At 71.0% G+C, this 56,025-nt stretch carries 50 protein-coding genes (2 of these 50 only partly in view); 17 read left to right on the top strand and 33 right to left on the bottom strand.

Translation table 11 applies throughout. The annotated features are described in order from the left end of the window. The 6 genes from WMF42_RS10575 to WMF42_RS10600 all read right to left on the bottom strand — a co-directional run. Positions 1–736: the 5' portion of a WD40/YVTN/BNR-like repeat-containing protein gene (locus WMF42_RS10575; RefSeq protein ID WP_061605978.1), read on the bottom strand. Its footprint begins 440 nt before the window's first position; 736 of the gene's 1,176 nt are visible here — the first part of the coding sequence; it begins with the start codon at positions 734–736; the stop codon falls past the left edge of the window. 1 nt (position 737) lies between these two features. Beyond that, on the bottom strand, positions 738–1,016 hold the full coding sequence (locus tag WMF42_RS10580; protein ID WP_061605979.1) for a MoaD/ThiS family protein: 279 nt from the start codon (positions 1,014–1,016) through the stop codon (positions 738–740). Continuing rightward, positions 998–1,165, bottom strand: a complete 168-nt coding sequence (locus WMF42_RS10585) for a hypothetical protein (protein ID WP_437691803.1) — start codon at positions 1,163–1,165, stop codon at positions 998–1,000. The genes WMF42_RS10580 and WMF42_RS10585 overlap by 19 nt, the downstream gene beginning before the upstream one ends. A gap of 98 nt (positions 1,166–1,263) precedes the next feature. Beyond that, on the bottom strand, positions 1,264–3,141 hold the full coding sequence (locus WMF42_RS10590) for a metallophosphoesterase family protein (protein ID WP_437691804.1): 1,878 nt from the start codon (positions 3,139–3,141) through the stop codon (positions 1,264–1,266). 227 nt (positions 3,142–3,368) lie between these two features. Continuing rightward, positions 3,369–4,544, bottom strand: coding sequence for an MFS transporter (locus WMF42_RS10595; RefSeq protein ID WP_437691805.1), 1,176 nt, complete (start codon positions 4,542–4,544; stop codon positions 3,369–3,371). Then, the gene (locus tag WMF42_RS10600) at positions 4,529–5,350 is read right to left on the bottom strand and encodes a helix-turn-helix domain-containing protein (protein ID WP_437691806.1); all 822 of its coding nucleotides are present in this window, start codon (positions 5,348–5,350) and stop codon (positions 4,529–4,531) included. The genes WMF42_RS10595 and WMF42_RS10600 overlap by 16 nt, the downstream gene beginning before the upstream one ends. Before the next feature lie 218 nt (positions 5,351–5,568). Here WMF42_RS10600 and WMF42_RS10605 point away from each other — a divergent pair, with 218 nt between their 5' ends. The 6 genes from WMF42_RS10605 (at position 5,569) to WMF42_RS10630 (ending at position 10,095) form a co-directional block, all read left to right on the top strand. Then, on the top strand, positions 5,569–6,498 hold the full coding sequence (locus WMF42_RS10605; protein ID WP_437694246.1) for an alpha/beta hydrolase family protein: 930 nt from the start codon (positions 5,569–5,571) through the stop codon (positions 6,496–6,498). A gap of 172 nt (positions 6,499–6,670) precedes the next feature. Then, a complete protein-coding gene (locus WMF42_RS10610; protein WP_061606034.1) occupies positions 6,671–7,021 on the top strand; it encodes an ArsR/SmtB family transcription factor in 351 nt (116 codons plus the stop codon). After that, positions 7,018–7,503, top strand: a complete 486-nt coding sequence (locus WMF42_RS10615; protein WP_437691807.1) for an SRPBCC family protein — start codon at positions 7,018–7,020, stop codon at positions 7,501–7,503. Before WMF42_RS10610 ends, WMF42_RS10615 begins: the two co-directional genes overlap by 4 nt. Positions 7,504–7,638: 135 nt before the next feature. After that, on the top strand, positions 7,639–8,520 hold the full coding sequence (locus WMF42_RS10620; RefSeq protein WP_437691808.1) for an AraC family transcriptional regulator: 882 nt from the start codon (positions 7,639–7,641) through the stop codon (positions 8,518–8,520). A gap of 110 nt (positions 8,521–8,630) precedes the next feature. Continuing rightward, on the top strand, positions 8,631–9,131 hold the full coding sequence (locus tag WMF42_RS10625; RefSeq protein ID WP_437691809.1) for a DUF6223 family protein: 501 nt from the start codon (positions 8,631–8,633) through the stop codon (positions 9,129–9,131). Positions 9,132–9,204: 73 nt separating this feature from the next. Next, a complete protein-coding gene (locus WMF42_RS10630) occupies positions 9,205–10,095 on the top strand; it encodes a helix-turn-helix transcriptional regulator (RefSeq protein ID WP_437691810.1) in 891 nt (296 codons plus the stop codon). Between the two features lie 59 nt (positions 10,096–10,154). Here WMF42_RS10630 and WMF42_RS10635 read toward each other — a convergent pair whose 3' ends face one another. Then, positions 10,155–10,592 (bottom strand): hypothetical protein, encoded by a 438-nt coding sequence (locus tag WMF42_RS10635; protein ID WP_437691811.1) that lies wholly within the window; start codon positions 10,590–10,592, stop codon positions 10,155–10,157. Next, positions 10,589–11,287 (bottom strand): dioxygenase, encoded by a 699-nt coding sequence (locus WMF42_RS10640; RefSeq protein ID WP_437691812.1) that lies wholly within the window; start codon positions 11,285–11,287, stop codon positions 10,589–10,591. Before WMF42_RS10640 ends, WMF42_RS10635 begins: the two co-directional genes overlap by 4 nt. Positions 11,288–11,356: 69 nt before the next feature. On the opposite strand from WMF42_RS10640, the gene WMF42_RS10645 reads away from it, so the two are divergent. Continuing rightward, entirely contained in the window at positions 11,357–11,488 is a 132-nt protein-coding gene (locus WMF42_RS10645; protein WP_437691813.1) for a hypothetical protein, read from the top strand. Between the two features lie 12 nt (positions 11,489–11,500). Beyond that, on the top strand, positions 11,501–12,760 hold the full coding sequence (locus tag WMF42_RS10650) for a peptide-N-glycosidase F-related protein (protein WP_437691814.1): 1,260 nt from the start codon (positions 11,501–11,503) through the stop codon (positions 12,758–12,760). Between the two features lie 118 nt (positions 12,761–12,878). Here the strand turns inward: WMF42_RS10650 and WMF42_RS10655 are convergent, their stop codons facing one another. From WMF42_RS10655 to WMF42_RS10675, 5 genes are all read right to left on the bottom strand, one after another. Continuing rightward, the gene (locus WMF42_RS10655) at positions 12,879–14,747 is read right to left on the bottom strand and encodes a c-type cytochrome (RefSeq protein WP_437691815.1); all 1,869 of its coding nucleotides are present in this window, start codon (positions 14,745–14,747) and stop codon (positions 12,879–12,881) included. A 148-nt stretch (positions 14,748–14,895) separates the two neighbouring features. After that, positions 14,896–16,050, bottom strand: coding sequence for a hypothetical protein (locus WMF42_RS10660; protein WP_437691816.1), 1,155 nt, complete (start codon positions 16,048–16,050; stop codon positions 14,896–14,898). 244 nt (positions 16,051–16,294) lie between these two features. After that, positions 16,295–16,783 (bottom strand): hypothetical protein, encoded by a 489-nt coding sequence (locus WMF42_RS10665; RefSeq protein ID WP_061606039.1) that lies wholly within the window; start codon positions 16,781–16,783, stop codon positions 16,295–16,297. An 11-nt stretch (positions 16,784–16,794) separates the two neighbouring features. Continuing rightward, entirely contained in the window at positions 16,795–18,495 is a 1,701-nt protein-coding gene (locus tag WMF42_RS10670) for a DUF2330 domain-containing protein (protein WP_437691817.1), read from the bottom strand. Positions 18,496–18,728: 233 nt separating this feature from the next. Then, positions 18,729–19,247: a MarR family winged helix-turn-helix transcriptional regulator gene (locus tag WMF42_RS10675; RefSeq protein WP_061606041.1), complete on the bottom strand. Its 519-nt coding sequence runs from the start codon at positions 19,245–19,247 to the stop codon at positions 18,729–18,731. Here WMF42_RS10675 and WMF42_RS10680 point away from each other — a divergent pair. Next, a complete protein-coding gene (locus WMF42_RS10680) occupies positions 19,242–20,798 on the top strand; it encodes an FAD-dependent oxidoreductase (protein ID WP_437691818.1) in 1,557 nt (518 codons plus the stop codon). The two genes, WMF42_RS10675 and WMF42_RS10680, sit on opposite strands and share 6 nt — an antisense overlap. 54 nt (positions 20,799–20,852) lie before the next feature. On the opposite strand, the gene WMF42_RS10685 is transcribed toward WMF42_RS10680, so the two are convergent. The 5 genes from WMF42_RS10685 to WMF42_RS10705 all read right to left on the bottom strand — a co-directional run bounded on the left by WMF42_RS10685 (position 20,853) and on the right by WMF42_RS10705 (position 28,602). Beyond that, positions 20,853–22,424, bottom strand: a complete 1,572-nt coding sequence (locus WMF42_RS10685) for a WD40/YVTN/BNR-like repeat-containing protein (protein ID WP_437691819.1) — start codon at positions 22,422–22,424, stop codon at positions 20,853–20,855. 55 nt (positions 22,425–22,479) lie between these two features. Further along, positions 22,480–23,625 carry a multiheme c-type cytochrome gene (locus WMF42_RS10690; protein WP_437691820.1) on the bottom strand — a complete coding sequence of 382 codons (1,146 nt, stop codon included), beginning with the start codon at positions 23,623–23,625 and terminating at the stop codon, positions 22,480–22,482. A 171-nt stretch (positions 23,626–23,796) separates the two neighbouring features. Then, positions 23,797–25,404, bottom strand: coding sequence for a hypothetical protein (locus WMF42_RS10695; RefSeq protein ID WP_437691821.1), 1,608 nt, complete (start codon positions 25,402–25,404; stop codon positions 23,797–23,799). 832 nt (positions 25,405–26,236) lie between these two features. After that, a complete protein-coding gene (locus tag WMF42_RS10700) occupies positions 26,237–27,376 on the bottom strand; it encodes an alpha/beta hydrolase family protein (protein ID WP_437691822.1) in 1,140 nt (379 codons plus the stop codon). Between the two features lie 659 nt (positions 27,377–28,035). Then, on the bottom strand, positions 28,036–28,602 hold the full coding sequence (locus WMF42_RS10705) for a transferase (protein ID WP_061608958.1): 567 nt from the start codon (positions 28,600–28,602) through the stop codon (positions 28,036–28,038). A gap of 287 nt (positions 28,603–28,889) precedes the next feature. Here WMF42_RS10705 and WMF42_RS10710 point away from each other — a divergent pair, with 287 nt between their 5' ends. After that, positions 28,890–29,822 (top strand): LysR family transcriptional regulator, encoded by a 933-nt coding sequence (locus WMF42_RS10710; RefSeq protein WP_061608957.1) that lies wholly within the window; start codon positions 28,890–28,892, stop codon positions 29,820–29,822. Positions 29,823–29,857: 35 nt separating this feature from the next. Here WMF42_RS10710 and WMF42_RS10715 read toward each other — a convergent pair whose 3' ends face one another. Together WMF42_RS10715 and WMF42_RS10720 are read right to left on the bottom strand one after the other, a co-directional pair. Next, positions 29,858–32,629: a beta-propeller fold lactonase family protein gene (locus WMF42_RS10715; RefSeq protein WP_061608956.1), complete on the bottom strand. Its 2,772-nt coding sequence runs from the start codon at positions 32,627–32,629 to the stop codon at positions 29,858–29,860. A 62-nt stretch (positions 32,630–32,691) separates the two neighbouring features. Then, positions 32,692–35,508 carry an ATP-binding protein gene (locus WMF42_RS10720; RefSeq protein WP_437691823.1) on the bottom strand — a complete coding sequence of 939 codons (2,817 nt, stop codon included), beginning with the start codon at positions 35,506–35,508 and terminating at the stop codon, positions 32,692–32,694. Positions 35,509–35,884: 376 nt separating this feature from the next. On the opposite strand from WMF42_RS10720, the gene WMF42_RS10725 reads away from it, so the two are divergent. After that, positions 35,885–36,289, top strand: coding sequence for a hypothetical protein (locus WMF42_RS10725; RefSeq protein WP_437691824.1), 405 nt, complete (start codon positions 35,885–35,887; stop codon positions 36,287–36,289). A 36-nt stretch (positions 36,290–36,325) separates the two neighbouring features. Here WMF42_RS10725 and WMF42_RS10730 read toward each other — a convergent pair whose 3' ends face one another. From WMF42_RS10730 to WMF42_RS10745, 4 genes are all read right to left on the bottom strand, one after another. Next, positions 36,326–37,312: an STAS domain-containing protein gene (locus tag WMF42_RS10730; protein ID WP_061608953.1), complete on the bottom strand. Its 987-nt coding sequence runs from the start codon at positions 37,310–37,312 to the stop codon at positions 36,326–36,328. A gap of 6 nt (positions 37,313–37,318) precedes the next feature. Continuing rightward, a complete protein-coding gene (locus WMF42_RS10735) occupies positions 37,319–38,506 on the bottom strand; it encodes an FIST signal transduction protein (protein WP_437691825.1) in 1,188 nt (395 codons plus the stop codon). Between the two features lie 184 nt (positions 38,507–38,690). Next, positions 38,691–40,250, bottom strand: a complete 1,560-nt coding sequence (locus WMF42_RS10740) for an SLC13 family permease (protein WP_437691826.1) — start codon at positions 40,248–40,250, stop codon at positions 38,691–38,693. An 8-nt stretch (positions 40,251–40,258) separates the two neighbouring features. Further along, positions 40,259–40,582, bottom strand: coding sequence for a hypothetical protein (locus tag WMF42_RS10745; protein ID WP_061609405.1), 324 nt, complete (start codon positions 40,580–40,582; stop codon positions 40,259–40,261). A gap of 242 nt (positions 40,583–40,824) precedes the next feature. Between WMF42_RS10745 and WMF42_RS10750 the strand changes: the two genes are divergently transcribed. Continuing rightward, a complete protein-coding gene (locus WMF42_RS10750; RefSeq protein ID WP_437691827.1) occupies positions 40,825–42,336 on the top strand; it encodes a DUF1990 family protein in 1,512 nt (503 codons plus the stop codon). A 168-nt stretch (positions 42,337–42,504) separates the two neighbouring features. Then, a complete protein-coding gene (gene arfB, locus WMF42_RS10755; RefSeq protein ID WP_437691828.1) occupies positions 42,505–42,933 on the top strand; it encodes an alternative ribosome rescue aminoacyl-tRNA hydrolase ArfB in 429 nt (142 codons plus the stop codon). A gap of 29 nt (positions 42,934–42,962) precedes the next feature. Here arfB and WMF42_RS10760 read toward each other — a convergent pair whose 3' ends face one another. The 3 genes from WMF42_RS10760 to WMF42_RS10770 all read right to left on the bottom strand — a co-directional run bounded on the left by WMF42_RS10760 (position 42,963) and on the right by WMF42_RS10770 (position 45,138). Then, positions 42,963–43,874 carry a Uma2 family endonuclease gene (locus WMF42_RS10760; RefSeq protein ID WP_437691829.1) on the bottom strand — a complete coding sequence of 304 codons (912 nt, stop codon included), beginning with the start codon at positions 43,872–43,874 and terminating at the stop codon, positions 42,963–42,965. Between the two features lie 88 nt (positions 43,875–43,962). After that, positions 43,963–44,508, bottom strand: a complete 546-nt coding sequence (locus WMF42_RS10765) for an NUDIX hydrolase (protein WP_437691830.1) — start codon at positions 44,506–44,508, stop codon at positions 43,963–43,965. 186 nt (positions 44,509–44,694) lie between these two features. Continuing rightward, complete coding sequence (locus tag WMF42_RS10770; RefSeq protein WP_437691831.1) at positions 44,695–45,138, bottom strand: hypothetical protein; 444 nt, start codon at positions 45,136–45,138, stop codon at positions 44,695–44,697. Between the two features lie 266 nt (positions 45,139–45,404). Here WMF42_RS10770 and WMF42_RS10775 point away from each other — a divergent pair, with 266 nt between their 5' ends. Beyond that, a complete protein-coding gene (locus tag WMF42_RS10775) occupies positions 45,405–46,400 on the top strand; it encodes an AraC family transcriptional regulator (protein WP_437691832.1) in 996 nt (331 codons plus the stop codon). A 164-nt stretch (positions 46,401–46,564) separates the two neighbouring features. Here WMF42_RS10775 and WMF42_RS10780 read toward each other — a convergent pair whose 3' ends face one another. Further along, entirely contained in the window at positions 46,565–47,068 is a 504-nt protein-coding gene (locus WMF42_RS10780) for a beta-class carbonic anhydrase (RefSeq protein WP_061609397.1), read from the bottom strand. A 276-nt stretch (positions 47,069–47,344) separates the two neighbouring features. Here WMF42_RS10780 and WMF42_RS10785 point away from each other — a divergent pair, with 276 nt between their 5' ends. Continuing rightward, the gene (locus tag WMF42_RS10785) at positions 47,345–48,313 is read left to right on the top strand and encodes a hypothetical protein (RefSeq protein WP_437691833.1); all 969 of its coding nucleotides are present in this window, start codon (positions 47,345–47,347) and stop codon (positions 48,311–48,313) included. Positions 48,314–48,319: 6 nt separating this feature from the next. On the opposite strand, the gene WMF42_RS10790 is transcribed toward WMF42_RS10785, so the two are convergent. The 5 genes from WMF42_RS10790 to WMF42_RS10810 form a co-directional block, all read right to left on the bottom strand. Further along, positions 48,320–49,144: a hypothetical protein gene (locus WMF42_RS10790; RefSeq protein WP_437691834.1), complete on the bottom strand. Its 825-nt coding sequence runs from the start codon at positions 49,142–49,144 to the stop codon at positions 48,320–48,322. A gap of 309 nt (positions 49,145–49,453) precedes the next feature. Beyond that, positions 49,454–50,500 (bottom strand): nicotinamidase, encoded by a 1,047-nt coding sequence (locus tag WMF42_RS10795; protein WP_437691835.1) that lies wholly within the window; start codon positions 50,498–50,500, stop codon positions 49,454–49,456. Positions 50,501–50,555: 55 nt separating this feature from the next. Continuing rightward, positions 50,556–52,499, bottom strand: coding sequence for a hypothetical protein (locus WMF42_RS10800; protein ID WP_437691836.1), 1,944 nt, complete (start codon positions 52,497–52,499; stop codon positions 50,556–50,558). Between the two features lie 64 nt (positions 52,500–52,563). Next, complete coding sequence (locus WMF42_RS10805; RefSeq protein ID WP_437694248.1) at positions 52,564–53,397, bottom strand: protein phosphatase 2C domain-containing protein; 834 nt, start codon at positions 53,395–53,397, stop codon at positions 52,564–52,566. Between the two features lie 227 nt (positions 53,398–53,624). After that, positions 53,625–54,314: an NUDIX hydrolase gene (locus tag WMF42_RS10810; RefSeq protein ID WP_434046732.1), complete on the bottom strand. Its 690-nt coding sequence runs from the start codon at positions 54,312–54,314 to the stop codon at positions 53,625–53,627. A 241-nt stretch (positions 54,315–54,555) separates the two neighbouring features. Here WMF42_RS10810 and WMF42_RS10815 point away from each other — a divergent pair, with 241 nt between their 5' ends. Both WMF42_RS10815 and WMF42_RS10820 read left to right on the top strand, forming a co-directional pair. After that, positions 54,556–55,416, top strand: coding sequence for an STAS domain-containing protein (locus WMF42_RS10815; protein WP_437691837.1), 861 nt, complete (start codon positions 54,556–54,558; stop codon positions 55,414–55,416). A 182-nt stretch (positions 55,417–55,598) separates the two neighbouring features. Further along, positions 55,599–56,025: the 5' end (the start) of an STAS domain-containing protein gene (locus tag WMF42_RS10820; protein WP_437691838.1), read on the top strand. 434 nt of this gene lie beyond the right edge of the window; only the first 427 of its 861 coding nucleotides appear in the window; it begins with the start codon at positions 55,599–55,601; its stop codon lies off the right edge, out of view.

The raw sequence follows: 56,025 nt of genomic DNA on the forward strand, positions 1-56,025 counted from the left end.
GCTCGATGTAATGCGTGTCGTGGCCCCACTGGGCGTCTGGCTCGGGCGTGTGATCGAGCTGCATGCCCTTGTTGCGCGGTTGCCAGACCTCTCCCCCGTCCTCTGTCTCGATGACGCCGGCCGTGGACACGGCCACGAGCATTCGCTTCGGGTTGCGCGGGTCCACCACGATGGAGTGGATGCCCGGGGCGAACTCGCCACCCTCGGAGGCCGGCGTGCCAAACCATTTCGTCTCGCCTTTGCCCTCGCCGGTGAAGAGGTCGCCGCCGCGTGATTCGTGGTTCCAGAGCGGCCGGTTGAGCTCGAAGGAGCCGCCGCCGTCGCGGCTGACGAACAAGCCACCAGGGATGGTGCCCACGTAGACCGCGCCGCCGGGGCCGAAGCCGATGATCCAGAGCTTCTGTACCGTGGCCGGGCGCGTGACGATCTTGATGCCGACACCGAAGTCGCTGCCTGCGTCTTCGTACATGTCCTGGCCGATGTAGCGAGCGCCCTCGGGATACTTGATCTGGGTGGGGTTGTCATTCCAGGTCTCGCCTTCGTCCGTGGAGACGGACAGCTTGGCTCCCCAATGACCGAAGCCGAGCAGCGCCCAGAGCTTGCCCGTGTAGGGATCGCGCGCGACGTAGTTGACGCCGCCGCCGGCGTGGCCCGCGAGGCGCGGCTTCCACGTGCCGTTCTGTCTCTCGACGATAAACGTGCCTTTACGCGTGCCCAACAGGATACGGCTTGCCATTTCAGCCTCCGCTCAGCGCTTGCAGAATGTGGACCTCGTCGTCGGCAGCGACTGCGTCCGTGAGCCCCTTGCGGTCGCGGATCATCTGCTTGCCGACGAAGATGTTGACGTGCGTCCGCAAGCGGCCGCGCTCGTCGCAGATGTAGAAGCCGATGCCGGGCGCGAGCCTCTCCAGGGCCGCCACGACCTCACCTGCTGTCGACGCCTCGACCACGATGGTTTGACCTTCGAGGTGCGGGAAGAAGGTGTAGAGATGGCGCGTCAGGTGGACAGACGGCATGGCGGCTTGCCATACTCCAGGCGTTGTTGGGTGTCAATTCGTTTTACGTCGACTGGGCGGTAGAAGGGGGCGTGCAGCTCCGAGGAGAGGTGGCGCAGCTCCAGGGTCATTGCGTCGTCCTCGCGGTCTTGCCCCACCAGGTAGACCACATCATCGGAAGGTAACATCGTGGTTCGGGTGATGTGGGCGACCTGGGCGCCCGCGCCGGATCGAGTTGCCGGAGGGTGAGCGTGGCGCGGGCGAGGCGTCATGTGCGGCGGGCGGCCGGGACCTCGTAGGCGAAGGAGCCGCGCTCATCGAGGTGGTAGGCGAGGACGTCACGGTCGATCTTCCGCCCGCCGGCGCTCGTGAACATGCGCCGGGGAAAGACGCGCACGCGGGCCTGCGCGGCGCCTGGGAGCAGCTCGAAGCGGCCGGCGCTGAAGCCATGGAGGCGGGTCACGCCGCGGCCGCCGGGGCCGTCGTGCTCCTCGAGACCGAAGAGGGAGGCGCCCTGCAGGGCGTGACGCGCGTGGCCGCCGCCGTGGGCGGTCGAGGTGGCGGCGCCCTCGTGCATGTGGCCGAAGAAGTGGGCGGCGAAGCGACCGGCCGGGTCGACCTCCTGACGGAACTCCTGGCGTGCCTGCGGGTGGAGCCACTCGGGCGGGTGGTGGGTGAGCAGCAGGTTGATGTGGTGGCGCTGCAACCAGTCGGGGGCGTCCTCGTCACAGACGACGTGGAGCTGGCGCGGGTCCACGGCGAGGCGCCCCTGGTAGTCGCCGCCGGTGAGCTGCAGGAAGGCCGAGTTGAGACCGATGACGCCAAGCTCGAGGCCGTGGAGCGACAGCGAGTACGAGCTGTCGCCCGGCAGAAGGCCGAGCTTCCGGCGATCGAGGACGTGCCATCGGCAGGAATCGACCCAATCGGTGTAGGGCTTGAAGACCTTCGCGAGGCGCTCGCGGTAGCCGAGGTCGCTCTTCTCGTCGAACACCTGGTCGCGCAGGCGCGGGCTTTCGTGCCACTGCGAGAGGGCGAGCACGTACGGATCGAGGTCGCTCTTGGGGCGCTCCAGGTCGTGGTTGCCGGGCACGGTGATCAGCCGCGGCTGCGAGCCGAGCTGGTCGAAGCGCCGCCACAGCCTGTCGAGGGTAGCGTCGAGCTTCTTGAACTCGTCTTCCTTGCCGCACTGGGTCAGGTCCCCGGTGAACAGCACGAGGTCCCACGGGCCGCACAGGTCGTGCAGGCGCGCGAGGTCGTCGAACAGCGTGGCCATGACGTTCGGCCACAGCCAGCTCGTGCCGCCCATGCCCTGATGGAGGTCGGTGAGGTGCAGCCAGCCGACCGAGGCGGGACGCGCGGGCGTGGACGGCGCTGGCCGCGGGGCGCTCGGGTCCTTCTCGGGAGGGCGGGTCGAGCGCGACAGCCTGGCCGAGGCGTCGAGACCCCGAGCGGCCAGGCCGACGGTCGTGGCGTCGCGTCCGGCGGTCGGCCGCGCGGGCTCCGGCGCGGGGGTCGCGGCCGGGGATTCATCGAGCTCGCCCGCGTCCGAGTCCGCTGCCTCTCCGGCGAGCTGGGCCCCCTGCCAGAGCAGCACGTCGGCGCCGTGCGGCGAGATCGTGTGTTCCTCGAGGAGCCTGCGGACGCGTGCGCTGTAGTCGAGGTACCCGGTCGGCCTGCCGAGCGCGATGGGCGGGCCGCCGTCGATCGCGGCGAGCCCCCGCGCCATCGTGTCGGTCGCCGGCGGGAAGCGCATGGGATCCCGGGTGTGCAGGATCATCGACGGGAACAGCCAGCCGCCGCCCGGCAGGCTGCGCCCGCGGCGGAGCGCGACAAGGTGCTCGGCGAGCCAGGCGTCGTCGGCTTGCCATAAAGAAGGCACCGCCGCGTTCACGCCGTCGAGCGCGGCGACCAGCAGGTTCGCGTTGTTGCCGACCAGGCCGGTGGCGAAGCGATTGTTCACCTCGCGGCCATCGACGTGGTCGGCGTTGAAGAGCTGGAGCAGGCGCCGGAGGCCGGTCTCGTCGAGCTGCCCGAGGGAGCCCTCGATCAGCTTGCGCGCTCGCGCGAGCGCGTCCTCCCGCCGGGCGATGCGCTCCGGGTGCAGCCGGGCCTGCGTCTGTCGCAACACCTGCTGGCGATCGAGCATGGGCTGCGACTATATCCCAGCGCGGCTCCCGTCGGCCGCCTCGCGCGAACGGGCGTCGCCCTGGCCGGGCGAGGCCCGCTTCCAGGCGCTGAAGATCGCCGCCCTCGGGCACCCCGACGCGGGTATCCGAGAGCCGCGAGGGGAGGTTTCGGTGGGCGCTCGACCGCGCGCCCGCAGGCTGTGGCGTGAAGGCGGCCCCTTCGATGCATAGACAAGCTGTTGAGCGCCTACGCGCCGTCGCTCGTGCCCTGAGGGGGCGTCGACCGGACCAGCAGTTCGTGCAGCAGCCACAGGCCCGCGGCCGTGACCACCGCGAGCGTCCCGATCGACGGGAGCCCCACACGCGCGGCGAGCACGCCGCCGAGGCTCGGCAGGACCGCGCCGCCGACCATGGCCGCGCTCGCCTGGAATCCGATCGCGTGCATCGTGTAGGGGCCGAGCCGGGCCGGGGTGCGGGACATCAACGTCGGGTAGATCGGCGCGAGGCCGAGCCCCGCCAGCATGAGCCCCGCGGCCCCTGGCCAGGCCGGGCCGACCGCGAACAGCACGCATCCGAGCAGCGCCGTGAGCGTGGCCATGCGGAGGAGCCGGTCCGCGCCCACCCGATCGACCACCAGGCCGAGCACGACGCGCCCGACGCCGATGCTGCCCCAGTAGGCGCCCGCCCACACCCCGGCCGTCTCCGGCGCGACGCCGCGCGCCTCGGTGTTGAGCGTGAAGCTCCACTGCCCGAGCATCACCTCGAGGCCCGTGTAGAGGAAGAACACCGCGATCTGGAGCCACACGCGGCGCTGCCGCAGCGCCGCGGCGAGCGGGACGGGGACGCCCGGCGCCTCCTGCGGGCCTCCAGCGGCCGCCGCCCGCGCGCGGAACGATCCCTTGACCACGGCAAAGGCCGTGGTCAGGAGCAACATGATCGCGCCGATGATCGCGTAGCCCGAGCGCCATGAGCCGGTGGTCGCGAGCGCCGCCGTCGCGATGAGCGGCCCCAGCGCCGCGCCGACGCAGTAGCACGCGTGAAGCCAGTTCACGTGGCGCGCGGAGAAGTTGCTCGCCGCGTAGGCGTTGAGCCCCGCGTCGATCGCGCCCGAGCCGAGCCCGGCGACAAGCCCGCAGAGGATCAGCAGCGGCCAGGCCGGCGTCGTCGCGTAACCGAGCATGGCGACCGTGATGAGCCCGCTGCTCAGCGTCAGCAGCTTGCCCACGCCGAGCCGGTCCACGAGCTTCCCCGCCGCGATGCTGGAGGAGAAGTACCCAACGCCCGTCCCGACAAGGAGCGCGCCGAGCGCGCTTTGCGGGAGCGCGAACGCGGTGCGCAGCGAGGGCCACGCGACGCCGAGCACCGCGTCGGGCAGGCCGAGGCTCACGAACCCGACGTAGGTGAGGATCAGGAGCGGCGGCACGCGGGCGACCTCGTCCCAGGCTCCCCGCCGGCCTCCGCGTCGCCGGAGCCGAACCGAACGTCCCTGTCGCCCGCGCGCTTCAGGAAGGCGCCCGGCGTGAGCCCGACGAGCTCCCGGAAGTCGGCGATGAGGTGCGCCTGGTCGTAATAGCCCGCGTCTGCGGCGATGCGCGCCCAGTCCTTCGAGGTCGCCGCCATCCGCACGGCGCGCTGCAGGCGCACAATCCGCGCGAACTCCTTCGGCCCGATGCCGACGCTCTCCGTGAAGGCGCGGCGAAGATGCCGCGCCGTGACGCCGAGCCGCTCCGCCACGCTCTCCACCCGGACCTCGTCTCCTTCGAGCAAGCGAACCGCGCGGCGAGCGAGCCGCGCCGACGCCGGTTCGAACGTCGGGTGGGTGCGAAGGGCGATCGCGCGGGAGAGCCGGTCAAGCACCTCTGGCAGGCTTCGCGCCGCAAGGAGCTCGAGGCAGAGGTCGCTGCCCGAACGGCCCCAGACGTCTTCCAGCGGGACGATCTGGTCCGTCAGCGCGTTCGCTGCCACGCCCAGCAGCGGCGCCGACCAGCCAGGCTTGAACTGAAGCATCACCGCCCGCGCGACGCCGGTTGCGTCCTTGAAATGCGCCCGCGTTCGCGGGCCCACGACGAACAGATCCCCTCTCCGACCCCCCTCGATCATGCGAAAGACAAGGGTCGTCCTTCCGTCGGGCAGCTGCTCGACGTGACATGCGCGCCCAGCGACTGGCTCGATGGTGCGAACATCCTCGACGAAGCGGGAGAGCGAGAACGTCAAGGCGGCAGAGGCCATCGTGCTCGGCACCCTCGTGGTCTAGCGCGTCCACTGCGGCCGTTCAAGCTGAGCGGAATCCACCCTGAAAATGTCCGGTCCTTCCAATCGGAAGGCGGCGGCGGGAGGTACGAAGGGGGTGGAGGTACAACGTGAGCAACCGAGACTTTTCAGACCACATCCTTGTCGCCACCGGGGCGAGCGGGGGTGTCGGCGAGGCCGTCAACCCCGCAGCCGTCATCCCCAGCGCGCCCACGCCGGTCCTCTCGGTCAGCCCGATCGTGCTGCCAGCCCCCGGCCGCGCCGTCGATCTCCAGGTGCGCGCCTCCGCGCCCGTGACCGGAAGCGAGCTGCCCATCATCCTGCTCTCGCACGGCCACGGCTACTCCAACCACCTCTCCTCGTTGAACGGCTACGCCCCGCTCGCCAACCACTGGGCGGCACACGGCTTCGTCGTGATCCAGCCCACCCATCTCGACTCGAAGACGCTCACCCTCGATCGCGATGACCCCGATGCGCCTCTGTACTGGCGAGCGCGGGCCGAGGACATGAAGCGCATCCTCGACCAGCTCGACGCGATCGAGGGCGCCGTCGCTGGGCTCGCCGGGCGCCTGGACCGGAGCAAGGTGGCCGTCGTCGGGCACTCGATGGGCGGGCACACAGCGAGCCTGCTGCTGGGCGCGCGGCACAGGGATCCCCACGACGGAACGGAAGTGAACCTCGCCGAGCCCCGGATCAAGGCGGGGGTGCTGCTCGCCGCGCCCGGCAGAGGCGACGCCCTCAGCAAGTCAGCAGCCGAGAGCTACCCCTTCTTCTCGACCATCGACTTCTCCACGATGACGACGCCCGCGCTCGTGGTCGCCGGCGACAAGGACGACTCTCGCCACCTGACGGTCGCAGGCGCCGACTGGCACGCCGATCCCTACTTCCTCTCCCCGAGCCCGAAATCCCTGGTCACCCTGTTCGACGCAGGGCACGGGCTGGGCGGCGTCTCGGGATATGACGTCGCCGAGACCACGGACGAGAACCCCGAGCGAGTGGCTGCCGTCCAGCGCCTCACCTGGGCCTACCTCCGCAGCGCGCTCTACCCCGGAGACTCCGCGTGGCAGGAAGCGCAAGACGCGCTGACCGGCGTGGCCAACCCGCTCGGACGGGTCGAGTCCAGATAAGCGAAGGAGGCCCATCCGTCGCAGACCAGCAGCACGAGGTGGCCCCCCTCGACCGCGAAGAGAGCGCCAGGCGGATGGCAGCTAGCTGAGGGCCCTCCCCGAGGCGACGAGGGCCGCCGCCGCCCCGAAATATTTACTTGCGTGAATATACACGGTGGTGCATATTGAGCCCATGCCCAGCTCGGAATTGTTCGAAGTGCTGGCCGATCCGACGCGGCGTCTCCTCGTGGAGGCGCTGCTCGACGGCGAGCGCGCGGTCGGTGAGCTCGTCGAGATCGTCTCGATCCAGCAGTCCGGCGTCTCGCGCCATCTGCGGATCCTCGGGGAGGCCGGGTTCGTCGCGGTGCGGGCGGAGGGAACGAGGCGCCTCTATTCGCTGCGCCCGGAGCCTTTCCGACAGCTCGACGACTGGGTGGGGCGCTATCGGTCGCTCTGGGAGAAGCGCCTGGATCGGTTCGGCGAGGCGCTCGAGGCGAGACGAGCGGCGCGGAAGAGTGGGACCACGAAAGGACGAAGTGAATGAACGTTACAGCCAAGAAAGCCAGCATCCTCATCGAACGCACCTACCCGGCCTCGGTCTCCGAGCTCTGGGAGCTCTGGGCCACCAAGGACGGCTTCGAATCGTGGTGGGGTCCCGAGGGATTCCGGGTCGAGGTGCATGCGATCGAGCCGAAGGAGAACGGGCTTCTCCACTACACGATGATCGCCGACTCCCAGGAGATGATCGAGGCCATGAAGCGCGGCGGGCAGCCGACGTCCCACGAGGTGCGCGCCCGCTTCAGCGCTTTCTCGCCGCAGAAGGCGCTCACCATCACGAGCATCGTCGACTTTCTCCCGGGCGTCGAGGCCTACGAGAGCCACATCGAAGTCCTCTTGACCCCGCTCGCGCACGGCGCGCACATGACCGTGACGCTGCACGCGATGCACGATCCCGAGACCACGGAGATGCAGAGGGCCGGCTTCACCAGCCAGCTCGGCAAGCTCGACAGACGCTACATGAAGTGAGCGTTCCCCGAGAGGGTCCTGGCGCCGCCGACGGCGGCGCTGCCCCGTCTACCCGGGCGAGAGGCTCGTCGCCGGGCGCGAGGCCGCCCGCGCGGCGCTGTGGCCGGCGGCGTGATTGTCGGCCATGATGTCCACGTGTTGTATGTCCGCCACGTGCCGGGTCCGCCGCTCTCGGCGCACGTCGCCGAGCTCTGGTGCCTTTCGGCTGCTCCGCCCCGCGCCGCCGAGCGCATCCTGCCCTCCGGTACCCTCCAGCTCGTCATCAACCTCGATGAGGACGCGCTCCGCATCCACGACGGCCCCGCCATTCGCCGCCATTCCGGCGCCGTCGTGTCGGGCGCGTACCAGTCCTCCTTCGGCGTCGATACACGCCAGCACGCGTCGATGGTCGGGGTCCACTTCCGCCCTGGCGGCGCGTGGCCGTTCCTCGGCGCGCCGCCCGGCGCGCTGACCGACACGCACGCCGACCTCGCGGAGCTCTGGGGGCAGCGAGCGGCGGAGCTCCGCGAGCGCCTGTGCGCGGCGCCGGATCCGCGCGCTCGCTTCGCGCTGCTCGAGCGCGCGCTGCTCGAACGCCTCTCGCGTGCGCGCCCCGGTCATCCCCTGGTGCCGCACGCGATCGCGGCGCTCGAGGGGGGCGAGCGCCGGGTCGCCGACGTCGCGGCCACGCTCGGCATCAGCCACCGCCGGCTCATCGACGTGTTCACCGCCGAGACCGGCCTCGCCCCGAAGGCCTTCGCCCGGATCACACGCTTTCGGCGGGCGCTCGCGCGGGCCGAGGCGGAGCGCGATCCGGACTGGGCCCGGCTCGCCGCCGCGTCAGGGTTCTGCGATCAATCGCACCTGATCCGCGAGTTCGTTGCCCTCTCCGGTGATTCGCCGACCGCGCTCATCACCGCGTCCTCCCGCGAACGCGTCAAGCTGCACCACATCGCCATCGCCGCGTCGGCCGCGCCGGAGGGAGGGCGGGGAAGGGGCCGGCGACAGGCGCGACCTCGAGGTGCCCTGACCCGGTGACCGTGAAGGATCGGCGCGGCGCCGGGACGCACCCCGGCGCGATCGGCAACAAGCCGGGCCGCTTCCAATTCGTCCAAGACCGGGGGGCCCGCCGGGCGTAGATGTGGATCATGACGCAACGCTCGCTGCAAGTTGACACAGAGGTCGGCGATCCCGGGAAGAAGTGCAATGCAGCTCCGCGGGCGGCCCCACGGCCGCGCGAGACCGTCAGGGGGATCGGGGCAAGGAAGCGCTTCGCCGCCGCGGCCGCCCTGCTCGGGGGGGTCGGGCTCGCCGCACCGGCGGCCGCGCAAGGGGTCATCGGCACCGGCTCCGGGCGAGCCGGGGCCACCGTGGCCGTGGTGGTGGGGCTGATCGGCGTGATCCTCGGTGGGCTGGCGCTGGCCCGATCCGTCGGTCGTATCGGCACCGGCAACGGGCGTGACGGGGCCATCGCGGCCCTGGTGTTTGGGCCGGTCGGCATGTTCCTCGCGGGGCTGCACCTGGCCACCTCCACCGGGGGTGTCGGTACTGGCAATGGGCGAGGCGGGGCGATCGTGGCCCTGGTGCTGGGGCTGATCGGCGCCGTCCTCGGTCGGATGGCACTGGCCCGCTCTCCCCGCAGCGGCTGACCCGGGGACGCCACCGCCAGCGGCTCGGTCGGCCCGAATTGACAGACCTGGCTCACGTTGCTCCGCTACCCGCATGGGCCGCGAGGACCCCTCACCGTGCGAGCAGCTGCGCCGGAGCCTGGATGCCGCGACGCCAGGGCGGTCGCCCCGCGCGGCGGTCTCGTCCCACCCGCTCGGCGCAGCCGAGATGATGAGGATCGACGGTGGACCGCTGCGGTCGGTGCACGCGCCGCGCTCCGGGACCGGCGGAGGGCACGCTGTCCTGCTTCAGCTCGAGGGAGGCTGCGTCATCGAGCAGCCGGCGGGCGCCTGCGAGCTCACGCCCGGCTCGATGGTGATCCTCGACGACTCGAAACGTACGGTGCGCACGGTGACCGGCAGCAGCGACGCGCAGCGGTGGCTCTTCGCGCGCGTTCCATCGCGCACCTTCGGAGGTGGCATGTTCGAGCGCGCGTCGCTCCGCGTCATGACGCGGGACAACGCCGTCGATCGGCTGCTGCACGACCTCCTGTTGAACCTCTGGTCCTCGGCGCCCTACATCGACGGCGTGCAGCAGGCGGCGGGTCTGGCGGCGCTCGACGCCTCGGCGAGGATGTCGTCCGCGGCGCAGGACGCGCGGAGGACCGCGCGCGTCCATGTCCGGGTCGAGCGTGCCATCGAGCTCATCGAGCGTGAGCTGGCGGATCCGGACCTGACGGCCGAGCGGGTGGCCTCCGCGCAACGCGTCAGCCGACGGCACCTCGATGGGCTGTTCGCCGCGAGCGGCTCGAGCGTCGAGGCCTGGATCCGAGAGAGGCGACTGCAGCGGGCCGCGGAGGCGCTGGAGCTCGGCAGCCCGGACACGAAGCTCCTCGCAGTCGCGGTCGAGAGTGGGTTTTCCAGCCAGAGCCACTTCTCGCGCGCGTTCGCCCGTCGCTTCGGCATGACGCCCAGCGCGTGGCGCAAACGCTCCTCGCGCGTCTGACGACGCCGCGGCGGAGCTCGGCGGCGGCGAGCGCGGCGCCGCGAAGCCGTGGCGCTAGCCTAGGGGCGGCTCGCGCGCGGGTCTGCGGCGCGGTACATCCTGTTCAGGACGCGAAGGCTCAAGAGCAGCGGGACGCTGACAAGGGCGACGACGAGGGCGGCCATCGTGAAGGCGCGCGTGCCCGACGTGACGTTGCCGAAGGCGCCGATGTTGAACGTGACGACCGGCGGCACGAGGATGGCCGCGCCGAACATCGTCACCGCCACGGTCCGCACGGCGTCCACGGTCGCGTGGCGCACGGCCCGCGCCGCCCCGAGCGCGACGCCGATCGTCATGGCGCCGAGGAGCCCGATCGGGACGCGCGCCAGCGTTCGATAGGCGTCGGGACCGAAGAGCCGCGCCGGCATCACGAAGCACGCGAGGCCGAGCGCGAAGCTCGCCGCGCCGAGCGCGCCGATCACGACGCGGATCCAGGCGGGGGCCCGCGCGGGCGTCATGCATCCTCCAGGACGAAGTCGAAGATCGCGACAGGAGGCCCCGAGGCGGTCTGTCGGAGCTCGGCCACGAGCCTCGGATTGAACAGGAGGTCGCGCGCGTGGCTCTCCGCGTCCTCCGGGAAGTAGATCTGCGTCGTCAGGAGCCTCGTCCTCGCCCCCTGCGCCTTGACATGGATATGAGGGGACCGGACCATGCCGAGGATCAGGTACCCCTTCGGGAAGACCGTGGTCACCTCGAACTCGCCGCCGGGGCCGGTGAACTGGTGGCCGCGGTATCCGTAGTCGACGTTATCGTACAGCGCGTCCTCGTCGGTTTGCCAGAGGTCGATGACGGCCCCCGGGATCGGGCGGCAGCGCACGTCGAGCACGCGACCGCGCAGCACGAGCTCGCGGCCCCGATGGCCTGGGCGCCGGAAGTCCGTCTTGAGCGGCGTGTTCGGGGCGTAGAAGGGCCCCTCCTCCGACGGGTCTGTCGCGGGCTGGTCCACGCACGCGGGCGTGGGCGCGAGCGCGACGGCGGGCGGCGCCGGCAGGTCATAGACGAGGGGCTGCGCGACGAGCTGCTTCGATGCAAGGCCGCCAAGGCCGAGCGCCGCGAGCCCGAGGCCGCCGAGGCCGGCCATCAGGACATCGCGGCGCGTGGGTATGCCATCGTCACGCGTCGGGATCGTCGAAATTTTCGCGCCTTCCTTCATTGCAAAGCTCCTTGCCCCGGAACGGGTCGTCGAAGCATGCGGCAGGCGGAGTGCGGAAGTTTGCCCGAGGTGGAAGTGAAGGCTTGCCCGAGGTGGAAGCGAAGCCAAGGGGGCGAGGGCCAATCGCTGCTGCTCCCGGCGACCACCCATCCGGGCGAGGTGGGGCTGCCGCTCCAGCGCCACATCGAGTCGGCGATCTGATACGTTCGACGAATGAACCTGCGTCGCGCGATACCGTACTTCTGTCCGCTGGCCCTGCTCGCCGCGTGCACGAACGAACAGCGCCCTGACGTGGGCACTGGCGGCGGCACCGGGACCTCCGAGAGCTCCGGCAGCACGAGCGCAGCGACAGGGACCAGCGCGGGCACCGGCGGCGGTGACGGCACCGGCGGCGGTGACGGCACCGGCGGCGGTGACGGCAGCGGCGACAGCGGCGAGGAGCAGCTCCTGGAACCCGAGGAGGTCCCGGTGCTGGAGAACATCGTGTTCTACGACGGCTACGCCGCGACGGTCGACGAACCGATCCCGGACGGCGTGATCCGCCACGACAACTCGCTTGTTGCGACCAGGCTGACCGACGAGCTGCTCGCCAGGATCCAGACCACCCTGAAGGTCCGCGTGGTCGTGGGAGCGCGTTGCGACAACTACGACCGAGTCGGCTCGGTCAACCTGGCGCTGGTCCCCAAGGGGGCCCAGACCTACGATACGGGCGAGGTCGACCGGATCGAGGTCGCACGGTTCGTCACGCCCTTCATGAACATGAACAGGCAGCCGACGACGGTCCCCTACGAATGGGAGGCCAGCAACCTCGTGCCGATCTTGAAGGATCCCGACCTCCTGGCCGACCACGATCTCTGGTTCGAGCTGAGCATCTTCGGCGTGCCTTACGCCGCGAACGACGAGGTCGCCGGTTGCGCCGGTCGCAATGACACGCAGCTCGGATCGCTGCTGTTGTATACCGACAGCGCGCAGGAGGCCCAGGACTTCAGCGTCCTGTTGCCGCTGGCGATCGGCGAAGACTTCAACAATCACGCCATGGGCGCCAGCGACAAGGTCGGCACGACCCGCAAGACCGTCAGGTTCGAGCTGCCGGCAGATACACAGAATGCGCAGCTCGTGCTGATCACGTCGAACCACGGCGCCAACCAGGGCGGCGAGGAGTATATTCGCCGCGACCATTACGTATACGTCGACGGCAAGCTGGCCTTGCAGTACAAGCCCGGGCGCACGTCGTGCGAGCCGTTTCGCAGGTACAACACCCAGAGCAACGGCATCTACGGGCCGTCCCCGCGGTCGGACGAAGCATGGCAGTCGTTCAGCAACTGGTGCCCGGGCGACGTGATCGACACCCGGATCGTCCCGTGGGGGGCCGCGAGCGCCGGCATGCACGAATTCGTGATCGACGTCCCTGACGCGACGTTCGCCGGCGGCGAGGGCAATTTCCCGTTCTCGCTCTACGTGCAGGCTCGGTGAACACGTCCCTTTGACACGCTCGACAACTCGTGTCGGGACGCGCGTCGACGGGCTCGATGGCAGGCGCCTTGCGCACGGGCGCCGGCGCCGGGCGGCGCCGCGCCCGTGCGCTTCGAGCTCATAGCGTCTCCAGGTACGCGACCAGATCGTCGATCTGGGCCGGCGTGAGCGCCGAGGTGACGCCGTGCAGGTCGCCTCCGCCGCACGGCCCGAAGCGGTCGTGGAGCGTCGCGGCGCAGCCGTCGTGCATGTAGGGGGCCCGCGCCGCGAGCCCGCGCAGCGACGGCACCTGGTAGGGCTTGCCCGTGCCCACGTCCATTGTCTCGCCGTTCGTCAACCGCTCGCCGGAATGACACGTGGCGCACGCCAGGGTCGGGTCGTTGAAGAGCACCTCGCCGCGCGCGACGGCGGCCTCGTCCGCCGGCTTCGACCGGGGCAAGTGCTCGATTGTGTCGATCCACGCCGCGTACGCCGCGACCTCCTCGGGGAACTGGGAAAAGCCGCCCATCCGGCGCTGGAACACTTCCTCGACGAGGGCGCCGAAGTCCGCCAGCTCCCCCCCCCAGTGCAGCGGCGCCGTCGCGAGCACGCCGCCTGCGACAGTCTGCGTGCGGCGCCACCCGGTGGACGCGAAGTGCCAGCCCCGGCCGTCCTCGTGCCCCTCCGGGTGGCAGGAAGCGCACGCCAAGGTCAAGGTCTGGGACCAGTCGCCATGATGAAAGAAGTGATGGGCGTCGTCGAGCCGGCTCTCGCCAGGAATCTCGATCAGGTTGATCGGCTCGCCGCTCAGGGCCGCGAGGCGCACGATGCCCGGCGGCTGTCGGAGCTGCACGAGCAGGTTTCCCTCTGCGTCGTAGCCGACGGCGATGGGATCGCCGCTCATCTCGACGTCGAGCACACGCTGGTCAGCGGAGGCCGAGCAGGTGTCGAACGCGTCGCGCCGCTCGAGCGTCACGAGCGGCGTCTCGAGAACGCTCTTGCTGCCCGCCTGCAGGATCGCGGCGTTGAGCCCATCCGGCGAAACAGCGATGTCGACCGGGAGCACGCCCGTCCCGATGCCCCCCACGTCGGACCTTGAAGGGGTGGGCGGCGATCCGGGCTCGCCGGGACGCGGGCGCATCACGGTCACCGCCGAGTGGAGTATCCTCTGTTGACAATTCTTGCCGTAATAGCTGCCGGGCTGCGTATCGTCGATGGGGTTGACGACGCCGCGCTGGTGCACCATGGCGACGCCGCCCCCGGGCAGCGAGAGCGTCCTCCACGCCACGCCCGGCATGAACTCGAGCTCGACGCCGCTGTTCGCCCGGGGGGCGGAATGAAAGAAGACAGGTGGCTTGATGCGCTCGGCCACCGTCCCGTCCTCCGTGACGACAAGGAGCTCGGCGGACCGGAAACGGCTCACCAGGAGCGAGTCCCCCTGGACGATGACGTCGCGCAGGTCGCGGTCCAGGCGAAGCTCGCGGACGGGCGGGGCCGCGACGTCGGAGGAGAGCGTCACGAGCTCGCCGCCCGCGCAGGCCACGTGGAGGAGGCCTGTCGAGGCGTCGTGGGCGAGCCCGCGAGGCGCGGGGCAGACGGGCCTGCGGTGCATCTCCCTGGTCGCCAGGTCGATCGTGACCACCGCGCCGCCCCGGCGGAGCGCCACATGAGCGACGCCGGCGGTCCCCTCGGTCACGCGCCCTGGCTCGTCGCCCTTCTCCAGAGGGAGAATGTGGACGTCGTCGGCGAAGAGGTCGATGATCGATATCCTGTCGCGATCCGGATCCGCAGCGACGGCCAGCGTCTTGTCGGCGGTCACGAGGAGCGTTCCGCCGCTCACCGGGGGAGGCGGCACCGCAGAGACACGGGGAGGCGGACCTGTCCACGAGCCGCCCTCCGGATACTCGAATTCTTCCAGGGGGTCGGAGTCATCGTACAGCGTGCACCCAGCGACGGTCGCAAACACGGCGGCGAGCGCGGCGAGCCGCGCCCCGGTTCGAGCGTTCATCGTACCTCCTGCAGACGGCGCCGCCATGCAAGGAAGCTGCCCGGGTCGTGGCCTCGCGCTCCGGACGACGGATCTCGTCGACATGGGGGCGGAACCCGTGCGCTCGCGGGCTCGTCCGGAGGCGCGTCCGTCCAGCGGCCGATCGAGCTCAGGGAGATCCCTCGTCGGGATCGACATCGGGAGCATAGCAGTCCGAGAAACCGTCTCTGCCCGTCTTGCACACCTCGTCCTGGAAGCACCAGTAATAGTCCACACCGGACGTCGTGCCGCAGTACCGGACCCCATGTGTGCCGTCGTCGTTGACGACGCACGCTTGCTGACCGAGCTCGGAGCAGTCGGTGACCACGGTGTCCGGCTGGAACCAGCACCTCGGTCGAGCCCCGGGGCCGGTCTGGCACGCGAACGGGCGCGCTGCTTCCTCGCTCGCATCGCTGTACTCGCCGTACGGCGGCACGAGCCCCGGGATCCCGGTCCCCGTCGCCTTCACGCTGCACACGGCTCCCGCCACCAGCGTGTCGAGGCGGCACTGGGACTCAGGATGGCCCTCCTTCGTCACCGCGACCTCGGTCGTGTCCGGTGTGTCGAATCGCGGGTAGACGAGCTCCCTGGGCGCCTGCAGCACGGCCTGCTCCTCGTAGAACCGCCCCGTCTGCAGGCTGGCGAGCAGGATCCGGCCGCAGAGCTGCTGGCTCGCCAGGTCGCTGGTTGCCGCGGTGCAACGCTCGCGCGCGGAAGGGTCGAGCTCGGCGAACGCCGCGGCGTTGGCCTCGGTTTCATTCGCCCACAGCCGCGGCAAGCAGTCCTTGGTGGCAAAGTAGTCGGACTGCCCCTCGGAGGAGATCGACGTGCCCAGCGCGCTGTCCACGCGGCGGGAGGTCTTGAACGGGAACCCGCCGATGAAGTGCCCCATCTCGTGGCACATCGTGAGCGCGAACACCTCCGGCGTCATGCTCGAGACAGTGAGGTATCCCTTGCTCACTTCAACTGTCCAGTCCTCGCCGGCGTTGAGCAGCACATGGGCGCTGACCGCATCGCTGTCCCAGTCGATTCTCCACGATATATTGTGGGTACCTGCCGGATTCGCGGCCGCGGCGTGGTCCTGGTAGAGCGCGACAACGCGATCGAGGATGGCCTCCGCCTCCTCACGCGTCGGCGGGCGCTCCCCCGAGAGCGGCGCGCCATCGACAGCGCCTCCGAGGGTGGCGGCGGAATTGCCGTCCGTCCCATCGGTGGAGACGTCATTCACCTGTCCGATGCACGCCGAAAGGAGAACGGATGAAGCAAGAATGGTGTAAAATTTCATGATAAACTCCGTCGAGCTGGATCGCCGGACGAAACCGGACGGAGCCAGTCAGTCGACGTCGGTGCAGCGCCAGGCGCGCCGCGGAGCCCTGCTGATACAAGGCGACGAGGAGCGACGACGCGATGCGACCGACATCGGCTGCCTGGCGGCGGGAGCTTCTGTTCGGTGCTCTTGATGCCGCCGCGGGGCTCGATCCTTCAAATTACTTTGCTGTGGCCTGCGACGTCCGCCAGGCCTGGGCTCCCTACGGCCGCCCGGCGCACGCTTCGTCGCTGTCCCACCGGGGGCGCACAAGCCGCTCGCCGGTCGCAACCATGCCTCGCGCGTCGGTCACCACCCCCCTGATCCGGAGCGGTTGGCCGATGGCACAAGCTGGCTCACCGAGCACGGCCGGCCATCCGATGAACTCGCACCGGCCGTCCTCGAGCTCCGTGAGCTCGATCCTCCCCCGGCTCGTCGTCGCCGAGGAGGGGTCGCCGATCACTGTCGTCGTGACCTCGAGCTCCACGCCCTCGGGCTCCAGGCCGAGCGTCCGGACGCTGGTCCACAGGTGCCAGCCGCCCTGGGCGCCATGGGCGAGCTCGACCTCCTGGCCGTCGGCCAACGGCTCGAACTGCCACTCGCCGGTGCCGAGCTCGGCGACGCCCTGCGCCTGCGGCTCGTCCCCGCCGGCGCAGCCAGGAGCGAGCGCAACGAGCACGACGAGACAGGCGGCGGACGTCGCGCAGGCCACGGCGCGGGCTCCTACGAGCGCCGGCGGCGTCGCACGGCGAGCAGCATCCCGAGCAGCGCGCCGCCGAGGCCGCCGGCGCTGCCAGCGTGGCCGCCGGCGTTGCAGCCTCCAGACGCGGCCTGGACGGCGGGCGGCGGGACATCGACAGGTCGGCCACCCGGCAGCGAATCGGGCAGCGGCGGGACGCGCCGGTCGTAGAAGGACGCGGGGACGGGCTCGTCGGGAAGCACGCAGGTCGTCTCCCGGCTGCCGTCGGCGGCGATCGCGCCGACCGCCACATGACCCGCCGAACAGCGGCAGGTCGGCGTCATGTTCATGGGCACGCACTCGCCGTTCGGGCCGCAATCGAACGTCGCACAAGGATCCGCGAGCGGCGGCGCGTCCGGAAGCGCCCGGTCACCCGGGTTGAGGAACGACATGCGGAGGTCCTGGCAGGTCACCATCGGCTGACCCGACGGATCGAACGTCGTGCGCGCTGTCGTCCCTGGCACGCACGCGCAGGCGGCCACAGGCTGGGCGCCGCCCGCGACCTCGACGACGCGGCACAGGCCGCCTGCGCCGCACGCCGCGAAGTCGCACGGCGACGCGGCGGCGCTCTCGGCGTTCGGAGCGCCCCCGCACATGTCGCGGCCCTCGACGTACCGCGGGAGCACGCGGACGTTCGATACATCGGGACCGTCGGTGCGCCGGAAGATCGGATCGACTGTCATCTCCTCGGGCGACAGGCGGGTATAGAGCCGGGTGATCGTCGCGTTGCCCTCCAGGAGCGGCAGCAGCGCGTCGCGCGCCTCCACCTGCGCCTCGTCCGAGCTCATCGTGTTGCGGACCTGCTCGGCGATGCTGGCCGTCGGTCCGCTCATCTCCGTGACGAAGCCGCGACCGCCGGCCTCGTCCACGCCGCGCGCGACGAGCGCCGTCCAGTTCGTCTGCAACGGCCAGTCGTACAGCCTCCAGACGATCTTGTCGTCGTCGATCTCGACGTCCGGCCAGTTGGCCGGCCCGTAGCGCCGGTCGCCGAGGATCATCACGGTGATGCCCATCTCCGGCTCGGCCGCGATCGCCGTCAGCCGGATCGGGATCGACGGCGACCCCGACGGAAGCGTGAAGCGGAACGGCTGGATGTCGCTGACCTCGGCGTCCGGCTGGAGCCGCAGCGCGAGGAACTTCATCCCCTCGCTCGTATAGATGCGGATGTACGGCGCCATCGCGTCGTTGACGCGGAACCCGTTGCCGCGGAGCCAGTCGACGAGCGCCGCGGGATCGGTCGACTCGATCACGGCCACGTCGTACGGCCCTACCTCTTCCCGGAGGTGCACCGTGACGCCGCCGTCGTCGACGCCGCCGTCGCTCGCGGTCGGCCCCGCGCCGGCGAACACGGGGAGGTCGCAGCTCGGGTCGTCGGGCCACTGGAACTGCGGGCCCGTCGCTGCATCGAGGGCGGTGAGCGCGAGCTGCGGGAACACAGCGAGGCTGTCCGCCGCCGGCACCTCGGCGAGCGGAACCACCCAGGCGAAGTCCGGCGCCGCGCCCGCATACTGGATCTGCGTCACCATCGTGACCGAGCCGTCCTGGTTCGTCGCGAACAGGATCCGCTCTGCGGTCTGGTCCACCGGCTGTCGTCCGCAAAAGAATCCACCGCACGCCTCGACGGGTCGTGGCGCCGTCGCCAGCGCCGCCGCCGCCATCACCGTAGCCGCCCACAGCTTGCGCATCGTCCAAGACCTCCTCGCCCGACTGGCCGGGCGAACGCCCCCAGGCAAACCCAGTGCCACGATCGAAAGGAAGGCGATTCCTGGGTACAACGCCGCGGGGGACCGACCCAGGTTGGGCGCCCGCGGCTCCACCAAGCTACCTGCCGCGGACCCGCAAATGCAAGCCGACCGCTGGCCGCCACCGGCGTCCTCTCCCAGGCGACACCCCGTCGAGGAGCGGCGTGGTCTGCCCCTCAGGTCCTGTCCGGTCCGCCGGACGTCGACATCAAGTCGTCAACGAACCGGCGCATCAGGCGCACCAGGTCGTTGAAGTCCTCCTCACTCCACCTGGCGAGGATGGGGGCCGCAATTCTCTGACGAGCGGCGTCCAAGGCGTCCGTCATCTGCCGCCCCTTGTCGGTGATCACCGCCTCATGGATGCGGCGATCGGCTGGGCTGGGCCGACGTTCGATCAGCCCCAGGCTCTCGAGCTTTGCTACCTGGCGGCTGACGGTCGTGTAATCCCGCCCGGCTCGCTCCGAGAGCTCGACAACGCCGATCGGCCCGTAGCGCTCGATCCCCACCAGCAGCGGAAAGAGGGCTCGATCCAGGGAGATGCCCGCCTCCGCGAGCAGCGCCAGATCGCGCTGCGGCTGATTCATGAGCGCCACCAGATCGACCATGGCTCCGTGGAGCTCGCGGAGCTTCTTTTTTGTAGTCCGTGTATTTTGCACAAATTCTCTTGACGCTCCGGCGGGCGTAACTATATGCATAGTACACATATTCGAAACGCGGTCCAAGAAAAAGCGGAGCTCGCCGTGGAATCACATTGTTCGACGGATGTCCTGATCGTTGGCGCAGGTGCTGCCGGGTTGACCCTGGCCATTGAGCTCGCCCGCCGGGGCGTTGCGTTCCGGCTCATCGACAGGCTGGACGGGCCGTTTCGCGGCTCGCGCGGCAAGGGGATCCAGCCGCGCAGCCAGGAGGTGTTCGAGGACCTGGGCATCCTCGACCGCGTCGTCGCGGCTGGCGGCCTGTACCCGCCCCAGCGGGAGTATCGCGACGATGGAGGCCACGAGGAGTCGCAGATCATGGAGCCTCAGGATCCGACACCTGGCGAGCCCTATCATCTGGCGCTCCTCGTGCCCCAGTTCCTGACCGAAGCCGCGATGCGCGAGCGCCTGGCGGAGCTCGGGAGCTACCCGGAGTTCGGCCGAGAGCTGAAGGGCTTCGAGCAGGATGGCGAGGGCGTCGACGCCCGCATCGCTGGACCGGCGGGCGAGGAGACCGTCCGTGCCCGCTACCTCGTCGGCGCGGACGGCGGCCGCAGCGTCGTACGGAACGCGCTCGCGATCGGCTTTCCCGGCAAGACCCTGGGGGTGCGCGCCGTCGTCGCCGATGTCGTCCTGGATGGGCTCAGCAGGGACGCCTGGCATCAATTCAAGCCAGGGCCGATGGAAAAGCAGGTATCGCTGTGCCCGCTCATGGGCACCGACATGTTCCAGGTGCTGGCGCCGATTCCTCTGGAGGGCGATGTCGATCTCTCCCCGGAAGGCCTCACAGCGATGGTCGCGGGCCGCACGGGCCGAGGCGACATCGTGATCCGCTCTGTCTCCTGGGCCTCGGCTTATACAATGAACGCGCGCCTCGCCGACCGTTACCGGGACGGGCGCGTCTTGCTCGCCGGCGATGCCGCGCATATCCACCCGCCGACGGGTGGGCAGGGCCTCAATACGAGCGTGCAGGACGCCTACAACCTCGGCTGGAAGCTCGCCGCCGTCCTGGCAGGCGCGCCGGACGCGCTGCTCGCGACCTACGAGGAGGAGCGCCGGCCGATCGCCGCGGAGATGCTCGGCCTGACGACGAAGCTGCTGGAGGCGGCCAAGCGAGGCGTCATGCGCCGCGGGCGCGAGGTGCATCAGCTCGATCTGGGATACAGGGGGTCGTCGCTGGCCATGGAAGCGCCGAAGCGCAGCGGCGGCATCCGCGCGGGCGACAGGGCGCCGGACGCGCCCGTCCGCGGCGTGGCGGGGATGCCGACACGGCTCTTCAAGCTCTTTCAGGGGCCGCACTGGACCTTGCTGGGTTACGGGCTCGACCGGCTCTCGGCCGTCGAGCCGCGCCCCGGGCTCCACATCCACGCCGTCGGGCCGCGCGGCGACATCGTCGATGAGGGCGGCCATCTCCGCGCGGCCTATGGCGTGTCGCCCGGCGACTGGGCGCTCGTCCGGCCCGACGGCTATATCGGCGCCATCGTGTCGTCCGAGCATGCGCCGGCCCTGGAGGCCTACCTTGCCAGCGTCGGCCTCCGATCTCGAGGCTGACGAGGACGAGGGCGCTCTCGCCGCGCAGCGGGCACGCCGCGCTCCGCCATGAGGCTACTTCACCACCTCGCCCGACTTCAGATCGAGCGTCAGCTCGCGCAGGATCTCCGGGTCGGCGCAGACGACGTTGGGGCTCGAGCCCTGCACCTCCTTGCGGATGAGCGCGGAGAGCTTCTGGCCCATGTCGAAGCTCGGTACGAGCGCGGCGAAGAACCTCCGGCCGCCGTCGCGGGTCACAGCGAAGCGCGCGCTCGCGAACTCGGTGTGCCCCTTGAGGGCCTTGCGGGTGAGGGGGAAGTCGTAGTCGTCGGGGGTGATCTTGCTGAAGGTGTAGAGAACGACAAGGTTGCGCGGGCAGGTCGGACCCCCCGGCTTGACGAGCTGACGCTGCGAGGACATCGGCGCCTGTCCAGGCGCCTTGTCGAGCGGCACGGTCGCGCCGGCGGGCGCGCCGGAGCGCTCGCCGGGCTTGCCGTGGCGCAGGAGCGCCCCGCCCGCCGCGATCCACAGGGTGCCGTCGCTCGCCGTCGCCAGGTCGTGGGCCTTGACGCCCTCGGGCAGGGGGGTGCGCTCCCACGTCTCCCCGCGGCGCGCGAACACAGCGCCGTCGCTCAGCACCCAGAGCGTCCCGTCGCCGGCGACGGCGGCGTCGGCGACGCCTGCCCCGGGGCTCGGCCCCTCGACCTCCTTCCATGTCGCGCCGTCGAAGCGCGACGCGAACCCGTCGAAGATCCAGGCGTCGTTCGCCGCGCCCGCGAGGACCTGCGGCGGGGCGCCGCCGTGGTCCTCCCGCTTCGCGAGATCGAGCCCGAGGATCGCCGAGGTCCTCGCGCCGGGCTGCCATAGCTCCAGCGACGGCTCGCCCGCGCAGCTCCGCCCGTAGCTGAGGACCTTGCCGTCGCCGGTCGAGCCCACAGCGTGCGGGAGCACCGCCGTGCGCTGGGTGGGCATGTCGAAGCCTTCGATCGAGCACTCCTTCTTCACCGAGGGGGTGAGCTTCAGCCCGGGCTTCGGCCCGCGCACGGCCACGAACTGCGACTCGTGGAACGGCGCCATCACCGGGGCCTGCAGCGCGACGACCGAGGCCCCGATCTTCGCCAGCCCCACGAACGCGTTCCCGTGCTTCTCGTGGCGCTGCTGCCAGCCCCGCGGCCCCAGCGTCCAGAGCTCGGCGATGCCGGTCCGCCCCGTGTCCCCCGTGGCGATGACGTCGATGGAGTCGGGCCAGCGCCCCACCACGCCGGCCACCTGGCGCAGGCCGGACGGCAGGCGCAGCGACTTCTGGACCTCGATCGTGCCGTCCGGCAGCAGCACGCCGAGCGGGTAGCCCCACCAGCCGTCGGCCTCGTCCTGGATGCTGACGCCGCCGGCGAGGAGCATCGCGCCCTCGATGGGCAGGAGGCGCACCTCGTCGAAGGGCGCGCGGGCCACCGGGATGAACGGCGAGGCCGGCGCCGCCGGCGCGGAGGCCGCGGGCGCTGGCTGCGCCGCCTGGACGGTGTCGCCGGCCGGCGCCGGCGCGCTCGACGGGGGCGCGCCCGCGCCCGCCGGCTCCGGCGGCGGCGCGGCGCCGCAGCCAGCGAGGGTCATCCACAGCACGCCCGCTCCCATCGATCTTCCGCGCATCGGTGCTCGTCCTCCTCCGGTCGTTCCCTCGTCGCTCGCCCGGACGCCCCCGCGTTTACGGCGCGAGCCTCCCGGACGCCACCGTGATCTCGCCCTCCACGACGGCGTCGCGCTCGTCCACGCCCACGGGGTGCGCGACGCGCTGGTACGCGACCCGCCAGGCGATCTCCCGGCCCTCTCCGGCGGGCCCCACCTCGAGCGCGACCGTCACCGGCGCCGCGTGCACGCGATCGTCGGCGGTGAGGCGCCGCCCGACCTGGCCCGGCCTCGTCGCGACGTGGCGCGCGAGGAACCTGTCCGCCTGCCCCAGCACCATGTCGTCGGGCCCGAGCGCCTCGGCGCTGATCTCCAGGCGCCGGAAGAGGTCTCCGGTCGGGAACGCGTGCCCCGCGTTCGCGGGCGCGAGGGTGATCTCCACCGCCGTGGCCGAGGTGCGCCGGGCCGACACCGAGACCGCGCTGCGCACGAAGGCCGGGTCGCGCGATCCCATGAAGACGTGGCTGCGCCGGCCCGCCGCGCCCGCGGGCATGTGGCAGTCGGCGCAGGGCCGGTCCGCGGCCGGCGAGCGCCGGTGCTCGGTGAGGGTCGACTGCATGAGGTGCTCGGGCCTGCGGCTGCCGCGCGCGGTGGGGAAGGGGAACTCGTGGCAGGAGGCGCAGGCGGCCGCGCCGGCGAAGCGGGCGTCGCGCACGACGGGGTGCGGCGCGGCGGGCGGCGGCCCGGGGCGGGTCCAGGGCGCGGCGAGCACGCCGGCCGAGGCGTCGGCCGACGAGGCGGCGGTGACGTGGCATGTCACGCAGCCGACGCCGAGGGCGCCCACGGCCTCGGGCTCGGGCTCCGTCGGCACGGCCTCGGGCGCGTGGCAGCCGCGGCAGAACGGCATGGGCTCGTCGGCGAACGCCCGGCGGTAGGCCGGCTCGGTGTCGGCGCTGCGGTGCAGCGAGGCGCGCCACTCCCGCGCCACCTCGTCGTGGCAGCCCTCGCAGGCGCGGTTCGCTGCCACGGCCGCGTGCAGGCGGCCCCGCGCCGGCGTGGGCAGCGCCGGCGTGGGCAGCGCCGGCCGCGGCGGCTGCGCTGCGCCGGGCGCGGCAGCGGCCTGCGGGGCGGGCGGCGCGCCGGCGCGATCCGGCCGGTCCGGCGCGGCGGCGCACGCGCCCCCGGACCCGAGCAGCAGACCCACGAGCAGCCAAGCGCCCCGCACGCGACCTCTCCGCCGCGTACATCGAGCGCGGCGCGGCGTCACCTCCCGCGGGCCCCGGGCGCGCGCGCCGCGCGGCGCCGAGCCGGCGTGACGTGCGCCTCCGGCGCGCTCGCGGGCGCGACAGGAGCGCCCGCGCGGCGCAGAGGCGCAGGCGCCTCGCGGGGCGCGCGATCAGTGCGTCGTCGCGCCGCCGAGCGTGGGGACCGGCGCGTCGCCCTCCACCGCGAGCGCGGCCGAGGTCGTCGGCGTGGACGGCGTGGGGCACGTGTCCCCGTCCGCGTGCGCCGCGAGGAACGCCTCGAGGACGCCCTCGCGGTGCGGGAGGAAGAAATCGGTGAGCGCCCTGGAGAGATCCCCGTCCTCCCTGACGTGGACGAACCGGAGCTCATCCCCCTGCTCCTCCTCGGGCCACGTCACGCCGTTGCCGAGCGAGTCGCCGGCGCTCAGCTGGTGGCACCCGGCGCACGACTGGGTGGTGGCGCGGTTGGCCACGTCCGCGGGCGTGAAGATGGCGTCCCGCCCGAGGCGCACGAGCTCGTCCTGGATCCGGTCGCGCAGCTCGAGGTTCGGCAGCGAGTTGAACTCCGGCAATAGCTGGTTCAGGTAGTCGTTGCTGTCGTCGATGGCGCTCTGGCCCGCGTTGTAGAGGGCCTCCCTCGAGCTCGTGAGCCTGATGTCGTTGATGTCGGTGCTGAGGGTCGTGAGCCTGTCCACCGACTCGAGGAAGTCGTCCATGAACCACGAGTAGCGGAAGTCGTTCGGATCGAAGTTCGTGCTGAACAGCGGGCCGAAGGGGTTCTCCTTCACCGTGACCGGCTTGAGGAAGAGCCGATCCCCGCCGTCGACCCTTGCGATCTTGAACTCGCGGAGGTGCCAGATCTGGCCGGGCTGGACCTGCCCGGGGGCGCCGGCGTTGCCCATGAACTGGTTGGTGCGGATCTGGCCCGTGCCGCGGCTTCCTCCGGGGCCGTGGACCGCGTCGGCGAAGTTGTCCGGATGGAGCACCGGACCGAAGCCGGCGTCGACAAGGCCGACGGTGAAGAACGTCTCGAGCTCGTTGGCGCGATCGGCGGCGTCCAGGGTCGAGAGGCGCGCCCAGTGCTCGGCGACAGGGAGGCATGCGGCGATGCCGCACTCGGGGTGGGGATTCGGGAGCTGGGCCTCCAGGATGAACAGGTTGCGGTCGGCGACGCCGGCCGACTTCTTGGCGTAGACGATCCGGTACTCGCCGCAGTGCGAGCCGTCCCGCGGCGCCAGATCGAAGCGGTTCACGACAGCGATCGGCTCCACGAAGTCCGGCGAATTCGGGTCGAACGGATCGCTCGTGGCGAGGCGCCCCTCCCGCCGGCCGCACGCGATCCGGTAGCCGTTGATCGCGGGGATCCCCTCGCTGTTGGTCTGGTCGTCGCAATGGATGGCGTCGGGGAACTGAGCCGCAGTGGACACGTTGAAGAAGTCCCACCAGCGCCGGTAGAGATCGAGGGCAGTCTGTTCATCCAGGGTCCCCGCTCTCATGAGGAGCTGATTGAGGACGAACTGGAGCGGGAACCGGGTCATGGCCTGCGGGTCGGTGACCTTCGTGAGGATGAGCGAGCGCAGCGGGTCGATGTCCAGCGGGGCCGACAGCGCCTGCCGGCGCTCCGCGGAGCGCTCCTCCGGGTCGATGTCGGCGACCTCGCCGGGCGCGCCCGCGTCGCCGCAAGCGGCCAGAGAGGCGGACGCCGCGACGCACATGACCGCGGCGGCGAAGGGGAACCTGGAGGCATAACGAAGATGCATTGTCGCTCCTGTGGCGCAGGGCGGACCGGGGTCGCTCCGAAGCGGCTCGCGCTCCATCGCAGCGCTGGCCCGTCGCGCTGTACCTGCCAGGCTGCCTGCGCCGGGCGAACCCCGGCCGTGACAGCCTGCTGTCAGGGCGCCATGGCAACCTGCGTGCCGCCCCGCGGCCCGAGGGCGCTTCCGACGAAAGCAGGCGGCGCGACGCACCGAGCGCGGCGAAAGAGCGGCTGCCGCCCCATCGAGCTCGCGCAGGTCGCGGCGCGCGGATGGCAATCCTTGCCGTCGTGGCAAAGATTGCCATCACAGAAATGTAGCGGCATGGCAATCCTTGCCGTTGCGCCATCCCCTCGAATTCTTCGGAAAATTCACAGGCGCCGCGACCCGACCCACGTTGCGCTGAGCCGCGCCTTCACTCGAGGCGGCGGCCTCGCGACGCCTGCCGGGAGGCAGGCGGGGCGCCGATGACCTTGACGAGCTGAGCGCGCAGCCAGCGATGGCCGGGATCGTCGTGCACGCGCTCGTGCCATACGGCAGAAACGCGGTCCAGCCCGAGCTCGACGGGAGGCCGGGCCGCGCGGCGGAGGGCTGATCGAGCTCGTGCGCGCAGCGGTGCTCGCCGCGAGCCCGCACAACACGATGGCGTTCCGGTTGGGCCATGCGGTGCGAGCGGGCGTGCCCGGGCTCCGTCGCGCTGCGGAGGACGTGATCCGCGCGAGCTGAGCGCCCGCGGGATCTTCTTCAGGGATGGTGAGCGGCAGGTGATGGCGGCTGTCTCATGACGATGCCCGCGCGCCGCCGTCCTGGGAGCAAGGCGGTTCGAGAGCGAGCCGCTCTAGGGCAGATTGGCAGAGCGGATATTCCAGCTTCTGTCCGTGCAGAAGCGGCAGCTCGCGCCGACGAGCATGCCCTTGCCGGTGGCCGATTCGTCGCCCTTGAGCCACCAGTTGAGCCACGCCAGGTTGACCTGCGTGAACTCGCCGCCGTTCCGGGACCACAGATCGCCCCCATGATCCGCGCCGACCTTGGCGAACATCATGACCGGGATATCACCCCGGGCGGCGATGTTCTCGAAGTCTCTCGCGCCGTTGTCGTCCGCGCCCAGGCTATCCTCGGTGCCGGTGACGATCAATACGGGGGTGTGGATCGACTTGTAGAACGCCTGATTCACCGAGAAGGAGCCGCTGCTTGTGTGTCCCCAGGTCGTCATCCTGGGATCTGCGGCGGTCCCCGCCGCCATCAAGCCGCCGCAGGAGAAGCCGTTCGCGGCGACCTTCGTCGTCTCGATATGCCTGTAGTAGGCGCTGCAAGGCTTCTCGTTCTCGGCGATCACCCAGTCGATGTAGGCGAGCAGCACCTCGCCTCCGCCGCCGAGCTCGCGGTTGGGCTCCCTGTTTTCCGGTGTGCCGTCCGCCACCACGAAGTAGCCATGCGAGGCGATCTCGGCCATGGCCGCTTCCGTCGCGAGCCCGTCTCGCGAACATCCGCCCTCTCCCCAGACGAAGATCGGATACTTGGTGTCCCCACCGAGATCCGCCGGGCGAAAGATGGTGCCCTGGTTGATGCCCGGGTCTGAGTTCGTCTCGACGACAACCTGATGAGGGCCGCTCCCCGACACGCTTCGACCTGTCGGTCGTGACGCGGTGCACGTGCCGGTGAACGTACCGCCGCCGTCGCCCGAGCCCCCGGTCCCGCTTGCCATATCCCCGCCGCCGGCAGGCGCTCCTCCGCCCGCGGCGCCAGAGCCGGAGGCCTCAGCCCCTCCGGTTGTGGCTTGTGAGCTGCCCGAGCCCGTAGGCAGAGGCCCTCCGGTGGAGGCCGCCTGCTCGCCGCCCGAGCCGCTCACGTTCGCTCCTGTGCCCGCCGAGGCTCCGCCGCTTCCCGCGAGGTTGCCGTCGTCAATCGAGCCGCCGCAAGCGCCGACAATCATGCCCAGCGCGGCCCAGGTGAAAGCCCAACTCAATCTGGTTCTCATAGCGACTCCATGGTACATCGAGCGAGCGAAGCGAGAGGCGCTGTCCGCGTCTCTCCACCATTGATGCGTCACGAGGCGAGGCACATGTACACGGGTCTTCAGGTGCCCCATGGACCCTGGCGGCACGCCGTCGATCGCTCAAGCAAGAGGATGGTCCTTGGCGCCAATGTGAGCGCTCACATCGTCGATGTCAATTCCAATCGACTGGCCTGCGACTGTCCTCTCGATCTCCAGCGAGGACGAGGCTGGCGGGCCTGCTTCGGAGCGCCGAGTCGAGCGAGGGTTCGTTCGGAGCGCCGCGTTCAGAGGGGTGGGCGCAGGAGCGCGATCTTCGCCGGGCCGCTCGACTGGCTCGAGGCGATGCGGTCATTGACGTGTGTGTGCGTTCACAGACCCGAGCGGATCGTGCAGCGCTTCGACGCGGAGGAGCCCGGCGGCGCTGACGGGACGGCGGGAGCCGCCGGCACGCTGTGCTCCGGGGCCGTGGCTCGGGGGTTGAGCGCGCATTGCGTCCGTCGCTTCCCGCCGCGGGAGATCGCGGCGCCAGCGGCAGAACCCATGCGACGATTTTCACTGCCGCGGTAGATATTGGGCCTCGGTGCGTCCGAGACGTGGCCGCCAGGCGCCATCCGACGGCAAGGCGAGCGGGTCGCGGACACCTACGGCAGCTCGCGGATCACGCGGGCGGGGACACCCGCCACGAAGCTGTTCGCGGGAACATCGTGCGTCACCACGGCGCCCGCCGCCACGACGGAGCTCTCGCCGATCGTCACACCAGCCAGGATCGTGGCGGCTGCCGAGATCCAGACGTTCTTCTTGAGGACGATGGGCTTCGCCAGGGCGCGAGCCCGCCGTTCGGCGGGCTCGACGGGATGGTACGATGTGATGAGGTTTACCTTCGGTCCGAGCATCACGTCATCGCCGATGTCGATTCCTCCGATGTCCATCAGGTGGCAGCACTGGTTGATGAAGACGTTCTTGCCGACGCGGATGTTGACGCCTTGGTCCGTATAGAAGGGAGGAATCAGCGAGAAGCTCGGGTCGACCGGCGTGCCCGTCAGCTCGCTGAACTTTCTCCGGATCTCGTCGGCGTCGTCGAAGGAGAGCTTGTTGATCTCCCAGGCGAGCCTCATGGCGCGTCCGATGTTCGTGATCATGCGCTCGGACTCGCTTGAGCCAATCTCGATCACCCGGGGGGCAAATGCAGCGTCATTTCCGGTCGTCATTTCTTGCTTCCCTTCTCGGTTCGTCCGCAGGCGCTCGGGGGAAGCGCCCCTCGGACACGGAGCACGATGCCGGGGCGGGGTCGGCCGATCAAACAACTGCTTTTCGTGGATGAACAACCGCCGGTTGTGCCGCGCCGGTAAGGCCGACACATCGTGAGCGCCGCCCGCCCGGCGCTGGGCGGGGCGCGCGCCTGCGGTCCGCCCGCTCGAGCGCTTCGTGACGGTTGCCGCTCGCCCGAGCGAGCTGTTACCTTGCGCGCCCGCCGAGGGCGCGAAGGTGACTCCACGTGGATCTCGAGAGCGTACGCACGTTCGTCGCCGTCGCCGACACGGGGCAATTTCAAGAGGCTGCGATCCGTCTGACGATCACGCAGCAGGCGGCCTCGAAGCGTGTGGCTGCGCTCGAGGCGACGCTGGGCGTCCGGCTCTTCGCGCGTACTCCGCGAGGAGCTCGGCTCACCCTGGACGGGCAAGCATTCCTGCCGCATGCACGGGAGCTCCTCGCGGCGGAAGAGCGAGCCGTGAACGCGGTGCGTCCTGAGCGCCGCCCGTTGCGGGTCGACGTGATTCACCCGCAGCTCGGTCCCGCGCGGCTGGTCCGCGAGTTCCACGCCGTGCATCCCGAGGTCGAGCTCCACGTCGTCACGCACATCTTCGATGTCCAGAGCGCATTGACTGCGTTGAGGTCGGGGGCCATCGACGCCACATTTCGCGCGGTGACGCAGGCGGAGCAGCTTGGCATGGATATCAAATCTGCCCGTGTCCTCGATGATCCCGTGGAGCTGCTCACGGGTCACGCTCACGTCCTGGCGGCGGCGACGGCGGTCAGCCCTGCCGATCTCGCCGGCCACAGGATCTGGATGCCTGGCAACGTGCCAGGAGCCGAGTGGTCGCGGTACTACGACGAGCTCTCTGCGCGCTTCGGCGTTGCGATCGACACGGTCGGACCGAACTTCGGCATCGACGCGATCCTGGAGGAAGTCGCGGCGTCATCGACGGTCGCGACGCTGGTGGGGGAGCACATCCGGTTGGTGTGGCCCTCCGAATACAGGCTCCGCCGTATCCCGGTTCGTGATCCCATGCTGGTCTATCCACATTCCTTGCTCTGGCGAGACGACGACGCGCACCCGGCGCTCCCGAAGCTCCGCCAGTACCTCCGGTCTCGAAGGGAAACGTACCGACGCCCGCAAGCGTGGACCCCTGGCTGGGCGCTTCGATGAGGGGCGCGGTGGATCCGCCGTCCAGAAACGCTCCGTCAGGGAACGCTCGTCGGGTCGGCCGGGTCGCTGCCCGCGTCCCGCTCGTCACCGTCGCGGAAGCCGTCGCCGTCGCGATCGATGCCGATCCGCTCCCCCGATCCGGGCGGCACGCACGTGTACGTCAGCTCGCCGCGGGGCCCCCTGGGGAGCTGGCGGAGCTCGGTGTCCCATCGCCGCGGCTCGCGCGCGCGGTCGGGCTCGAACCGGCCATTCCCGATGTACAGAAAGCCCAGCTCCTCGCCGTGGGACCAGCCCTTCACCACGAGATCGCAGTCGCCGGCGTTGGCGCGCGCGATGAGCAGCGCGATGCGCGGGCTGGCCACCGCCGCGTTCGATGACGTGAGCGTGATCTGCTGGCCGACGATCGGCTTCAGGTTCGACTCCAGCGCGAGCATGTACGCCGCCACCTGGTGCTTCAGGAGGTCCCCCTCGGGGCCGATGGGGAAGCCGCCGGGGTTCTCCGGGATCTGGACGAAATCGGAGAACGAGTTGAAGCGGAAGAGCGTATCGACCCCGCCGTCGTGGAGGAAACCGAAGCCGCGGACCTGGTCGCCCATGGGGGCGTTGGAGCCGCCGAACGGGAACACGAACGACTCGGCCATGCCGAACATCCCGATCTTCTGGTACTGATTGCGCAGGTGCGGGACCTTGAAGACCTGGGACTCGTTGGCGTTGGCCGATCCGCCGTCGCTGCCGAAGAAGCCAGGCGCGAGGTCGTCCGGGTTGGCGTCGGGGTCGACGTCGTGGCACCCGATGCACGATTCGCCGAGGATGCTCGAGACGGGCCCCCCGAAGAAATAGCGCCCCGCGCGCTGATCGGGCGTCAGCGAGTCGTCGAGCGCCCGGATGGGGTTGGGCGGATAGGTGACCTGGAGGATGAAGTCCGCGAAGGCATTCATGTCCTCCTCTGAGATCGGCTCGTCGCGTCCGAGCAAGTCGACGAACGACGCCCGGAACTTCTGGAACGCCGCCCGCTCGTCGAACACCCCGCTGTCGGGCTGGGAGGTGGGCGCTTCATGGCCGCCGGTCCGGTCGCCGCGCCAGTGCATCGGCCCGTGGTTGGCCATGCCGCGCAGGCTCTGCGTCGTCATCGGCCCCTTCATCGGATGGAGGGTCGGGTCCTGGCCGAAGAGATCGGTGCAGAACGGCCCCGGGTTCACCAGCGCGGTGCCGTCCGGGTTGCCGAGATCCCACGCGAGGCTGTCGAAGTCGCCGAAGATATGGCAGCTCGCGCACGATGAGTCGCCGTGGCTCGAGCCGAGCGACGCGTCGTAGAGGAAGCGGCGCCCCCGGACGACGCTCGGAGGCTCGGGGTTGTGCATCGGCACGTGCGCGACCTCGCGCCGGGTCCGCGTGTTGATGACCGAGATCGCGTTGTCGAAGCGCGTGAGCACGTAGAGCCGGTGCCTGCCCTCGTCGAGCACGAGGCCGGTCGGGCCGCCCCCGGGGACGTGGATCTGGCTCGACCGGCTCGGCACGAACGTGCCCTTCTCGAGCTGCCGGGTGTCGAAGACGCCGATCTTGTCCGAGCCGAGCGCCGCGACATACAGGGTCGCGCCGTCGCGCGTGACGGCCATGCCCGTCGGCTGCGCGAGGCTCTTCGCGTTCTCGCCGTTCGCGACAGGCGCGCAGCAGGCGTCGTAGTCGATGTGCTTGTTGAGGTGCCTCGGGACGACGCCGCCCGGGCCGAGGACGGTGATCCGGCTCTCGTGCAGGTGGCCCCGCACGCTGTGGCCAGCGAAGAGGCCCGGCCCCTCGAAGCGCTCCTCGTTGCGGGCGTCGGTGTTCGACACATAGACCTTCCCGCTCACCGGGTTCACGACCATGTTGAACAGGATGGTCCCCACGCCCGTGAAGAAGCCGCCCGGCCCGTCCACCTGGCGCGGCGGATTGGCAAGCGCGTCGATCACGAAGACGTCCTTGTCGGGCAGCGAGAAGCGCACAGCGCTGTCCCAGTCACGACCGAGCTCGTCGACCCAGTGGGCCCCGTCGAACTTGAGGATGAGCCCGACCTCCGGCTGGGGAATGCCCTCGAAATTGGTGTTGGGCCAGGGCAATCCACCCTCGGCCTCGCCGCCGTTCGGCACGAGGCTCTCGTCGATGCTCGTCGTGCGGTTCCCCGAGTGGAAGGCGGCGGCATAGACGCGGCTGCCGTCCGGCGTCACCGCGAGCGCGCGCGGCGTATCGCTGAAGAGCGTCACGATGGAGAGCGGCGTGCCGCCGAGCGACGTCCCGAGGTGGTCGGCGTCGAACACCCAGACGTCCGCCCGCCCGACGCCGGGCGTCGTGAGCTGCGGATCGAAGGGGATGTTCTGGCCGCGGTGGGCCGTCGTGATGAAGGCGCGCGAGCGCCCCCGCCCGGCGAACACGATGTCGCGCGGCTCGTCACCCACGAGCAGCGTGCGGACGACGCGCGCCTTGTCCTCGTCTCGAACGTCGACGACGCTCACGCTGTCGGACAGGTGGTTCACCACCCAGACTTCGTCGTCACCCCGGGTGGCCACGGCGACCGGCTCGAGGCCCACGGGCACAGACGCCTTGAGCCGCAGACGATCCGCCTGGACGCGGAAGATCTCCAGCCGGTTGTCGGGCGTGTTCACCGCGAAGAGCAGCTTGCCGTCCCTTGACAGGGCCATCGGGCGGACCTGGCCCGACTCGAAGGTCGTGAACGGCGTGGCGGCCGCCGCGGGGAGAGCGGCAGCGAGAAGAGCGGCTGTAGCACCGGTGCATACAGCCAAGAAGCGGCGCAGGCAGCATGCGGGCAGCATTTTTTGAACGTACGTGAAGTGTTATTTTCTACAACGAAAAACGCGCGATCGCGTAGTGCCGCTCACGAGGCGCCGCTATCGAGATGCCGGCCGACGAATTCTTCAATGGCTTCCAGCCGGAAGTCCCGCGCGAGCTTGCGCAGGTGCCTGGTGAACGGCGCGTTCCCGGGGCTCGCCTGATCGAGCCTGTCGGCGTATTTCTGGATCTGGTTGACGAGCCCTTTGCGCGCAAGATCGCGCAAGGCCTTGAGATCCTCGACGGGGGGCAGGGGGACATCCGCGGGGGCGACCGCAGGGATCACCCCCGGGTCGGGGCTGGGCTCCGCCTCCTGGCGCGCGCCGTCCTGCCGCTCGTGGATCCACGCCAGCGAGAGGTGCCGCTGGATCTTCTCGAGGAGCTCATCCATTTGCAGCGGCTTGGCGATGAAGTCGTTGGCCCCTGCTTCCAGGCTCTTGTCCTGGTCGGTGACGAACGCGCTGGCGGACGACGCGATGAGGATCGTCCCCGCGCGCTCTGGCATCTTCCGGACGCGGCGCATCATCTCCCAGCCGTCGAGCACGGGCATCGCGATGTCGGTGATGATCAGGTCGAACGCCTCGCTCGCGATCCTGTCGAGGCCCTCCTGGCCGTCTCTCGCCTCCGTCAGCGCGAACCCGAGGGGCTCCAGCATGTTGACGATCACGGCGCGGTTCTCCCGCTTGTCGTCCACCACGAGGAGCCTCCGCCGCGCGCCCTCGTAGCCGACGATACGACCGTGCTCCGTGAGCCTCGCATTGTCGATCCAGTTCGGCGCCTCGGCGAGCGTCACGTCCATCCAGAAGACGCTGCCCTTGTCGAGCTCGCTTCTGACGTGGATGGAGCTGCCCATCAGCGCGACGATCCGCTGGCTGATGGCCAGCCCGAGCCCGGTGCCCTCGCCGTGACGCTTCTTGTCGCCGACCTGCCTGAAGGGCAGGAAGATCTGGTCGAGGTGCTCGGCGCGGATCCCGCTGCCCGTGTCCTCGATCTCGAAGCGAATCGTGCGCTTCCCGGTCCGCGATTCGCGGCCCGCGCCGTCCTCCGGGAGGCCCTCGGCCGCGCCGTCCTGCACCTCCGTGACAGTGAAGGTGACGCGGCCCTGCTCGGTGAACTTGATGGCGTTGCCGAGCAGGTTGAGCAGGACCTGGCGCATGCGCCGCTGGTCGGCGCGCACGCCCGCCGGCAGCGCGGGGCCGGGCTTGTAGATGAACTCGATCCCCTTCTGCTCCGCCCGGATCCGGCAGATCTCGACCGTCGCGCGCAGGAACGACGGGAAGTCGAAATCGTTGGGGTGGAGATCCATCGTCCGCGACTCGATCTTCGCCAGATCGAGGACGTCGTTGATGAGGGTGAGCAGGTGGGCGCCGGACTCGGAGATGACGTCGACGCCGCGCTGGTCCTGCTCACCGAGGCGCGTGGAGCGCCTCAGGATCTGGGCGTACCCGAGGATGCCGTTCAGCGGCGTCCGCAGCTCGTGGCTCATGTTGGCGAGGAAGTCGCTCTTCGCCCGGTTGGCCGCGTCCGCGGCGACCTTGGCGTCCTTGAGCTCGGCGGTGCGCTGCTCGACGCGCTGCTCGAGCTCCTCGTTCGTCTTCTCCAGGGCGGCGAACGACGCGCGGAGCTGCTGCGCCATGGCGTTGAGCGCGTCGCCGATGTGCACGAACTCCCGGGTGCCCGACGCCTCGAAGCGCTGATCGAGGTCGCCGCCCCGGATGCGCTCCGCCGCCGTGACCAGCTTCCGCACGGAGGGCAAGGTCACGCGCATGATCACGAGCACGGGCAGCGCCACGATCGCCAGGATCGAGACCGCCGCGATCAGCCAGTAGTTCCAGTACAGCCCCTTCACCGACGAGAGGAGCGCCGCGCGGGGCACGTCGGTGAGCAGGTACCAGTCCGGCGCCGCGAGCCGCGCGGCCACGATCACGCGCTCATCGTGGCTGCCGACCACGCGCGCCCCGCCGTCGCCCGCGCCCTTCGCCGCCTCGAAGGCGCGCTTCAGCTCCGCGTCGCCCACGGAGTCGACCGTCAGCGTCCCTTTGCTCTCGTGGATCCCGCGCTGGTGCACGCTCGACACGAGCAGCGTTCCATCGCCCCTCACGAGGGCGTTCTCCGTCCCCGGGTAGAGCGAGAGCTCCTGGAAGCTCGCCATTACCTCGTCGACAGTGACGTCGTGCCCGGCGCTGCCCGCGAAGACCCCACGGCGGAAGAACGGCGCCACGACGCTCACCATCCACTGGCGCGCCGCCGGGTCGTAGCTCGTCGGCGTCCAGCGCGGCTTCCCCTCGGGGTTGTTCGCCGGGAGCACGAGCGTCATCCACTCGGAGCTGACGAAATCGACGGTCGTGTCGACCTGGTCGATGTAGTTCGTGTAGCTGGGCCAGTACATCACGAGCCCGTTCCGGCCGGGGATGACCCAGGTGTCGATGGGCTCACCCGGAGCCCCCGCCGAGTACAGCTCGGTCACGCGCTTCGCCTCCAGCAGGAAGAGCTTCTCCCTGTCGTCGAGCGGGTAGCCCGCCGGCAGCCAGACGACGGCGTCTCGACCGACAGTGAAGCCCGCCTTGCGCGACGCGAGCCCGCCGTCGGGCGCGGGCCCGACCAGGGCGTCGAACCGCTCCGGGGAGCCCACGAGATCTTCCTCGAGCGCCCTGCTGAGGATGCGGCCGAACCGGGCGGCGCTCGCCTCCGCCTCGATCAGGCGGTCGTTCATGCGGCGGGTCCACTCGTCGTGCGTGCGCGTGTGGACCCCCAGCTCGTTCGTCAGGATCGCGCGCTCGATGGCCCACGCGGCGATCCAGAGCCCCGGGCCCACGAACACGAGCAGCGCGAAGACGAGCGGCCCTGCAACCCAGAAAGACAAGCTTGGTGCCGCGCGCAGCCGCGCCCCGTCCCGCCCCGCCCGTTCGGTCATGATGCAGGCCATCGTACACGACCGGCCGACCTGCCCTCTTTTGAATCGCAGCGCCTCGGGGGAGCACGCGGCGCGGGGCCGCGCGGGCCGCGCGGAAGGGGACGGTTTGAGGCAGCTTGTCCCATCCGTGGCCGCCTGCCGCGGGCGCGCCCCGGGGATGCGGAGGAGATGGCAAACCGCCATGCGGCGCGCTGCACGCAAACAGAGGGAGATTCGTGGAGTTTCCGGCGCGCGAACGCGACGGCACCGTTCATGTATCAGCGCCTCCTCGCGGCGCGCTCGGCCCTCGGGCCGGCGCCCATTCAACCGAACGAAGGAGGTACAGATGAACCGTGCGAGCAATCCGAGCTGGTGGGATGAGCACAAGACGTCCGGGTGGGAGCGCGTGAAGGAAGCGCTGCGCCGCGACTGGGAGCAGACCAAGGCGGACTTCACCAACAACAAGGGGGAGGAGCTCAACCAGGACGTCGACGACACGGTGAAGCAGGCGCTCGGAAAGCAGCCGATCCCGCCGCCCCACGTGCCGAACAGCGGCTGGGACGACGTGGAGCCCGGGCTGCGCTACGGCTGGGGCGCGGCGGGCCAGTACAGCGAGCACAGCGACTGGGACGACAGGGTCGAGAGCAAGCTCAGGGAGGAGTGGAACGACATGAAGAGCGGGCGCACCTGGGACCAGGCCAGGGGCGCGGTGCGGCGCGGCTGGGAGTCGGCGCGGCGCAAGGCGTCCTGAGCCGCGCGGCGGACGCGCCGGCGGTCCTCTCCGGGATCACCGGCCGGAGGACGGGAGCAGCGCCTTGAGCGCGTCGTGCAGGCGGCGGTAGGTCACGAGCTCGCCGCACGGCACGCCCTCCTGCACGAGATCCCGGGCGACCTCAGGGCCGATGCCGGCGAGCACGCAGGCGCTGCCGAGGAGCCGCACCGCCGTCGCCACGCGCAGGAAGAGGGCGAGGGCGCTCGCCTCCATCCGGTCGAGCCCGGTGACGTCGATGACCACCGCGCGCGCCCGCCTGGCCGTCACGGCGGCGAGGAGGCGATCCATCAGGTGGGCGCACCGCTCCTCGTCGACGGCGCCGATCACGGGGACGCAGAGGATCCGGCTCCATACCTCGAGGATGGGCGTGGACAGGGCGCGCATCACGGCGCGCTGGTGCTCGATGAGCGTCAGCTTCTCGGTGATCTCCCGCTCGTGCGCGAGCTCGCGCGTCCGGGCGAGCTCCTCCTCGGCGCGGGCGCGCGCGAGCGCCTGCGCCGCCGCCGGCAGGAGGCGGCGCAGGAGGCTGACATGGCGCGCGTCGAAGAAGGCGCGGGCCGGATGGACGAGCGCGAGCAGCGCCCGCAGCGCGCCGGCCTGGAGCGGCGCGTGCAGCGCGGAGCCGTAGCCCCGGAGGATGGGCTCCGGCTGGCGCTGCCACTCGGGGAGCTGGCCGATGTCGAAGCTGGCCACAGGCCGGCCCGCGAGCGCGCGCGTGAACGCGGGCCCGGCCTCCCACACGGTCCCGGACAGGCGCGGATCGGTCGAGACAAGGACGCGGCCCTCCGCCCCTTCCGCGAAGGCGATCACGAGCCCGGCGGCGGCGCCGAGCCGCTGCGCGGTCGCCTCGACGACGCGGGCCAGCGTCTCCGCGAAGGTCCCCGGCTCCGTGAAGAGCAGGAGCGCCTCCGCCAGCCCCTCTGCCTCCAGCCGGAGCGCCCGCTCCTCTTCGCGCGCGCGCTCCAGCTCGGCGATCGTCTCGCGGGCAGCTTCGTCCTCCATCACATCTCAGTGCCCGAGCAGGATGACGCCGATGGAGAGGTTCGCGTGCTGGTTCTTGCCCCGGATGAAGCACCCCTGTTCGCCGAAGGTGAACCTGCCGAGGAACGGTGTCGCCCCGAGCGACGCGATCACCCCCTGGGCGACGCGCTCGATGTCGTCGCGCACGGCGAGCATGCACCCGGCGCAGAAGATCACGAGCGCGCCCTGCGCGCGGAACGAGGGCGGCGCGGCCTCCAGCGCGGCGTCGACGACGGAGCGGACCCGGCCGATCAGGCTCTCCCGCGATCCGTGCATGAGCACGAGCTCGTCTCCCTCGTTGATGTTCGCGCTGAGCGTCATGGAGTTGTCCTTCTCCACGGTGCTCGGGTGGATGAGAAGGAACTGGGGGACCTTGCCGATCCAGCCCGAGGGCCGCCCGAGGGGGCGGAGCGCGCTCTGCTCCAGGATCGATCCGCCGCCGAGCTGCGCGGAGATCAGCCCGCCGGTCCAGCGGTTGTAGACCTCGGCGGCCGGCAGCCCGTCGATCTCGGGCAGGCGCCTGCCCGCGGCGCGGGTCACGCGGCAGCGGTGCTCGCTGGGGACGTAGCCGCTGCTGAATGCATAGGAGATCTCCCCTGACGGGTAGAGGGCGGACAGCAGCACGGCGCCCTCGTGGGCCCGCCCGCGCTCCATCTGCGATTGCCTCCCGTCGAGGGAGTTCGCCGCCGACGAGCCGCCGAACACAGGCACGTTGGGCCCGACCACGTCCTCGATGCCGAGCAGGACGTCCTCCTCCGCGCCTGTCTGCGCGGTGAGCCAGAGCAGGGCCGGGAGCTCGCCGGCCCGCCCGGCGTCGTCGATGGCGCGCTGTGCCGCGCGCGCGCCGGCCGCCCGCGGGGCGTCGCCGAGCCGCTCGGCCGCGACGCCGTAGGAGCCCTCCGCGTCGGCGACCCCGAGCAGGGCGAGGCCGGGGCCGGGCGCGCCATGGACGCCGGCGCCGGTCATGACGGACAGGCACGAGCTCGAGCCGTGGATACGCACCGACGGCGGCAGCGCCGCGGTGGCGCGCGCGAGCTCGCCGACGTCGTAGGGCTCGGTGTAGCTCAGGAACACGTGATCGGGCTCCGCGCCCAGGCTCGCGCGGAGCGCGGACATGGCCTCGCCGAACGCCGCGCTCGCCGCCGCCGCGGTGGATGCCGAGGTGGCGAGCTTCATGCGCTCCGCTCTCCCGTGCTCTCGATCCGATCCGCCGGGTGTGGCGCGCTGCCTGGCGAGCTCAGCAGGATGTGTGTCGTGAACATGAATTTCCCCTTCATCGGCGTCCTGTTCTCCACTGGCCGGGATCGAGGCAATCTCAGCGTTTATACACGAGATCACGCCGCAACGCCCCTGCGCTCGCTCACCCGACGAAGAGGTGACGTGCGTAGCCGTAGACGTACGCCGTGATCAGCAGGGCCGCGGCCACGTCGAGCAGGAAGCCCGTCTTGATCATCGCCGGGAGGCGCACGTAGCCGCTGCCGAACACGATCGCGTTGGGCGGCGTGCCGGCGGGCAGCATGAAGTCGCACGACGCGGCGATCGTGGACGCGAACAGCACGCCGAGATCGCGGGGGAGCACGTTGAGCGCGACGTTGACGGTGGCTGTGTTGGAGGCGAGCGCCGAGAGGGCGATCGTGCCGGCGCTGGCGAGGCCGAGCTGCGCGAGCAGCGGCGCGTCCGCGATGACAGCGAGCTGCGCGGCCATCCACGCGGAGAGCCCGCCCCCCTCGATGCCGGCCGCCATCGCGAAGCTGCCGCCGAGAAGGACGAGCGTGCCCCAGGGCATCCGCCGCAGCGAGGCGAGCGAGAGGGCGCGCATGGCGAGCAGGCTGAGCGCCGCGAGGAGCGCCACGCCCGCCTCGACGTGCTTGCCCTGCACCTTGAAGGTGGCCGCGGCGTCCGACCCGAGCGCGGCGGCGAGGCCCCGGAGCGCGGCCTGCAGGTGCGGCGCGATCGCGGCGCGCAGCGGGTCGCCGAGGATCCAGAGCGCGCTGGCCGCCGCGAAGACCGCGGCGACCTTCTTCTCGCCGCGGCTCATCGGGCCCATCGCCGCGAGCTCGCGGTCGAGCACGTCGCGCGCGTGGCCGGCGGCGAGCCCGTCCCGCCTGCCCACGCGCCACAGGGCGAGCCAGAGCAGCGGGACGAACAGGACAACGAACGGCAGGGCGAGCGCCATGTACTGCAGGAAGCCGACGTCGCGGTGCAGCTTCTCCGCGAGGAAGCCGCAGAAGATGGAGTTCACGCCGGTGCCGATCTTCGTGCCGATGCCCCCGACGTTGGAGGCGTAGGCCACCGCCAGCATGATCGCCGTGCCGAAGTGCGAGAGCCGGCGCCCGCCGGCGGCCGACTCGAGCTGCGCGAGCAGGGCGAGGCCGATAGGGACCATCATCACGGCTGTCGCGGTGTTGGAGATCCAGAGGGAGATGGAGCTCGTGGCGATCAGCATGCCGAGCAGGAGCCGCTTCGGATCGGCGCCGATCGCCCGCATGATGTGGAGCGCCACCCGCCGGTGCAGGCTCCACTGCTCCATGGCCGCGCCGATCGCCATGCCGCCGAGGAACAGGAAGATGTAGGCGTCGAGGAACGGCGCGACGGCGCGGGCCGCGTCGCCCGCGGGCCCGCGGCCGAACACGCCGAGCAGCGGGAAGAGCACGAGCGGCAAGCACGCGGTGAGCGCGATGGGGAGGACCTCGAAGAGCCACCACAGCGCCATCCACGCCGCGACGGCGGCCGCGTACGCAGGGCGGTGGCCGTGGCCGGGGATGGCGTGGAGCCCGCTCGGGATCAGCGCGATCGCGAGGGCGGCGGCCGGGCCCGACGCGATGCCGAGCCAGCGCAGCGGGCTCACCCGGGGAGCGGGCGCGCGGCCGCGGCGCGGCGCGCCCGACGGCGTGGCGGGAGGGTCGGGCTGGCGCTGCATGCGCGCCTCTATCGCACAGGCGCCTCGCCCTTGCGGAGCTCGTCGTACCAGCGCGCGTAGGCCGTTGACGCGACGAGGCGCCGGTTCTCGTCGGGCGCGCCGTCCGCCCACCACGGCGGACCTCGCTCGCCCAGGGCGATCTTCGCCGCGTGCACGCGGCGGCGGGCCTCCCGCAGCGCCCGCTCGTCGTCCGCGCGCAGCGCGCGCCCGACCTCGCGCCGCGCCGCCATGAGCTCCGCGACGAGGCGCTCGCGCGCGTCCTCCGGCAGCGCCGGGTTGGCCCGACGCCACAGGCGCCCGCGCACGATCAGGTAGCGACCGTCGGGCGTCACGAGCGGCGCCGGCGCGGCGTCCGCGGGGCGCCGCGAGGCGCGCTGCGGGGTGCTTCCAGCGCGCTGCGAGGCGCTTTCGGCGCGCTGCGCGGCGGTCGCGGGGCGACGTGAGGCGTTCGTGCGGGGGCTCATGCGGCCATGCTCCAGCAAATTCTCAAGCAAATCCCGGGCGCGCCGCGGGCCGGGCCTGGCACGGCGTTCGCCTGTCGACGGCCACCGAGGGGTGCAAAGGAGAACGCGCGATGAAGGTACTGGTGACCGGCGGCACAGGGGTGGTGGGCCCGGAGGTGGTGCGGCGACTCCTGAGGAGGGGGCACAGCGTCCGGCTCCTGTCGCGCCACGCGAGCGACGATCGCAAGGCGTTCGAGGGCGACGTCGAGGCGTTCGACGGCGACATCGGCGACGCCGCGTCGGTGCACGGCGCCGCCGAGGGGTGCGACGCGGTCGTCCACCTCGCGGCGGTCGTCGCGGAGCGGCCGCCGGAGGTCACGTTCGAGCGCGTCAACGTCGAGGGCACGCGCAACCTCGTCGCCGAGGCCGAGCGGGCGCGCGTCCTGCGCTTCGTCCACGTCTCGTCGCTCGGCGCCGATCGGGGCGAGTCGGACTACCACCGGTCGAAGAAGCAGGGCGAGGACATCGCCCGCACCTTCTCGCGCGAGTGGATCATCGTTCGCCCCGGCAACGTGTTCGGCCCGGGCGACGAGCAGATCTCGCTCCTGCTCAAGATGATGCGGACGATGCCTGTCGTGCCCCTGGTCGGCAAGGGCGACGATCCGTTCCAGCCGGTCTGGTGCGAGGACTGCGGCGAGGCGCTCGCCGTCGCGGCCGAGCGCGCCGACCTCGCGGGGCGCGAGCTCGACCTGGCGGGCCCTGAGGTGACGTCGATGAACCAGGTGCTCGACCGCTTCGAGGCCATGACCGGCAGGCACCCGACCCGGCTCCCGCTGCCGGCGTGGATCGAGTCGACCGGGGCGAAGCTCGCGGCGAAGTTCGGCATCGAGACGCCGGTCAACGCCGACCAGATCACGATGGTGACCGAGGGCAACGTCATCCCCGAGGGCCGCGAGAACGCCCTCGACGTGCTCGGCGTCAAGGCGACGCCGCTCGACGAGGCGCTGGGCAAGCTCGGCGACTCGCTGCCCGAGCGGCTGCCGTCCGAGGGCATCGGCCCGATGCACCGCAAGCTGTACAGCGCGGTGATCCGCGGCTCGCGCCTCGACGCGGAGGGGCTGATCGCGCTGCTGCGCGACGAGTTCCCGTCGCTGGCGCCGCGCGAGACGGTCGTTGTCGGCGCCGAGCCCGAGAGCCCGACGCGCATCGCGCCGGGCGCGACGCTCACGATGGCGCTGCCGCTGCGCGGGCACGTCCAGGTGCGCGTCGAGGAGGTAGCGCCCCGCGCGATCACCCTCGCCACGCTCGAGGGCCACCCGCTCGCGGGCGCCGTGCGCTTCATGGCCGAGCCCGCGGGCGACGGGGCGGTCCGCTTCGAGGTGCAGACGTGGAACCGCGCGTCGACGCTGGCGGATCTGCTGGTGATGGAGACGCTGGGCGGCGCGATCCAGACGTGCACGTGGACGTCGCTGGTCGAGACGGTGATCGAGCGCAGCGGCGGCCGCGCGGAGAAGGGGGTCGAGGTGACGCGCGACGACCCGGACGACCAGGAGGGCAAGGCCTTCGAGCGCTGGCTGGAGGGGCTCATCCTCCGCCGCGTGCGGCGCGACGACGCCCCCGCGCCCGCGATGGCCGCGGGGTGAGGGCCTGCGCGCCGCCTGCGCGCCCGCCGGTGTCGCTTCGTGCCCCGATCGTGGCGAGGGTCGGGGCAACCCGCCACGCCGGGGTCCGAGCTCGCCCGCCGGGTGTGCTAGTGCAGGGCGCCCCGCCCGCGCGTCGCGCGCGGCTTGCGCTGGGCAGAGCGAGCCACCGTGTCCCAACCCCTCGTCATCAACGATGAGCTGACCGTCCCTGTCGCCCTCCTGAGCTGGAGCGCCGTGCGCGCGTCGGGCCCCGGCGGTCAGAACGTCAACAAGGTCGCCTCGAAGGTCGAGCTGCGCCTCGACTTCGCGGCGTGGCCGGAGCTCGCCGCGGACGCGAAGGCGCGGCTGCGCGCGATCGCCCGCGGGCGGCTCGACGCCGAGGGACGCCTGCTGATCGTGAGCCAGCTCACGCGCGACCAGCAGCGCAACCTGGACGACGCGCGCGAGAAGCTGCGCGCGCTGCTGCTGCGGGCGCTCGAGCCGCCGGTGCTGCGGAGGCCGACGCGGCCGACGCGGGCGTCGAAGGCGCGGCGGCTCGACGAGAAGCGGCGGACGGGCGAGAAGAAGCAGGTGCGCCGCGGCGGCCACGCCGAGTGACGCGGGGCGCGGAGGGGCCGCGAGCTCCCTCAGCGCTGGCGCCGGGAGCCCGCGACGACCTCGGACGCCGTCGCTGCGGTGGCCTCGCGCTTGAGCCATCGTCGCAGCTTGCGCACGTCGTCGCAGCCGGCGATCGCGCGCGCCACCCCGGCCGGTACGTCGATCCCGCGCGATCGCAGCACGGTGGTGATGGCCTGCTGCGCCATCCTGAGCTCACCGATCGCTGCGCCGCGGGCCTCCTCGATGGCCTCGCGGCGGGCCGCTCTGCGGGCCTCGCGTGCGGCGAGCGCCTCCACGAGCGCGGGCACACGCTTGTCCAGCAGCGCGCGGGCCACGGCGTCGTCCGAGGACGCGGCGTCGAAGAACGATTGAATCGGCAGGGGGCGCACGAGGCACGGGTCCTCGATGGCCGCGTTCTTCGGGAGGGGCTGCCAGCCGTCGGTCTCGCGCGACCACTCCAGCACCCGGCGCTGCTCCACCAGGATGCAGAACACCCGCCGCACGCCGCGCCGGATGAGCCGGCGCGCCTTGTCGGTCGGGACGGCGAGGGCCTGCTTCTCGCAGACCTCGAACGCCATCTCCTCCAGCCGCCGGCGGCCTCCGCGGTCGGGCTTCTGCGCGAAGATGCTGGCGTCGGGTGCGTGATCGCTGGCCTCGTCGGTCCGGGTGAGCATGTCGACGGCGCCGCGGTAGCCCTTCGCGACGTGCGCGCCGAGCACGTAGGTCAGATCGAAGTGCTGGGTTGCCTGCGGCGGCTCGGCCGGGGCGGCGAAGAGCTCGGCGCCGTCGAGGTACTCCACCCGCGTCTCGGGCGGGGCGAGCCGGTCGTCCACGTGCGGCAGGCGAGCGCGCGTTCTACGGCCCGAGGTCGACAGCGCGCGGATCGTGCGACCGGAGCCGTCGACGCCCGGGACGAGGGGGGCGCGATCGCGCTTGGGCATTGGCCGCAACATAGCGCGGCGAGCGCCCGGTAGCGATCGGTGCGCAGGCTGCGCGCGCGACGTCGCGCTTACGCCGGAGCGGGCCGGATCATTCGTGCGCCTTCAGGTAGCCCATCTCGTGAAGGCCCATCCACCCGACCTCCGGGTCCGTGCAGGCGCCCTCCCTGAGCTGCGCGACGAAGGCCTCGATCGGCTTCTCGATCACGTCGATGAACTCGGTCTCATCCAGCGATTGCGCCCCGCGACGCGCGCACTCCACGGCGAGGAACGCGTGGCGCTCGATCGTCGAGTAGGCGCACTCGAGCGGGCGGCCGAGCGGCAGGAGCCGCCCGGCGACATACCCCGTCTCCTCGAGCAGCTCGCGCGCGGCCGCCTCCTCCGGGGTCTCGCCCGGCTCGACGCCGCCGCCGGGGAGCTCGTCGAGGATCCGGTCCGGCCCCGGCCTGTACTGGCGCGCCAGGATCACGCGATTCTCCAGTGAAATCGGGAGGATGCAGACGACCCGCCCCTCCTTCTTGAGCGAGAACGTGCGCACCTGCCCGTCCGGAAGCTCGAAGGTGACGTCCTCGATCCTCCGCCACGGCGAGTGCTGGATCACGCGCCGCTCCAATGCCTTCCACCGCACGACCGCCATGAAGAACCACCTCCGAGCCCGGGCGCTCCGGAGCGTCCGCGGCGAGTCCGGAGGGGCATGGGTAACCCATGGCGAGCACGGCCAAAAGGCGCAACGGCGGGCAGCCCGAAAGGCGTGCGGCCCGGCGCCTCTCCGGGCCGCGGGGGGCGTCGCCCGGCGGGCGGCGACGCCCCGCGGCCCGAGCGATCAGCCGCCCCTCTCGCAGCTCTTGAGCCCGTCCATGCTCTCGGCGCCCACGATACACTTCATCTGCTTGACGTACTTGAGCCGTCCGAACTCGGGGGGTTGCATCCGCTTCACGCACGCGGCCTGATCCCACACCTTCTGTGCGCTGGCCCCTGTCTCCTTGGTCGCCAGCTCGCCCATGTGCTCACAGACCGCCTCCGGGGCGGGCGCGCGCAACCAGCCGGCCCAGAACACCACGGCCGCAACGACGACGAGGCCCACGAGGGCTCCGAGGATCTTCAACACCGTCTTCACGTGATCGTCTCTCTCTTTCGCGGCGACCGCACCCGGGTTCGCCGAATATTCAATGATATCCAGAATATCCTCAAAATCCAGATCCGTTCTGGACGATCTGTCGTGTTCCAGAGGTGGTTTGGCGTCGCGGTTGACGTCTCTGGCCCTCACTGTGTTGCGTGGTCTGCGACTGTTACCCACCTCCTCATCTCCCGTCGAACCGGCGCTCCTGCGTGAGCGCGGATGTGCGCGCAGGGCCTCGTGGGTACGCGCCGGCCTCGCCGGTACGCGCCGGCCTCGCGGGGCGGCGCCCCTGCCTCGCGGGGCAGCGCCCCTGCCTGTCCGGCGCCCGCCGCCCTGGCAACCGGCGTTGCGGGGTCGCGGCGCGCTCTCGTGAACACGAGCGCGAAATCGGATACGACGGTGGGCCGAGCGTCATGCGCCCCACCGGCTGCATCAAGGCCCTCCGGCTCTGCGTCCTCATCGCGTCGCGCGCGGGCGTCGACCCGCGCGAGGCCCTCGCCGTGGCCGAGGTCGATCCCGCCCTGCTCGAGGACCCCACCGCCCGCGTTCCGCACGACACGGTCGCCCGCGCGTGGACCCGCATCCCCGAGCTCGCGCGCGACCCCGCGTTCGGCCTGCACGCGGCCGAGCTGCTCGTCGGCCAGCTCTTCGATGTCGTCGATTTCGTCACCGCCCAGTGCGCCACGGTGCGGGAGGCGATCGGCTGCGTGCTGCGCTACCAGCGCCTCATCCACGACGCCCTGGACGTGCGCCTCACGGTGGACGGCGCGCGCGCCCGCATCTCGCAGCGTTTCGCCGGCGCAGTCGCGCCGCCCCAGCTATCGAGCTTCATCCTGGGCCTGTGGGTCCTGCGCGCGCGCGACCTCACCGGCGTGCCGTTCGCGCCGCACCGGGTCACCTTCGCCCACCCCGCCCCGGCCGATCGCGGCGAGTACGACCGCCTCCTCGGCGTGCCGCTCGTCTTCGGCGCGGACGAGAACGCTGTCCTGTTCGACGCCGCGTTCCTTGATACCCCCACGCAGCGCGCGGATCCGGCCCTCGGCGCCGTCCTCCGCCGGCACGCCGACGAGCTGCTCGCCCGCCTCCCGGCCGAGCCCAGCGTGCGCGGCGCGCTCGAGCGCCACCTCGTCGAGGCGCTGGGGCGCGGCGTCCCCGACGTCGCCGCCGCGGCGCGCGCCCTCGGCATGAGCGCGCGGACCTTGCAACGGAGGCTCGGCGACGAGGGCGAGAGCTACAAGAGCGTCCTCGACGAGGCGCGCCGCAAGCTCGCCGTGGCCCACATGCGCGAGCGCGGCCGCACCATCTCCGAGGTCGCGTTCCTCCTGGGCTTCTCCGAGGTGAGCGCCTTCTCGCGCGCCTTCCGCCGCTGGACCGGGCACAGCCCCGCCGCGTACCGCCGCTCCGCCTGACGAGCGCATCGACGGGCGCGAGCTGCTCGGGGTCGGTCAGGAGACGGGCCGGAGGGGGCGCTCTGCACGGGGAACGTCGGACACGGCGAACGTGCGCATGATCTCCAGGGTTATCATGCGGCCCCGCGCCCGCGGCGTGGCTCCTGGCCCACGCAGTGTCGAGTCTACGCGCGGCTCGCGTCGACCTCGCGCAGCCGCCCGGTGCGGACGTCGTAGATGAACCCGCGGACGGGGATGTCCTTTCGCACGAGCGGCGAGCTCCGGTAGATCGCGATGTCGTCGCGGACCGACGCGTCCAGGTCCGAGAACGGCAGGAACGACACGTGATCAGCGTCGGCGGAGAGGGTCTGCCTCAGCCGTCGACGGATGACCTCATCGGTGAACGTGAGCATCCCGCAGTCCGTGTGGTGGACGATGACCACCGCCTCCGTGCCGAGCAGGGTCTGGCTGATGGCGATGCTCCTCAGCGCCTCCACGACGCGCCCACCCGCGTTGCGGATGACGTGGGCGTCACCCTCTTCGAGCCCAAGCGCGCGCGCCGGGTCGAGGCGCGCGTCCATGCACGCGACGATCGCGACCTTGCGGCCCGGCGGCAGGGGCAAAGAACCCTTGGTGAACGCGGCCGCGTAGGCCTCGTTGGCGTGGAGCAGCTCGTCGATGACGCTCATGCATCCATTGTCCACGACCCGGGGGGGATCGTGTCAAGCAGAACGTCCGTTATAGCGGATGTCGGCGCACGCGAGGCGCAGGCGGACAGAAAGCTCCGCGGTCAGGAACGGGACTGGAGGATTCGCGCCGCTCGCTACCTCACCCCGGGCTGCGGGTATCCTTTCGGCGACCGTCGGGGGAACGTCGTGCTGACCGTGGCCTGACGGCGCGCCCGGTCAACTCATTGGCGCCGCCGGTCAAGGACGGGACGCGCGTTCGTCCTCATTCTTGCTGGCATGACCTACATCATTCCGAGCCAGGAGCAGGCGCGCGCGGGACTGCGCGCCATCAAGGTCGTCCTCACCTCGGCCGGCCCCCTCGACGGGCCTCGCCGCGCCGCCATCGCCGCCGTGCAGCGGCACCTCCTCCACACGGAACTCGACGTCGACGCGCTCGCCCCGATCGCGCCCGAGGAGCTCGCGCGCGCGGTCAGGGACCCCGCGCTCCGCGAGCAGCTCGTCAACGGCCTGTGCGCCATGACGCTGTGCGGCGAGCGCATCGACGAGCGCGAGCTGATCGAGGTCGAGCGCTTTGCCGTGGCGCTGGGGGCCCGCCCCGACGCGGTCCGCCAGATCCATCGCCTCCACGAGCGGCGGCTGCTGCTCCTGCGCATCGACATCGCCCGCAACGCGCTGCTCGGCAAGAGCGTGCGGCGCATGCTGGACGAGGGCGGTGTTTACGGCCTTGCCAGGAACCTCGCGAGCTTCGCCGGACTCGCGGAGAACGAGCCCGTCGCCGCGCGCTATCGCTCCCTCGAGGGGTACAGGGAGGGCACCCTCGGCAAGGCGCTCTTCACCTTCTATCGAGCGAACGGCTTCGCTTTCCCCGGCGAGAAGCGCGGCGTGCCCGAGGGCGTGCTCACCCACGATCTCAGCCACATCCTCGCGGGCTACGGCACGGACCTGCGCGGCGAGGCGATGACGATCGCCTTTCAGGCCGGGTATCGCCGCGAGAACCCGTTCGGCATCCTCGTGTTCCTGCTCGTCCAGCTCCAGCAAGGGGTCCAGCTCACGGTGCTCGCGCCCGCGCAGCAGGGGATGCTCGCGACGCCGGGGCTCGCCGACGACATCGTGCGATCGTTCGTTCGAGGCACGAGGATGAACATCGACCTGATGGACGACTGGGACTTCTGGTCGGTCATGACGGTGGATGTCGACGAGCTGCGCCACCGTTACGGCGTGCTCCCCCTGGCGGCCGCGGCCTGACCCGCCTTATCCGCCAAAGCCCCCGGCCGCCGTCTTCGAGAACGACGCGCCGCCCTGGCTGGCGCGCACCGCCGACTGGGAGAACAGCGCGAACGCCTTGCGGATGTCGGCCGCGTCGCTCTTCGGCGTCAGGATCCAGCGGTCCTCGATCCCCATGTCGCGGAAGACGGCCTGGAAATCGGTGTTCCCGTCGTGGATGCCGATCGCCGCCACGATGTGGGACTCGGCCCGCCGCATGTCGCGGACGAGCGCGCACACGTCCTTCGCCTTGGCCCACGTCGAGCCCGCGTCGGCGCCGTCGGAGATGATCAGCGTGACCGTGCGCGCCGGGACGCCGCTCAGCGCGAACTCCTGCGCCTTCGCGATCACCGTGCCGAGGAGCACCACCGTCTGGTCGTAGAGCGGCGTGCCGAGCTGGGGATCGTAGTTCTTCGTGTCCATCTTCACCGCCTGTCCGATCGGGCAATACGGATACAGCACCGTCCCGTTCAGATAACGATTGTGCGCCAGGATGGAGTCGCGCTGCCTGGAGTCGGCGAGGGCGCTCACCACGAGGTTGTGCCCGTCCCGCACCGCCCGGGCGTTGCCGGCGAACTTGATGGATCCCGAGTCGTCGGGCATCACCGTGACCAGCACCACCTCTGACGACGCGACGTCGTCCACCTGCACGCCGAAGCCTGCCTGGATCTGGGCGCCGATGTCGGTGATGTGCAGCGCCTGCATCGCCTCGGGCGAGAGCGCGCCCTCGTCCCGCGCCGCCTCGAAGAGCTGCTCGATGTCGAGCGAGCCACCGCGATCCGGCCTGTTCCCGTCGTCCTTGCTCATGTTCATCGAAACCTCCACGGTCACACGTTTCAAGCGCGCGAAATCAGGGGCGGCCGGCGCTGGTCGCGCGTTCGCCGGCGCTCTTCCATGGCTCGATGAGAGGAAGAGAAGAGATTTGAACCACAGAGGCACAGAGGGCACAGAGGGGAGAAGGAGAGAAGGTATTTATCTCTATCTATCTCTTCTCTTTGTCTCTCTCTCTCTCTCTCTCTCTCTCTATCTCTCTCTCTCTCTCTCTTCCTCTGTGCCCTCTGTGCCTCTGTGGTTCAAATTTTCTTTTCTCTTCTTCACCTCACCGAGCCTGCCAGCACCGCGCTAGACGAGCCACCGTGCGATGGGGTCGGTGCTCTTCACCAGGTTCATCCCGGCCGCGGCGAAGCGGCTCAGCGCCTTGTCCGCCTCGGCGGTGAAGTCGGCGAGGAAGCCGCCCTTGCCGTCGGGCACCGTGACCGGCGACATGCAGTCGGTCATGACGTAGATCTTCTTCGCGAGCGCGCGATCGGTCAGCGCGATCTCCGTCAGGATGTCCTCGATCGAGCTGCGCACGCAGTGGCTCGCCGCCTGGCCGGCGATGATCACCGCGTCCGCGTGGAGCAGCGTCTTCAGGAAGAGCGTGCTCCGCTGCGCCAGCGGCTGGCCGTCGTGCCGCGTGAGCACCTCGGGCTGCATCACCGAATAGTTCTCGGTGAGCGGGTTGCCGCCCTTGACCTCCACCCACGACTGCACCCCGCGCGCGAACGCGTGGAACATCCGCGCCTCGTGCACGACCCCCGCGAGCGCGTGCCCGTCGCTGCCGAGGATGCAGTGCGGCGGCCACAGGTAGAGCTTGTACTTGCCCGCCTTCTCGAGCTCCTCGCAGTAGTACCGGACCTGCTTCATGAGCCACGGATAGCTGCCGCCGCAGAGCCACCGCGCCACGGCCGGGTTCGGGCGCACCTCGCCCGCGTCGATCTGCGCCGTCGTGATCTCGCGGTGCGCCGAGAGCGGCCGGTCCTCGCGATCCACCCAGAAGGCCGGGAAGAAGATCTGGTATGCAAAGTGGGTGTCCATCGTGACCGTGACGTTCGTGATCGACCCGAGGTTCCTGTAGATGAACTCCGCGACGCGGCGGCTGTCGTCGACAGCGCCCGTGCCGCTCCTGCCCGCGACGTAGAGCGAGCCCTGCGGGAAGCAGAAATCCTTCTGCACGTCGATGAGCAGGAGGTGGACGTTCTGCGCGTCGGCGGCCGAGGGCTTCACGCCGTGCGCCTTCCGCCACCCGGCGGCCGCGCCGTGGAGCGCCTCCTCGTTCGGGTGATAACCCCACCGCTCGGCGTTCTTCGGATCATAGAAGGCGGGCAGCGGGAGCTCTGTCGTTTTCATTGTCTCTCTCCTCTCGAACGGCCCGCGCGTGCGGGCCTGAAGAACAGCCGTGGATTCACGAGATGCGAAGCAACGTGATCGCCTGCGCGTCGACGACGAACAGCCCCTCGGGGCCGACGAGCAGCCGGGAAGCCTGGGTGACGAACGGCTCGGTGCCGGGGAACTGCCGCGCCTCGACGAGCGCTCCCCCCCGGACCTCGACGCGGACGACGCCGCTGTCGGTCGCCGAGAGCAGGAACCCCGACGCCGCGCACTTGCCGGTGAGCGCCCCGAGCCACGAGCCGCCCCCCGCGTCGCCGTCGGCGGCGGCCTCGACCTCGCCGTCCTCGCGCACGACAACGCACCGGTGCACCGTGCGCCCGGCCTGCTCGGCGGCGAGGAATAGCCACGCGCGCGCGCGGTCCGAGGGGCCGCGCGAGCGCCCGCCGGCGCCTCCCCCGGTGCCCGCGTCGAACACGCACGTGGCCGCGGTGAGCTTGCCGCCGGGAAAAGGCAGCTTGACCGTGTCCTTGAGGCCAGGCCGCTCGGCGTCGAAGACGAACGCGATCGAGACGCTCCCGGCGCGGTAGAAGCCGAGCCCGAACCGGGGGCCGACCCAGAACATCGTCTGCCCCTCGAGGACATCGCCCACCGCGACGGAGCCCGCCTCGCCCGAGAGCGCGGCCGCGCCCGGCCTGCCGCTGCGCAGGAGCTGGCCGCCGCGCGCCCAGTAGCGGGCCCGCGCGTTGACGGCGAAGATCGGCCTCGTCCCGAGGCAATCCACCTGGATCCGCTCCGGCGCGGCGCCCGGCGAGAGCACCACGAGCTCGCCGCCGCGGCCGATCAGCGTCGCCTCGCCCTGCACAGCGAAGCGCATCGCCGGGTGGGGCGCGCCGGACAGGACGACCGACCCGTCCTCCCGCAAGAAGCGCCCGCCCTCGTGCAGCAGGGCAGAGAGCCCGCCGGCGCCGACGGACGCGGCAAGGATCACCCCGCGCGTGCTCAGGATCCGCGTCGCGAGCACCTCGCCGTGCACCACGGTGGACGACCTCACGGCGGCCGGCGCGGCGGAAGCGCAGGTCGGGCAGGCGGCGCGCGCGTGCTCGACGCCGCACGAAGGGCACCTCGTCCAGGCGAGCGCGTCGAGCAGCCGGCGCGGGAACACGCCGCGCTCGTCCTTGACGAAGACGCGGTACAGCGCGTCGAGCAGGTCGTCGGGCAGGACGCGGTACGGGATCGCCGGCTTCGGATACCGCACCTCGCTGTCGAACACGGTGATGCGGCGGAGCGGCCTCGCGCTCTCGGGCACCCGCGCCGCCGCGGACCGCGGCCGGAAGACGCCGCCATACGGCCCGACGCAGAGCAGGCTCTGCATGACCATGACGGCGAACGCGTACCAGTCCGAGCCGCGCGCGTAGGGCCGCGCCAGCACCGGGCGGGGGAGGGAAGGGTCGCAGAGCAGCGGATCGACGAAGCGCTCGGTGAACACCTGACAGAGGAACGGGCCGAACTGGAAGCTGTCGGCGTCGATGACGAACGCCTCGCCGCCGGCGACAAGCACGTTGAGATCGTTGAAGTCGCCGATCACCACGCCCCTGTCGTGGATCGCCGCGACCGTGCGGTGGAGCCGCGCGAGCACCCCGGAGACGGCGGCCGCCGAGAGCCCGCCGTGGCGCATCGACGGCTCGCCGTAGCGCAGGAGCGGCTCCGCGCCGCGCACGAGGCGCATGGCGTAACCCACGATGCGCTTCTTCGACCTGTCGGTCGCGAGCTCGGCGGGCGCGATCACCTGGTCGGGGAGCGCCGCCGGGAACGCGCGCAGCTTGTCCTGGTGGCGCTCGATGCGGGCCTCGGCGGCGCGCTGCTCGGCGTCCTGACCGGCGTAGTCCGGGTGATCGGGCGTCTTCCAGACCTTGAGCGCGCGGCCGTTGCCGAGGTCGAACACGTCCGCCTCTCCGCCCTTGCCGATCGAGGCCCGAGGATCGAGCTTTATCCGCTTCGCACCGAGATATGCGTCCACCTTCGCCTCCTTCGGGCGCAAGAAAATGCCGCGCTGTCCTTCGCCGAGCCGCGCGCGGCGCGCGTCAATCGCGCTGCCGCCGGGATCTCCGCACCACCACCAGCGTCGTGTCGTCGCGGAGCAGCCCGCCCTCGCGCTCCATGCGCTCTTCCTTCCACATGGGCCGCGCCACCGGTCGATTGATGAGCGCGAGCCGCCGCCTCACCGCGTCGGGGTTCCGGAAATACCGATCGTCCTCCCAGAACCTCGACAGCGGGCCGACCTCGCCGCCGCCGCCCGGGATCTGCCGCGCTGACGACTCCAGCAGATCGACGGCGCCGTCGGTCCCGAGCAGGGCAGCCCGGAGCGCGCTCGCCGGGAACGCGCGGTGCACGGTGAAGCGCGGCGCCTCGCCGCCGGGCGGGCGATCGAGCAGGCCATAGCCGAGGTACGGGGGCTCGTTCCCCGGGAAGGGGCCGAGCCGCAGGAGGTCGTCGCCGAGCGCGATGAGGCCGTCGCCGAGGGAGAAAACGCACGCCCTGTCGCCGGAGATCGCGAGGCCGACCACGGTGAACAGGAAGAAGGTCGACACGACCTCGGCGAGGCGCCCGCCCATGCCGCCGGCCACCGCCCGGAGCGGCGCGAGCGCGCCGCGCCGCACCTCTTCCCACGTCTCCGGCGACTCGATGTCTCCGCCGCGCCCGAGCGCGCCGAGCACCTGCTCGGTCACGATCCTCGCCCCGAGCGCCGCGCCCACCTCGCTGCGCGCGCCGCTGCCGCAGCCGTCGCACACAACCGCGGCAAGGCAGCCGCCCTCGGTCCGGAAGGCATAGGCGTCCTGGTTGGGCCGCCCCGCCGCGAGGTGGTCGGTCCCTGTCACCGTGCCGCCGGCGACCTCGAAGGCCGCGCCGCCACCCATGTCAGCCAAGAAAGCGACCTCGCGAGGCATGGAGTTCCCTTCTGCGCCCGCGCGCGGTGAGCGCCCGGCCGTTCGTGTAACCTACACACCAAGCTTAGTGTCGGTTGTACACTTGTCAACCCGGCCGGAGTCGGGCCGGCCGCCCTCGCCGGGCCAGCCAGGCCACGCGGCGCGGGCGCAGGTCGAAGGGATGTGGCGCCCGGGGGCCGCCGGGCCGCGGCGGACGCCTAGATTTCGAAGCTGAAGCCGTCCTTCTCGAGCCGCTCGTACTTCCGCCGGTCGAACCGGTAGAGCCGCGCCGCGCGGTGGGCGACGTCCTGCTCCACCTCGTCGAGCTCGACGAGCAGCCCGGTGGCGAGCGCCTTCTTGCGGAAGTTGCGCTTGTCGAGCGGGCGCTCGAGGATCGCCTCGTAGAGCCGCTGGAGCTGCGACAGCGTGAACTTCGGCGGGAGGAGCTCGAACCCGATCGGCCGGTACCGCACCTTGCCCTTGAGCCGCTCCAGCGCGGCCGCGAGGATCTCGTCGTGATCGAAGGCGAGCGCCGGCGTGTCGTCCACCGCGAACCACGCAGCCTCGCGGGCGTCGGTCGCCGCCTTGACCCGGTGATCCCCGAGCTTGACCAGCGCGTAGTACGCGACCGAGACGACGCGCTCGCGCGGGTCGCGCCCGAGGGCGCCGAACGTGTAGAGCTGCTCCAGGAACACCCCCGAGAGCCCCGTCTCCTCGGCGAGCTCCCGCCGCGCGGCGTCGTCCAGCGCCTCGTCGACGCGCACGAAGCCGCCCGGGAGCGCCCACCTGCCGCGGAACGGCTCGAGCTCCCGCCGGATGAGCAGGACCTTGAGGTCCCCGTCGTCGAGGCCGAACACGACGCAATCCACCGTCAGCGCCGGCCGCGGGTGCTCGTACGAGACAGACATGCGATCCTCCATCGGTGTATCTTGTACACGAAGATCGGTGTCGGTTGTACACCTGACGGATCCGCGGCGCGCGGTGACGGACGGGCGCCTGGGGTGCTGGTCGTGCGCGCGTCGACGAGCCAGGCGGGCTCAGGCTCGCTCCGCGAGGCGGCGCGATGTTTCACGCCGCGCGCTCGCGAAAGGGTCCGCGGAGATCGGCAAACTCTCGACGCGCAGCGCGCGCTCGCGGTAGAAGATCTCCATGACGGGCGCTGGCGAGCAGACGGCGGGCGACGAGATCCAGAATGAGCCCGCGGAGGAGCCCGGAGAGGCGGAGCTGCTGCTCCGCGCCGTCCTCGATCACCTCCCGATCAGCGTGGCCAGGTACGACCGCGGGGGCGTCTTCACCTTCCAGGACGGAAAGGGGCTCGGGGCCGCCGGCATGGAGCCGGGGCAGCTCGTCGGCGCGAACGTGCTCGAGCTCTATGCGGAGCACGACGAGGCCGTGGAGGGCCTGCGGCGGGGGTTCGCGGGAGAACCCTCGCACCGGGTCTACGAGGCGCACGGCGTCGTCTTCGAGACATGGCACATCCCGGTGCGCGACCAGCGCGGGCAGCCCGATGGGCTCATCACCGTCACCCTGGACGCCACCGAGGCGAGGCTGCGAGAGCAGGAGCTCCAGATAAAGATCGATATGATCGAGAAGCAGCAGCGGGTCATCCGCGACCTGTCGACGCCGATCATCGAGGTATGGGACAAGGTGCTGACGCTGCCGATGGTGGGGGTGGTGGACAGCCTGCGGATCTCCGAGGTGATGGACAACCTGCTCAACGCGATCGTGAACAAGGACGCGCGGTTCGCGATCCTCGATCTCACGGGGGTGGACGCGGTGGACACGGGGACGGCCGGGTACCTGATCGAGATGATCAACGCGATCCGTCTGCTGGGGGCGGAGGGGATCATCACGGGGATCCGGTCGAACGTGGCGCAGACGATGGTCGCGCTGGGGCTCGACCTGTCCGGCGTGACGACGGTGGGCAACCTGCGCGCGGGCCTGAAGCTCTGCATGCGGCGCATGGCCGCGGCGGGCGAGGGCGGCGGCGGCGCGCCGGCGGCGAAATAAGCGCTCGTAGCGGTCCTCTGGCGAGCACGGGAGCCGCGGAGGAGGCGAGTGCGTTGCTCGCGCAGGGAGCGCGAGGCGAGATCAACGATGCGGTGCGAACTTTCCTCCGGCGGTTCACGAAACGATCCGGCGGAGGTCGACAGACCTCGACGAGCGGCACGCGCGCGGGGTAGAAGGCTTCCATGACGGGGGGCGGTACGTCGATGTCGATGACGGGTGCGGAGATCGAGAATGAGCCCGAGGCGAAGCTCGGAGAAGCAGAGCTGCTCCTCCGGGCCCTCCTCGACAACCTGCCGGTCGCGGTGTGCAGGTACGATCGCGAGGGCATCTTCAGGTTCCACGATGGCAAGGGGCTGGAGGTCTCCGGCATCAAGCCGGGGGAGCACCTCGGCAAGAGCGTCCACGAGCTCTACGCGGGCGTGCCGGAGGCCTTGGAGGCCATCCAGCAGGCGCTCGCGGGGGAGGCGTCGCACACGGTCACCGAGGCGCACGGCCTCACCTGGGAGACATGGTTCGTCCCCGTGCGCTACGACGGGGAGCCCGGCGCTGTCAGCATCACCATGGATGCCACCGCGGCGAGGCTGCGAGAGCAAGAGCTCCGGAACAAGC

Origin of the sequence: Sorangium sp. So ce176, from assembly GCF_051519835.1 — a bacterium.
Lineage (GTDB): Bacteria > Myxococcota_A > Polyangia > Polyangiales > Polyangiaceae > Sorangium > Sorangium cellulosum_G.

What these genes read in the sequence shown, in the direction of transcription:
- WMF42_RS10730 (WP_061608953.1), bottom strand. Translation starts at nt 37,312, where the DNA reads ATGGAGGACGAAGCTGCCCGCGAGACGATCGCCGAGCTGGAGCGCGCG.
- WMF42_RS10600 (WP_437691806.1), bottom strand. Translation starts at nt 5,350, where the DNA reads ATGGCCTCTGCCGCCTTGACGTTCTCGCTCTCCCGCTTCGTCGAGGAT.
- WMF42_RS10785 (WP_437691833.1), top strand. Translation starts at nt 47,345, where the DNA reads ATGACCTACATCATTCCGAGCCAGGAGCAGGCGCGCGCGGGACTGCGC.
- WMF42_RS10775 (WP_437691832.1), top strand. Translation starts at nt 45,405, where the DNA reads ATGCGCCCCACCGGCTGCATCAAGGCCCTCCGGCTCTGCGTCCTCATC.
- WMF42_RS10715 (WP_061608956.1), bottom strand. Translation starts at nt 32,629, where the DNA reads ATGCTGCCCGCATGCTGCCTGCGCCGCTTCTTGGCTGTATGCACCGGT.
- WMF42_RS10670 (WP_437691817.1), bottom strand. Translation starts at nt 18,495, where the DNA reads ATGCGCAAGCTGTGGGCGGCTACGGTGATGGCGGCGGCGGCGCTGGCG.
- WMF42_RS10780 (WP_061609397.1), bottom strand. Translation starts at nt 47,068, where the DNA reads ATGAGCGTCATCGACGAGCTGCTCCACGCCAACGAGGCCTACGCGGCC.
- WMF42_RS10635 (WP_437691811.1), bottom strand. Translation starts at nt 10,592, where the DNA reads ATGACGCCCGCGCGGGCCCCCGCCTGGATCCGCGTCGTGATCGGCGCG.
- WMF42_RS10810 (WP_434046732.1), bottom strand. Translation starts at nt 54,314, where the DNA reads ATGTCTGTCTCGTACGAGCACCCGCGGCCGGCGCTGACGGTGGATTGC.
- WMF42_RS10735 (WP_437691825.1), bottom strand. Translation starts at nt 38,506, where the DNA reads ATGAAGCTCGCCACCTCGGCATCCACCGCGGCGGCGGCGAGCGCGGCG.
- WMF42_RS10675 (WP_061606041.1), bottom strand. Translation starts at nt 19,247, where the DNA reads ATGCATATAGTTACGCCCGCCGGAGCGTCAAGAGAATTTGTGCAAAAT.
- WMF42_RS10625 (WP_437691809.1), top strand. Translation starts at nt 8,631, where the DNA reads ATGACGCAACGCTCGCTGCAAGTTGACACAGAGGTCGGCGATCCCGGG.
- WMF42_RS10615 (WP_437691807.1), top strand. Translation starts at nt 7,018, where the DNA reads ATGAACGTTACAGCCAAGAAAGCCAGCATCCTCATCGAACGCACCTAC.
- WMF42_RS10815 (WP_437691837.1), top strand. Translation starts at nt 54,556, where the DNA reads ATGACGGGCGCTGGCGAGCAGACGGCGGGCGACGAGATCCAGAATGAG.
- WMF42_RS10725 (WP_437691824.1), top strand. Translation starts at nt 35,885, where the DNA reads ATGAACCGTGCGAGCAATCCGAGCTGGTGGGATGAGCACAAGACGTCC.
- WMF42_RS10630 (WP_437691810.1), top strand. Translation starts at nt 9,205, where the DNA reads ATGGGCCGCGAGGACCCCTCACCGTGCGAGCAGCTGCGCCGGAGCCTG.
- WMF42_RS10760 (WP_437691829.1), bottom strand. Translation starts at nt 43,874, where the DNA reads ATGCCCAAGCGCGATCGCGCCCCCCTCGTCCCGGGCGTCGACGGCTCC.
- WMF42_RS10660 (WP_437691816.1), bottom strand. Translation starts at nt 16,050, where the DNA reads ATGAAATTTTACACCATTCTTGCTTCATCCGTTCTCCTTTCGGCGTGC.
- WMF42_RS10680 (WP_437691818.1), top strand. Translation starts at nt 19,242, where the DNA reads ATGCATAGTACACATATTCGAAACGCGGTCCAAGAAAAAGCGGAGCTC.
- WMF42_RS10650 (WP_437691814.1), top strand. Translation starts at nt 11,501, where the DNA reads ATGAACCTGCGTCGCGCGATACCGTACTTCTGTCCGCTGGCCCTGCTC.
- WMF42_RS10700 (WP_437691822.1), bottom strand. Translation starts at nt 27,376, where the DNA reads ATGAGAACCAGATTGAGTTGGGCTTTCACCTGGGCCGCGCTGGGCATG.
- WMF42_RS10750 (WP_437691827.1), top strand. Translation starts at nt 40,825, where the DNA reads ATGAAGGTACTGGTGACCGGCGGCACAGGGGTGGTGGGCCCGGAGGTG.
- WMF42_RS10610 (WP_061606034.1), top strand. Translation starts at nt 6,671, where the DNA reads ATGCCCAGCTCGGAATTGTTCGAAGTGCTGGCCGATCCGACGCGGCGT.
- WMF42_RS10640 (WP_437691812.1), bottom strand. Translation starts at nt 11,287, where the DNA reads ATGAAGGAAGGCGCGAAAATTTCGACGATCCCGACGCGTGACGATGGC.
- WMF42_RS10705 (WP_061608958.1), bottom strand. Translation starts at nt 28,602, where the DNA reads ATGACGACCGGAAATGACGCTGCATTTGCCCCCCGGGTGATCGAGATT.
- WMF42_RS10765 (WP_437691830.1), bottom strand. Translation starts at nt 44,508, where the DNA reads ATGGCGGTCGTGCGGTGGAAGGCATTGGAGCGGCGCGTGATCCAGCAC.
- WMF42_RS10685 (WP_437691819.1), bottom strand. Translation starts at nt 22,424, where the DNA reads ATGCGCGGAAGATCGATGGGAGCGGGCGTGCTGTGGATGACCCTCGCT.
- WMF42_RS10795 (WP_437691835.1), bottom strand. Translation starts at nt 50,500, where the DNA reads ATGAAAACGACAGAGCTCCCGCTGCCCGCCTTCTATGATCCGAAGAAC.
- WMF42_RS10655 (WP_437691815.1), bottom strand. Translation starts at nt 14,747, where the DNA reads ATGAACGCTCGAACCGGGGCGCGGCTCGCCGCGCTCGCCGCCGTGTTT.
- WMF42_RS10580 (WP_061605979.1), bottom strand. Translation starts at nt 1,016, where the DNA reads ATGCCGTCTGTCCACCTGACGCGCCATCTCTACACCTTCTTCCCGCAC.
- WMF42_RS10790 (WP_437691834.1), bottom strand. Translation starts at nt 49,144, where the DNA reads ATGAACATGAGCAAGGACGACGGGAACAGGCCGGATCGCGGTGGCTCG.
- WMF42_RS10695 (WP_437691821.1), bottom strand. Translation starts at nt 25,404, where the DNA reads ATGCATCTTCGTTATGCCTCCAGGTTCCCCTTCGCCGCCGCGGTCATG.
- WMF42_RS10590 (WP_437691804.1), bottom strand. Translation starts at nt 3,141, where the DNA reads ATGCTCGATCGCCAGCAGGTGTTGCGACAGACGCAGGCCCGGCTGCAC.
- WMF42_RS10805 (WP_437694248.1), bottom strand. Translation starts at nt 53,397, where the DNA reads ATGGGTGGCGGCGCGGCCTTCGAGGTCGCCGGCGGCACGGTGACAGGG.
- WMF42_RS10740 (WP_437691826.1), bottom strand. Translation starts at nt 40,250, where the DNA reads ATGCAGCGCCAGCCCGACCCTCCCGCCACGCCGTCGGGCGCGCCGCGC.